This is a genomic window from Paenibacillus sp. MAH-35 (genome assembly GCF_058135425.1).
In genome coordinates, this window is record NZ_JBYUPU010000029.1 from 1 (window position 1) to 56268 (window position 56268).

Genomic DNA, 56268 nt, shown 5'->3' on the forward strand with positions numbered 1-56268 from the left:
ATTTGTTCCAAATTAACTTCCCAAACACAAAAAAAGAGAAAAAATATCCCCTCCCTTCTTTTAATACACATGTAATTCATATATAATTATAATATCAATTAGATCGAAAGGTGAGATTATGTCCGAGAAAGCTAGCCGCAAAACGTTCCGAGCCCGCCTTCAAACGATGGTTCAACAGCTGCGCAGCGGCATTATAGAGGGCACCTACTCCGTTGGCGACTATTTGCCTGCCGAGAGCACGCTCGCCGAGCAATTTCAGCTCAGCAACAATTCGGTGCGCAAAGGACTCGAGGTGCTGGTGGAGGAAGGCTTTATTGTCAAAATCGATAAAGTCGGCAGCCGTGTGATCAAGTCGGCGGAGCGGGAGCGGATCACTGTAACCGTAGGCTGCATGCCTTCAATAACGCGGGATTTGGAGTTTATGCGGCTGCTCGATGATTTCCACGCCCTTCATCCTGCAGTTGCCGTCAAACCAGTTACCGGGACGGCAAGCGGCCTATTCACCAGCCGCACCTATATCGAATCGATCAGGGAGCAGATGGAGAGCGGCTCGATTGACATTTTCACGCTCAACAACATGAATTTCAACGAGCTCGCGGAAAGCGGCTATACGGGGCTGCTGGAGGAGCAGCAGGCAAATGCGGGAATCTATCCGTTCCTGAACGAGGCTTTTACTGCTGACGGCACCTTGTATGTACAGCCCGTAACATTTTCGCCGGTCGTGCTCTGCTACAACCGGACTCATTTCCTCGAAGCGAAGCTGCCGGAGCCGGACTCCGGATGGAAATGGAACGATCTCGTTCAGGCGGCGGCCCGGCTGACCGTGCCCGGTCAGAAGCACGGATTTTACTTTTATCAAGTATCGGAGAACCGATGGCCGCTCTTCCTGCTCCAAAGCGGAGAATCTTTTCTGCGGGATGGCGGTCTTCCGGGGGACATACGGGGAACCCGGCTGATGGAAGGCATCCGGCTGTGCGGGGAGCTGATCCGTGACAGAGACATCTTCCCGGGCTACTTGTCCGAGAGCAGCACGGATGCGAGCCGTCTGTTTCTGGAAGGAAAAATATCGATGATGCTGGCTACGTACAGCAGTTTAAACGACCTAAAGCATTCCGGCCTCGACTACGACATATCGCCGGTACCTTATGTCCATATCCCGATTACACTGCTGCTCTCGATCGGTATGATCGTGAACAAGCGCTCCAAGCATAAAGAAGCGGCCCGGCAGTTCGTAGACTATATGACCTCCGAAAGGGCGCAGAGTCTGATCCGCCGACACACAGTCAGCATTCCCGCCATGAAGCAGGCCGCAGAAGCTCCGGTCCCGGAGGAACCCCGGATGAACCGGCCGAGACACTATTCGTTGTTCCGCGAAATCATTCCTTCGTACCGGCTGCATTCGGAGCTCCACTGGCCGGCCCGGGATTTCGAGCCCCTGCGCCATCTGCTCAAAATGTTCTGGTCCGGTCTGATCGACGAACACACATTGAGCGAACGGATCACATCTCTGCTGCGGAAAGACGGTGCCGGCTAAACGAATCAGAATCCGGCCGTCCGACTGCGGACAGGAACGAACCCTTGACGGACACGCAGAGAGACGCGGGTATGCTCAGCGGCAATACGAGTCCGCCCGCCTCACTCTAAGATTCATACGGCAAAGAGGCAGCCTGATGGCTGCCCCTGACCTCTTTTCCTACTGTCGCATTAAGCCTTCAAAGACACGATCATATCGACCTCGGTCGAAGATCCGAGCGGAAGCGTATGGATGCCCAGAGCGGCCCGGGCATGCTCGCCGGACGATCCGAACACGCCGATCAGCACCTCGCTGCCTGCGTTCATAATGACCGGATGCTCCGTGACATGATCGGCGCAGGACAAAAAGCCGTTGACTTTGAGAATTTTGTCCACTTTATCCAAGCCGATCTCCCGGTCGAGCGATTCTAGACAGTTGACGACCGACAACGCCGCCGACTTCTTCGCCTCTTCGATCGACACGTCGACGCCGATCCGCCCTTTGTACAGCAGTTCTCCTCCGGAGAACGGCACGTGACCGGACACATAGGCGAGATTCCCCTCCACCCGTACCGGCAAAATGACGCGAGGCCCGCTGCTTGCAGGCGCAGGCTTAAATCCTAGCGATTGTTTAATCTCTTCATACTTTTGACGATCCATGTTCCATCCGCCTCCATGATCTATGATTGATAGGATATGGCTTTCTGCTGCGGCTATCTCCCGCAGGCTGTCTCATCTTCCTAACTCTACCGTTTGCTTTTACTGCGTGTCAATAACGGGGTTCGCTTCAACCTTCACGACGAAGCCATAAGAAGCGTCTCCCCCGAACGTATCCTTCCCGTCCCACACTGCCCTGACCGCGTAGAAATAAACCCCTTCCCGCTCCGGAGCGGCGAAGCTGCCGTCCATCAGCTGGATCTCGTCCATGGTCCCGTTCGCATGCAGCCGGTACAGGAGCAGATGGGTCGGCCGGTTGTTGCCTGTAAAAGAAGTCCGGATAGCCGCCCCGGGGGCAACCGCCTGTACCGGCAACTCTTGGGTTACTCCAAGCAGGCTTCTCTCGGCGCACCCAAACCAGCAATACGTACCGACAGCTACAGGCAGCTTAACCCCGTCTGCGATGACGTCCGGTATCGGGGGTCCCAACGCCCCCGCATCAGAATCGGCGCCCTGATGCGTGAAAAAGCCGCCAACCAGCAGCACATCGGCATATCCTGAAAGATCGGCTCCACCTTCCACCGGAGTTTCGAAACGCTGCACCCGATAAGGTCCGCCTTCCGCATCCTCATGGAAGCGCTGGCTAATACCGGCTCGTCCGATCACTTTGTTCTGCCCGTCGTAGAAGACCAGATCTCCCCGGAACGCATAAGGCATCTTCTCCCGCGCTATGGTGGACCTCGTATCATCCAGCAGCACCAGACCGGTCACCACCGAACTTCCGTTTGTTTGACTTACCTGTAATCCGCCAACGTAAATCCCCGGGTAATCCGGATCGTGCAGCAAAGGCCCGGCTTGGTTTGACAAAACGGATACGGTTCGGCTCCGTTCGTCGTAGCTGACGGCGGCTCCCATCTGCTCGGCCATATAGCGAAGCGGAACATAGACATGACCGTCGTAATTCAAGATCTCGTACCCGGCAGGCAGAGCGGCCGCTTCCCCGTTCATATGCAGCGACACGGCAGCCTTCACCGCCTGCAGCACCGACTCTCCCGCCGCCCAGACGGAGCTGCCCGCCCCCAGCATCATTCCCAGCACAAGTCCGAACAACACTTTCTTCATCCGCATCCTCTCCTAATCTGTCCCGGCCTCCAGACGGCCGAGTTCCATTTTCCAATATATACCTAATGGAAGTGAGAAAGTTGTGCAGACAGCACAAAAAGAGAGCCGCCCTCAGGCAGACTCTCTTCCGGTATAACGCTATATCTGCTTCACCACTTCTTGCCGTCCCGTCTTTCCCCGAACACCTGAAGCTCCAGATCGCTCAGCCGGCGCTGCATCTGGCTAAGCGGGTCCTCCGGTTCGATCCGGCTTTCCACGTGCCGCTCCTGAACCTGGGCCTCCAGAGTCTCGATCTTGCCTTCGAGCTCCTTCAGGATTACCACAAAGCGTTCGTAATCTTTGATGATGATATCCAGATATTCGTTCACTTGATCCTCATTATAACCCCGCAGCTGCTTATCGAACTCGTGATTGTATATATCCAGCGGGCTTAAAGACAGCAAGTATTTGCTCAAATGCGATGCAGTCCGCTCGGACATCTGCTCAGCGCCTCCTTATTCTTCGGACAGGCTGCTTTCCTTCAGGATGACGTCATGAGCGCCGCCCTCAACGATGCTGGTTGCGGATACGAGCGTAATTCTCGCCTTCTGCTGCAGCTCTTCAATGGAGAGTGAACCGCAGTTGCACATCGTCGATTTGATTTTGCCGATTGTCTTATCGAGGTTTTCCTGCAGACTGCCCGCGTACGGCACGTACGAATCGACACCCTCCTCGAACAACAGGCCCTGCTTGCCGCCCGTGTCGTACCGCTGCCAGTTGCGCGCACGGTTCGAGCCTTCGCCCCAGAACTCCTTAACGAAGTTATTGCCGACACGCAGCTTGCGGGTCGGGCTCTCGTCGAAGCGGGCAAAGTAACGGCCCATCATAACGAAATCCGCGCCCATAGCCAGCGCCAGTGTAATATGATAATCGTGCACAATGCCGCCGTCCGAACAGATCGGAACATAGATGCCCGTTTCCCGGTAGTATTCGTCCCGGGCTTGCGCAACTTCAATCAGAGCGGATGCCTGGCCCCGGCCGATCCCTTTCGCCTCACGGGTTATGCAGATCGAACCGCCGCCGATTCCGACCTTGACAAAGTCCGCTCCCGCTTCGACCAGATACAGGAAGCCTTCGCGGTCCACGACGTTACCCGCTCCGATCTTGGCGTTAAAGTTCGCTTTCACGTACTGGATCGTCTCGCGCTGCCATTCGGAATAACCGTCCGACGAGTCGATGACGAGGACGTCGACTCCGGCTTCCACCAGAGCAGGGACTCTTTCCTCGTAATCCTTCGTATTAATACCGGCTCCGACGATGTAGCTTTTGTTCGAATCGAGCAGCTCCAGCGGATTTTCCTTATGCGCGTCGTAGTCTTTGCGGAAAACGAGGTATTCGAGATTTTGGCCGCCGTCCACGATCGGCAGACAGTTCAGCTTATGCTCCCAGATCAGATCGTTCGCTTCCGACAGCGTAATCCCGGACTTGCCATAAATAAGCGAAGGGAACGGAGTCATAAAATCGGCTACCCGCTTATCCTGCGCATCCCGGCTGACCCGGTAGTCCCGGCTCGTTACGATCCCGAGCAGCTTGCCGGTCGGCGAACCGTTGTCCGTAATGGCGACGGTCGAGTGCCCGGTTTTCTCTTTTAACTGCAGCACATCTTTTAAAGTATGGTCAGGAGTCAAATTGGAGCGGCTCACGACAAATCCGGCCTTATAGCCTTTTACCTTACGAACCATCTCCGCCTGGTCATGCACCGATTGAGAACCGAAAATAAACGAAATTCCGCCGCACCGCGCCAAAGCGACCGCCATACCATGGTCGGATACCGCCTGCATAACCGCAGATGAGAACGGAATGTTCAAAGAAACGTCGGGCTTCTCGCCCTTTTTAAACTTTACGATCGGCGTCTTCAAGCTGACATTGGCCGGCGTACAGTCCTTTGTCGTCAAGTTCGGCAGCAACAAATATTCGCTAAACGTCCTCGATGGTTCTGTGTAATAATAAGCCACTTTCCTCTGCCCTCCATTATTTGTTCTCGATAAATTTTTGCAATCATACCATACGATTATGAAAGAAGCAACGGATATTTTTGCACGAGCACGTTCTTGTAGGAAGAATGCCGTCCATCCAAGTGAAAAACCCTCCACGCCTGATTCTGCATGGAGGGAATACTTGACCGGCTGCCCGGTTACAAAACACCGATTACGTACCTTAATGGATCGCTCGCGCTTACGACGGTAAGCTGCGTATTCGTATCAATGGATGCGACCAGCTTGCCGCCGGAGGTGGCGACATTCAGGAAGTCCGTCCCGGGCCGGAAGCCGGACGTATACCAGCCTCTTGCGATTTCGTGGCGCAATCCGCCGCCGGATACGGAGCCTGTCGCGATGATCAGCGTTCTGTATTTCGTTATATCGTCATTCAACACAACCGTTCCGCTGGAAACATTCAGACTCCCGGTCAGCATACGCTCGCCGCTCTCCATAGCGATGACGGCGTCAACCGAGTCGCTGTGAATCGTTCCGGACACCCCCGGGGCGGCCGTATTGGCCGAGATCTTCACGCCCGTACTGCCGGCGGGGATGTAGATCGCGTATTTGTAATTATTCGTATAGCCCGCGTTACCGAGCGAATTGCCGGCTATTTCTACATTCGAGCAGTTGTCGGCACGAATGCCGTAATATTGCCCGTGTTGCGCCTGACTGACTCCCCGAAAGACGTTATTACGCAGCACAAGATCGTCCGTATTCGTTATATAGGCCCCTTCGCGATTAGAGGTCGACCCGATATTGCCGTCCACCACAATCCCCGCCCCCCCGATCATTCGAAAAGGCGAAAACGCGATGTTGTTCAGTACATTGCCGCATACCGTGATGTCGGCGGAAGGCTCGTCGAATACGCTGCTCGTCTTGCGGGAAATCGTAATGCCGTGCAAGCCGGCATGACTTACGGTATTATTGGCAACAATCGTATTCCGGCACGAGTAGATCGCAATACCCGCACTTCCTGTATTCTCGATCGTATTGCCCGCAACCACGGCGTTCCGGTAGCTTTCCGGCTTGATCGCAATATCGGCGATCTGGTTGAAGTAGTTGTTCACGATACGGATATTGCTGTGAAACACCTGCTTGCCCGCACTGTCGTATTTCGAGCCGTGAGTACCGACGCCTCTATGTCCGTTCACGAACGTACAGCCCTCAATCAGCACGTCGCAGCAAGGCGTATCGTCGAACGCGCCGAATGTGGGGAACGCTTCGGCTGAGGCGAAATCGATCTGCACCATCTCGTATTGGCCGGTCGAAGCGACCACCTGATCCTGGAACAGACAGTGAAGCAGCTTGACATTGCGGCTCGAATTGAATTCGATGATATGCCCGTTATGGCCATTAATAAACCGGACTCTCTCGATATGAACGCCGTCAGCGTGGGCGATGCCGAACGCCTGGAAGTTGCGTGACGGGTTGGTCGGAGGATGCGTATACCCGCACAGATCGATCGTCCCGCCGATGACCGTGATGTTGCCATCGCCGCCGTAGCCGTATGCATATTCAGCATCGCCGATATCCCCGTTTACGAACAGTTTCAGATTGGAGTCGGGATTTCCGAGTTTTTTCAGTACGGCCCCATCCTCCATTTTGATCGTCGTATGGCTGTACAACCGGAGCACCCGGGTGATGACATATTGTCCGGGAGGCACGTAAACGACTCCGCCGCCCCTCATCTTAATATGCAGCAAAGCTTGTTCGAACGCCCCCGTATCGTCCGTCACTCCGTCTCCAACCGCTCCCAGCCGCTTCACATCGTACCAGCCCTCCGTCCCGTGCCGGTCCGGATGAGGGTGGCCAGGGTAAACGCTTTCCGTAACCGATAGGTTCCCGCGTCCCGATTGCTCCCAATCGGCAGACTTGCCGTGAGCGATTGCCGCTCCGACGGAGCCAACCGCCATAACGGCGCCGGCTGCGCCGAGCGACTGCAGCAGCTTTCTCCGGTTGAATCTGGCCTCCGACGAAGGATTGTCGTATGAATTGTTCGACATCCCGCCCACCTCCCGGTGTTTTATTGTCCCTTCGCTTTAATGCTGTTGTTGATCGCCTCTTCCGCATCTCTCAGCGCCGAATTCACGTCCTTGCCCTTCTGGAACATATTGCGGAGCTCCGCCTGGATCAACGTCATCGAGCTTGTGTCATGCAGGGACGGCGTATACGGAGCGGCGGTTGTCGTCTTAAACACAGCTGCAATATTTTTGCCTTTCAGGAACGGCAAGTCTTGCCCGAACGCCGTCTTGTATTTCTCGTCTTTCATGATGCTGTTCCTGCCTTGCTTCGCCATATCGAGCTGGACTTCGTCGGAGATGACGGTCGTCATCACTTTGAACACCTCGTCCGGATATTTGCTTATACTCGTCGGCACCATAATGTGCAGATCCGCTCCCATTCCTTTGCCCGGCGCTTCGGGGAATACCGGGTAGGCTGCAAAATCCCAATTGAGATCGGTCAGTTCTCCCAGCCGGGCGGTCGTGATGATGTTGACATCGGCCAGCATGGCGAGCGTCCGGTCTTTGGTGAAGGCGTTGATGCCGGCCGTTTTCCATGCATGCTTGCCGTTTCCGGGTATGGAGTAGATTTCCGCCGCCTGAAGCAGCACCTTTTTCCATAGCTCATTATTAATAACGGCACGGTTCGTCTTCGGGTCAACGAACGGCAAGGACAGCTGCATCGCCATCCGTTCCGGAACGTTAGGCTCGAGTCCGCGGTATTGGGTCGTCCCGTCCATGCGGGTAAGCCGCTTCGCCAGCTCCGTTGCTTCCTGCCACGTTATTCCGTCTTTTGGATACGGCACGGCGAATTTGTCGAAAATGTCTTTATTGTAATACAAGGCGCTGAAGCTTCTGGTGTACGGAATCGCTACGAGATCGTCTCTCTGCGCGGCGGCTTGAATCGCTTCCAGCGTCTGCGGCTCGAACCGGGCCAGATCGACCGAATGCTTCTTCAGCCCTTCCATAAGCGAAGTTAGCAGCTTGGCCTCGCTGATCGCGGGAATTCCATTGACGTTATTCGTTATGATCATATCGGGCACACCGTTCGATGCCAGCATTTCCGGAATGAGCTTGTCGTCGTAATCGACCCGTTCGACCGTAATCCACGGGTAAGCCTTGCTGACCGAATCGGCAAAAAACCGTTTAAATTCTTCATCCGTCAAATAACCGCTCTTCTTCACCCCGATCTTGATCGTTACCGGGTCCGGGGTTTTCTCTTCCGGCTTGGCGGCCGGTACGGGTTCCGCGGACTGCGAGCATGCGGCGAGTACAAACAGCGCCGCAGCGGGAACGATGTAGCGTAAGGCCGCACCTATCCGAATCTTTACTTTTCTAGAATGGATCATTTGCGAGGACTCCCTTCCAATCGGAAATTTTTCGTAATCGATTACATTTCAAACAAACCCGTTCGTTCCTGTTTGTACGCTCCTGCATCCGGCATCAACGATCGATCTCCACACTACGCGGTTCGGCCATCCTCACCCCCTCAGATTAATTCATTACTGCCGGATCGGGAAGCAAAAGTTTGCAACCGTTTTTCGTAATCGATTACATTCCAGAGAACATTTGATTCCCCTGCCAATTTTCAAGATATCATCGATATGTTAAATCAGATGCAGCTTGCGATAAAGAATTTGTAAAAATCGGGAATTACCGCCCTTCGTAACACTCCACCCGCCTGAAAAACGTCTCCATATCGCTCATCCCGTACATTCCGATGGTGGCGAAACGAAGCCTCCTCCCGCTGATCGCCGGCGCAAGCTGTGCATGTAATCGCTGTACAGCCTCCTCCGCCTTCTCACCCAGCTGTTTATTGGCCAAATATCCGATCGACACGTGCGGCCGGTACTGCGGCACCGCTGTCGGAAAGCCGAAACGCTGTTCGAACACGCCATTCAATCGTTCTCTCGCCTTCTCAATGCCGCTAAGTACAACTTCCGCATGGCTGTCCGTTGGCTTTAGTCTGGCTACAATGGAGGAGTTGTTCCATTTCTCCAGGCAGTCGTATTCGAATTCGATCGGTTCGATGCGGATGCCGATCGGTTCGCCGTCAGGAACGGTAAGAAGCGGATGTCGGGAATCGAACGAGGCCGGCAAGCTTCTCAACCACTGCTCCGCTTCTAACCGGGCCCGATCGGGCAGCCTGCGGACATTGAAATCGTTCAGGCCGTCCCACACCGTTACGTGATAGGAATGAAGCGGCAGCGCACAGAACAAGTAAGAGCAGGCGAGCTCGCCCGCTTCTCTGCTCACGTCCCACAACGTCTGATAAAAGGCAAGCTCGGGACTGCCGCTGCGGCAGTCGATCTTCTCCAGTTCCGGATAACCGTTTACCTTGGAGTAATTGTCTCCCGGATTGTCGAACAAGAGGGAGAAGCCTTTGAAAGGCGCCCACACAGGTACAAAGCCGCTCACTTTGGGATTGGCAATCATCGTCATTGGATAACCCCTTCCGGTTGCAAATGAATCGTGCAGCAGATAGATGCATGCATGCTTGTTTGTCTTTTTGTAATCGATTACATATCTTTCAAAAGAAAAGCGTCCCTCTTTGCCGCCCTCGTCCGGGGCCGGGTACATCTCCGGCCGAATGCATCCCGTCTCCGCCCGGCAATTTGGCCGCCTGCCCGTCCGTCCGGTTCGCCGAACGCTTTCAACGACCGGGCCTGCGGCTCTGCGAGGCTTATGTTTCTCGCACTTCCAAATGGTGCGGCAGCAGGATAAGCCCCTCTTCTTCGTCGCCCGATTCGCCCTGCAGCTTCTCGATAAGTTTGCAGACCGACGTGTAACCCAGATCATACAAGGGTTGGACGATCGAAGTAAGGGTTGGATTCGTAATCTCCGCAACGAACGTGCCGTCGAAGCTGACTAGGCCAACCTCGTCGGATAAGCCGATCGACTTTTCCTTAATCCCTTTCAGCAGATAGGACGCCTGAAGGTCCGAGTGGGTCAGGATGCCGTCGATCTGTAGTCCTTGGCCGAGTATGCCGTTTACGATCTCTTTGACATGCTCGAATTTGTTCTTCGCTCCGGCGATTAATTCGGGACGAAACGGGATGCCCGCTTCGTTCAGCGCCTCCTTATACCCTTCGATCCGGGCGGCAACGGAGCTCGACGCACTGCTTCCGGCAATATAAGCGATATGGGTATGACCACGGCGGATCAGCTCCCTCGCTGCCTCATAACCGGCTTTTTTGTTATCGATCGCTACGCAGGCCGCTTTAATACCCGGATAATATTCGGTGCACAGAACGACGCTGTAATCGTCCACAAGCGTTTCGAGCAATTCCTTGCTCACACTGGACGAAACGAAGACGATTCCTTCCGCCAGATTGGTCTTGAGCATATTGATGTAAGTATCCAGTATCCAGCGCTTCGATTCGATCGTTCCGATAATGATGTTGTAGCCTTTGTCGTAGGCGGCGGCCTGCGCTCCCCTGGCGATTTCCGAAAAGTACGGATTGGACATGGAGGGCAGCACCATCACAACCGTTCGGCTGGCCTGCTTTCGCAAATTTTTGGCGAGCAGGTTCGGCTTGTAGTTCATCTCTTTTATAACCTGCAGCACCTTATTCTTCGTTGCGGGCTTAACGACCGGATCGTTATTCAGCACTCTGGATACCGTCGCGACCGAAACGTTGGCTTGCTTGGCAACCTCTTTAATGGAGCTCATGAGCGGACCGTTTTCCTTTAGCTGGAGTCGGCTGACTTCCGATTTGTAATCGATTACAAAATAATTGATATAACGTTATATTAGCAGAAACTTTCGTAATTATCTATACTTTATATTCATCTGCCCGAAAATTTTGCGGGGCAACGGGAACAGCTGATGATTGGAGCTTCTGGCAGCCGCCCTTTCCCGTCACCCGGGTCGGACAAAGCCGCACTCCCATAGTCCTGCAGGCTGCCCGCACCTGACATCCGCACAACCAAAGAGACCCGCCAGACGGCTGTCGCCGGGCGGGCCTTGATGCCGCGCTCCCGCTTTAGGGGAAGCGCCGTCTGTACCGATGCTGTGCAATCATGCCGAACCTCTGCGTCCGGTAAACAGCGAGATCAGGAACAAGATCAGGAATATAAAGAACAGCACCTTCGCGATCGAAGCGGCTGCGGATACGATGCCGCCGAATCCGAATATGGCGGCTACAATTGCGATAACGAGGAATAAAGCGGCCCAGCTTAACATATGCATCACCTGTCCTTTTGGGATTATGGATGTCCGACGTTTTGCCGGTACATTTCATTACCCGCTGCCCTCCGAATGAAACATGACGCGTTTTCTCGCCCGAACCTCCCCTTTTATTCGCTGTCGCTTGCCGTTGATTGCGTCTTTTTCGCAACTTCACATCAGACCGCGCTTCACCCCGCGATAAGTCATTCCTGCTAGAAACCTTATGTTTCAACCTGTCCTCCCCCGGTTAATAAAAGCCTAGTACGATGCCGGACCGGAAGCGATGCTTCACCCATGTTGAAATGTTTATCCCCGCATCCAGCACCGGCTTCGTACACAAGATCGGCATTCGCCCCACCGGGGCAACGAACAGGAGGCGTTCACTATGAACGAAAAAGTTTTCTTGAAAGTAGTCGATAACGGGGCTAGGGCGATGGAGGAAATCAACACGCTTCACCGTCAAGGCTATTTGCCTGAAGATATTTTCGTCCTGGCGCACGATAAGGATCGCACCGAGTACTTGGCGGGAGCGGCGGATGTCAATACGATCACTTTGGAAGAAGAAGGCGTCATCAAAAGTATCGCCAATATGTTCCGCTCCAGGGGAGACGAGCTGCGCTCCAAGCTGGAGGCGATGGGCTGTACCCCTCGCGAAGCGGAAATGCATGAAGCGGAGCTGGATCGCGGCAAGGTGATCATTATGGCGAGAGCCCGGTCCGCGACCCAGAGGATATTGTAGGATGCGACAATGAGCCAGCCGGCCCCCGTCCGGGGAAGTTCCGGAACAGGCAAGGAATGAGAGCCAGCCCGCTCTCATTCCTTCTTGTCGTTTCAGCCCGGGTGGACAGCCTTTTGGCCGATAAGATAGTATGAACGTACAGCTAACGTGAGAACATCGCCGGATATTCGAACGATTCCATCGATAAGGGAGCAGCAAACGATGCGCATTATGATTGTAGATGATAACCCGATGAACGTGATGGTCGTAAGGGAGATGCTGAAAAAGGCCGGCTACGCCAAAATCGAGACCGCTTCTTCCGCCGGAGAAATGTTCCAGCTTCTCGGCCTGGTCGATCCTGCGCCGCTGCCGCCGTCCAAGATCGACCTGATCTTGCTGGATATGATGATGCCGGGCATTGACGGCATCGAGGCGTGCCGGAGAGTGCAGCAGTCCGAGCAATGGCGCGATATCCCGGTCATTATGGTGACGGCCGTCGGCGATTCGAACAAGCTGGCGGAGGCGCTGGATGCGGGAGCAAGCGACTTCGTCACCAAGCCGATCAACCGGATCGAGCTGCTCGCCCGAATCCGCGCGGCGCTTCGCCTGAAGACGGAGATGGACTGGCACAAGGAGCGGGACCGGCGGCTCCGCGAGGAGCTGGAACTGGCCCGCCAGGTGCAGGCCGCCGCGCTTCCTTCCCCGGTGGACGAGCCCCGCTTGTCGATCCGCGGGCTGTACCGCCCCGCCGACGACCTCGCAGGCGATCTGTACGCCTGGTACCGGATCGACCGCGACCGTTACGGCATCGCCGTCATCGATGCGATGGGGCACGGGATCTCGTCGTCGCTCGTCTGCATGTTCGTCGCTTCCGCTCTAAGGGATGCAATCCTGACCCGAGTCGATCCGGAATTCGTCATTCGCGAGTTGAACCGGAGGACGATGCAGCTTCAATTTTCGAATCCGCTCATCCAATATTACTTCACTTGCCTGTATGTGGTTGTAGATACGGCCCGCGGCACCGCCGAATACGTCAACGCCGGCCATCCTCCGGGGCTGCTGTCCCGGGGCGACGGCTCCGCGCCGGAGCGGCTGGAGCGAGGCTGTACCGCAATCGGACTGTTCGAGCAGATCGAAGTCGAGAAACGGGTGCTCGACCTGAACGTAGGCGACCGTTTGTTCCTCTACACGGACGGGGTGCTGGAGCTGATCGAATCCGGCGAGGAACAGCGCGTCGACCGGCTGCTGGACGCTTTGCTGGAAAGCGGAGCGGACTGCGCCGTGCTGGAAAACCGTTTTTTCCTAGAGCCCGAGCCTGACGCGCGCCAAGACGACCGCTGTCTGGTTGTCGTCGAAGTCCGCAAAGGAGACAGCTCCTGATGAAAATAAAAACGAAGCTCGTCATGGGCTACGGCCTGCTCGTCGCTCTGCTGATCGTCATTACGACGATCGGCTACGAACGGATGGCCAATATGAACGATGCCCTGGAGAAGTTTTACACGATGCGTTATGCCAAAGTAAAGCTGACCTCCACCATTCACGGGGACGTCAACACCGCCGCCCGGGAAATCAACAACGTCCTGCTCGATGCGGACGGCCCCAGAAGCCGGTTCGACGTCATCGATCAGTCGGTCGATAACGTCATCCGGCAGCTCGCCGAGCTGCAAAGCCGGGTGCAGGAGCCGGCCGAGCAGCAGCTCGTCGATACGGCCGTCCGGGAAGCCGAACGGTTCCGGACCTTCAAGGACAATGTCCTCTCGATGCTGATGGAAGGCCGGATGAGCGCTGCGCTCGAATACCGCAGGACGGTAGGCAACGACACGCAGAAGGAATTTCTCGGCAGTCTGGAGAGCTTGTCCGGCTATCACCAGCGGGCGCTTGACGCCGAGCTGGCGGCCTCGCAGGCTACTTACCGCCAATCCGTCAGCGCGACGGCCGTCCTGACCGTGACGGGCATCCTGATCGCGCTGTGCATTATGCTCTGGGTCATTCCGAGCATCACGAAGGGACTCAGCCTGCTGACCGGCATGGCCCGAAAATTCGGTCAGCACCGGCTGCGGTCGCTGCAGCGTATCGAGGTGCAATCGAAGGATGAGCTCGGCCAGCTGGCCCGGGTGTTCCAAAGAATCGCGATGGACCTGCACGCCAAAAACGAGCTGGAAGCGAAATACAACATGGCCAAGGAAGAGCAGGCCTGGGTTAATACGCATATGGCGCGGATTACGGAGCTGCTGGAGCACGCCACCGATATCGGCCAGGTGGCGCAGACGTTCATCACCGAGTTCGCGCCCGTGCTCGGAGCGCAGTACGGCGCCATCTACTTGTACGACGAGCTGCGGCGCACGGACAGCCTGACGCTGCATGGCGTGTATGCCGCAAGCGGCGACGTGGTCGTAGAGCCGTCGTTCCGGACCGGCCAGGGACTGATCGGCCAATGCGCCCAAGATGGCAAGCCGATGACGGTGGACGGCATTCCGGACCATTATGTCCGCATCCGGTCGGGCCTGGGGGAAACCGTACCGGCGCAGCTGCTTATTTATCCGGTCCGCTTCCGCGGCGACGTGATCGGCGTGATCGAGCTCGCCTCCCTCCTCCCGTTCACCTTCATCCGCCGCGAGCTATTGAAGCAGCTTGCCGAGAAGCTCGGCACCATCCTGAACACGATTCACGACCGGCTGCATGTGGAAGAACTGCTCCGGCAATCCCGGGCGCTCACCGAGGAATTGCAAAACCAGTCCAAGGAACTGATGCGCTCCAACGAGATGCTCGAGAAGCATACGAGACAGCTGGAGCGCTCCGAAGAGCTGCTCCAGAAGCAAAGCCTTCTGCTTATCGAGGCGAAAGAAACGGCGGAGCTTGCTTCCCGGGCCAAAAGCGACTTTTTGGCTGTCATGAGCCATGAAATCCGCACTCCGATGAACGGGGTTACCGGCATGACCGATCTGCTGCTCGAATCCGATCTGCAGCCGGAGCAGCAGGAATACGCCCTAATAATCCGCAAAAGTATGGATGCGCTGCTTAAGGTGATGAACGATATTCTCGACTTTACGAAGATGGAGTCCGGGAAGATGGAACTGGAGGAACTGCCGTTTCAACTGGATGCGTGCATCGCCGAGGCGGCCGATCTGTTCCGCGCGGAGGCGGCGAAGCGTAACCTGGAACTGCTGGCCGATATTGACCCGGCCGTACCCAGCTGGATTGTCGGCGACCCGTCGAGGCTGCGGCAGGTGCTGGCGAATCTGATCGGCAATGCGGTTAAATTTACCGAGTCCGGCGGTATTTACGTGCTCGTTCGTCTGGCCGAGGAACCTGCCGACCGGGCCGATTCGGCCGAAGCAACGGATGTGTCGGAGGCCGCTTCGGATGGGCCCGCCTCGGATACTATGGATGCTGCGGGTGCGGCCCCCTCCGACACCGTTTATCTCGAATTTGCCGTCAAGGATACCGGAATCGGCATCCCGCAGGATAAGGAAAGCAGGCTGTTCCAGCCGTTCTCCCAGCTCGACGCCTCGATGTCGCGCCGTTACGGCGGAACCGGTCTGGGGCTGGCGATCTGCAAGTCGCTCGTGCAGCTGATGGGCGGGGAAATCCGCTCGGTCACGGAGGAGCGGGACGGCGCGCTGTTCGTATTCACGATCCGCGCATCGCGGCTCGATGCAGGCAGCGCCGGCGGCGATCTCTCCTTGCGGGAGATGGCTGCCTCCGCCGATAACGCAGCCGAAGAGTTTGCCGCCCGGACGTCCGGAGTCCCCTTAACGGCGGTTATCGCCGATACGCGGCCTTACCGGGCGCTGTTAAACGCCGGTCTGCTTCGCCGGCTCGGGTACAGCTCCACCATCCTGAACGCCTCCGATCCCGCAGAGCTGCGCGAAGCCGTCTCGGCGCAAGACCCCGCCAGCCTGCTCGTGTTCGGAGCGAAGCTGCCCGGCGCGGTTCCTCTCGCCAAGGAGCTTGCCGCCGCAGGGCGGCGAATCGTCCTGGTGGCGAACCGCGACGGCGAAGCCGCTCTGCTCCCGGCGGAAGAGGCAGCCGGCGGCCTTGTCGCCCTGGCGAAGCCTCTTACGCTGAACCGCTGGAAGGAGGCGCTGCTGCGTTAGCGGTGCCGTTTATCGTTTCAACCGTCCCGCCCGGGGGTAATAATAGACAGGGCCGAGAGGCCAATCCAAGCGGCGGGAGGTAGATTGCGATGGAAAGAACGATCGGTATATTTCAGGAAGAGACAGGTGTGGTACGCGCGGTCGAAGCCCTGGAAGCGCAAGGCTTCGGTTCGGAGTCGGTCCGGATCATTGCCGGCAACGGCGACCGCGCGCAGCGGGTGGTAGCTGAAACCGATATGCCGGTGGACCGGCTTCGCGGAGAAGAGGCATACGCAGGCGGCAGGCCGGAGCCGCTTGAGGATCGGGTGCCGTTCGGGCCGATCGGCATGCTGGGAGCAGCCGCTTATCTCACCCATCCCTCCGGCTATTCCGCACCCGGCTCTGCAGACGGATACGTCGGACCGGTAATCGGGGCAGCCGCTCTCTACGACGGGGACAGCAATGCAAGACATAAGATTGATGCGCTCGGACTCAAGGAGTCGGATACCGACTACTGTCTGGACCGAATCGAGCAAGGCGGGCTGCTGGTCGTCGTCGACTCGGACCGGACCGGCCGGCCTTATGCGGAGTCGGCTCTGCGGGAAGGCGGAGCTTCGACGATTTTGTAACCGGCCGGCATGACAGACCGGCCGCGGGCCGCTCCCGGACTACCATTCCGGGATGCGGCTCTTTGTGCTGCCTCGAGGCGCGTTTGGGGGTCGGTAGAGGCTCGGGAGTGGCCCCCTCCTGCCTCCCTTTCCGCCGTATAGATTGAGCAGAACCAATTCCTGCTGAGTTGAGGGGTTGAGAGTTGTTGGGCTGTTGGGCTGTTGAGAGTTGAGGAGTTGAGTAATTGAGGGGTGAGCAACTGAAGAGCGGAGGAGCTGAGCAGTTGACTAGTTAAGCAACTGAAGAGTTGAACAGCTGAGGAGCAACTGAGCAGCTGAGCAGCAGGATAAGATTCGATTGCACCCCTTATTTTAGTGTGAATTCCAATATTTTAGATAATAAGAGATGATAGGGAGGCTGTCGATTCAATGTGGACAACCAAGTGGAAAGGGAAAAGATTACCTTCTGGCGAGTTTTGTCTGGAATCCCCTACCTTACAATCCTTATGAAATCAAGGGATTCCGGACAACCTGTCTGAGCAGAAGAAGGTAACTTTTCACTTGGAACGGCCTGCTATCACTTCTACACAATGAATCGACAGTCTCGATAGGGACTCTTAATAGGGAGGGATGAGCCCGAAACGGGAAATACATCCAGAAATAAAAGCTGCAAATAGCTTCTATTTCCCCCAAAAAGCCAGATAACTGAAAAATAAGAGGGGCAAAAGGCTGCTAATTTATTCGCGCATCCATAGATACCACCGAAAACTACGGATAACCTCGATCCGAACACCCCTTCGGGGTTCACACTGCTCCCAGCACAGACTTTGGCGCACACGGCCCCATTTTCCCACACCGCGAGCGACCCCTGGCGCACAGTGCCCATTCACACGAGGCTGCTCGACATCACTCGCAATCCGGACCCGGCACCCGGCCCAACTTCTAACCGCGCTTCCCCGGTATCTCCCCATTCCCGCAGACGCTCTCTATCCTCCATTCCAAGCGGCGGCTGTCCTATTACCTATTGGGAAAACGGAACATCCTACCGGCTATCGCCGGAAAAAAGCCGCTCCCGCTTACGGCCCCGCACTCCCGATCCCCCATACGGGTTACTCGGGAGAAGCTGCGCGCGCAAGATGGGAACGGCCCTCTCCGATTCTATTCCGTTTAGAACATCGGGAAGACGTATTTGACGAGGAAGTACAGGGCGCCGAAGAAGATGACGATGTATGCCGCATATTTGATAAAGGTTGACGCCACCAGGCTCGAATCCATCTTTTTCTCCACATTGGTTTTCTCGATTTCGACGTTCCGGTTTTGTTCGATAGCCATACGATCGCTCCCTTTCCGTCTTGTATAGTAGCGAAGCAACGCTTACTTGTCGTTACCCGCCCCAAGTCTTTCCTAAACGATTTGCTTTTCGATGCCGCCGGCATGTTTCAACCCGATTTTTTGTGGTTAAATAACAATAGACGTTCGGATAAGGGAGATGAACCGAGTTGAACAAGCATACCTCTGATAAATTAAAACTGCGCACCGAGACCCAGGAAGGTCGGTGCACCGTGTATATAAGCGGCGAGCTCGATCTTGAAGTCGCTTCACAGATGCGAGCGGTCATGGAGCCGCTTGTCGAGCTCTGTGACCGGATCCTGACGTTGAACCTGAAGGAGCTCCGTTACATCGACAGCACCGGGATCGGCATTCTGATATCCGTGCTGAAGGCGCGTCACGCCAGGAACGGGTCTTTCACGGTAGAAGCGATTCCGCCCAATATCAAGAAACTGTTCGACATGACAGGCATTACGCCGTTCCTCACCCAAGTCGGCCCGTCGTCGGCCGCTCAAGCTCACTAAGAAAGGATCGATACAATCCAGATGAAATCCGTTGAACCGACTGTTACGCTTCGCGTTCCGGCCACGGCGGAATACGTCGACCTGGTCCGGTTAACTTTATATGGAATTGCCTCCAAGATGGGATTTTTGTACGAGGAAATTGAGGATATGAAGGTGGCGGTTTCCGAAGCTTGCAACAATGCCGTATTGTATGCTTACGAAGGAACGGGCATGATGGAGATCCGTTTCCTGATTGACGGGGATGCTCTCTCCATTACCGTAAAGGATGAAGGAAAAAGCTTTAGCGTGACAGCGGCGGATGCTCAGTCGTCTCCATCGCTGCACGGCAAGACGATCGATGAAATCGAAGCCGGGGGGCTAGGTTTATACTTGATGCAGGCGCTTATGGATGAGGTCGAGGTAAACGGCGGTGCCGGAACCGAGGTCGTCATGACGAAGCGTCTGGGCAGGAGTGAGGAGATGGCATGAGCTCTAACCCGGCATGGCCTTGCCCGAATTCGTCTGCTGCACTGATCGTCGAGTATCAGCGCAACCCGAGTGACGATTTGGCTACAACGCTCATCCGGCAATACGAACCTATGGTCAAAATGGCAGCGGGCAAAATGTCCCGAAATCGTCCCGATCTGTACGAGGATTTAATTCAGGTCGGGCAAATGTCGCTTCTCCGCTTGTTCGACCAGTTCGACGCCGGAAAGGGCAGCCCGTTCGAACCTTACGCTATGAAAAGCATCATCGGGCATATGAAAAATTTTCTTCGCGATACGTCCTGGTACATTCAAGTGCCGCGCCGCATTAAGGAAAAGGGCGCCCTGCTCCAACAGGCGGTCGACGAATTGACGATCCGGCTGGAGCGTTCTCCGAAGATCGAGGAAATCGCAGACCACCTCGGACTGTCGTACGAGGAGACGATGGAGGTGTTCGCCGGACGCGAGCTGTACCACTATGTTTCCCTCGACACCCCCGTATCGGAGGAGGAATCCACCTCTACGCTGGGCGATCTGATCGGCGCGCCGGTTAACGATTTCGAATCTGTGGATAACCGGATGGATCTGGAAGCGGCGCTGGCTCACCTGAAGCTCGAGGAACGAAAGGTGCTGTCCCTCGTCTTCGAAGCCGGGCTGTCCCAGCGGGCGATAGCCGAACAGCTTCACGTCTCACAAATGAGCGTATCCCGCATTCTGAAAAGGGCTACGGAGAAGCTGAAAGCGCTGCTGGAGAACGAGAACCCGGAGCCGTAGCTTCGCCCTTCGCGCGCTGCGGCAGGCAAAGCAGAACCAAGACGGCGCGTACGGCCCGGAGCCGACCGGAGAACGGACGTGCCTCTTCGGAATGGCCGGGACCGCAATGCCGAGAGGAGAGCGGATATGAGCGAGCCTACTTCAAGCCAATACTCAAGCCCGGATTCGTTTGCCGATTGGCAGTGGGTTCGGCGGCAGCTTCCCCCGCACAAGGACGATCTCTTCGTCACTGACGCGGACACGGCTGCCTGGATCGAACGCTTAAGCCAGGAAGACGACAATTTGACGATCGTGACGGCGACATCGGGCGGGCTGCCCGTCCTGTACGGGACGTTGCGGCACAAGGTCGATTTCGGTTCGAAGCCTGTTCACCCGGAATGTCCTCCGCTGCATTTCCATGTGATGAAATCGCGGCTGATCACCGTTATTCCAGCAAGCAGCGGGCTGGACATCCGCTTGGAGGAATCACCTTGGGCCCAGCGCCTGGAACGCTGCAGAACGGCCCACGAGGCGTTTTGTGTCCTGTTGTGCTCGCTCGTCGAGCCGCTGCATGCGGCGCTGGACGGCTACGAGGCCCGGCTCGGGGAGTTGGAACAGTCGATGCGGGAGCGCAATCGCAAGCGGATTGTGGATCGGCTGTTGGAGCGGAGGCACGAGCTGATTCGATTCGGTCTGGCTCTGACTCCTCTGCGTGAAGCCGGGGACGCCGTACGCGAATCGTTTCTGGACGAGCCGGACGAGCTTCCGGAATGCCTCCGGTTGAGCCTGAAGCTCGAACGGATCGAGCGGCTGCTTCGCAAGCACGAGAACCATATCGATACGCTGCTGCAGATGGAGGAGGTCGTCTCTTCGGTGCGCGGCAACGAGATTATGAAAACGCTGACGATCTTCACCGTGCTGTTCACGCCGGCGACCGTCATCGGCGCCCTATGGGGGATGAATTTCGATCTGCTGCCGTTTGCGGATTGGTCTTCCGGGTTTGGGGCCGCCTGCGCGGCCGTGCTGCTGCTGACCGCCGTGATCTACGCCTGGTTATGGCGCAAAGGCTGGACCGGCGATCTGCTGAGGGGGCGTAAAGCCGGCTCCAACGTCTAAAGGAGCTGTTCCACAAAAGTTCGCCTACATCGCAGCGTCCCGATTCCGAAGCGAAAGGACCTCGGCTTCCACTGCAACGTGGAGGACGAGGTCCTTCTTCTCGGGTAAGCCGACGTATGACCGGGCACCAAGCGCCGGGAAAATCGGTGCGAAGCGGAGCGCAAACATCGCAAAAAAACGTTGAGGACAGCCCCTTCCTATTGTTCCCTCAGTCCCGCGAATACTCCCTTTCGGCGGATAACGGAATATACAACGCCGCACCCTCCTTGATATCGTAAACAAATCCTTTGGCATAGTCCTCCGGATCGGCGTACGAGCGTATGAGCGTCATATCCCCGATATCCAGCACCGTCCCGCCTCCGGGACCGGCATAAGCGCTCCGAATCCGGTAGACCGCATTGCGGACGCCGTCATTCGCAACGTATACGAACCGACCCGCGAGCGTCTGCAGTTCCTCCGCCTCCGCCGTACCTTCGAGCTGTACCGTTATCGTATTCCGATCGCGGAGCTCCTTTGTAAATCCGGTTACTTTGCCGGTACGTCTTCCCGCCGCCAGCACCAGCCGTTCCGCGGAATCCACGCGCCCGATCTCCGTTCCGTCATGGACATAAGCGTACTCCGGGCTGCCCGCACGCTCGGAATACAATCCGAACGCCCCGCGGAATACGATCTCGCCGTCCAGCAGCAGTTCCTCAGCCGGATCAAGCGAGCTGACGATGTAGTCAGTTCTTCCGCACGCCAGCTCCACCCGGACGGCACGGGCGGCCAGATCACCGGCGGCAGCTCCTTTCGCTCCCGCTTCGGCTCCGGCTCCGATTCCTGCAGCTTCCGAACCGGCATTCTTCCGCTCCACGGTCGCCAGCCGGATCGCCCGTACAACACGTTCACCCTGATAAGGCTCTAGGACCGAGGTGAAAAAACTGGACAGATCGCCGCCTTGGCGGTGGGCCAGCACGTAGCGGAGGGAGGCCGGGTTGCCGGGTTTGTTGCGGGGCGGCACTCCGTCCGCCAAGGCAACCTCGTCGAACTCGCCCAGCATCGTCAGCCTGATGTGCACGGTTCCCCGTTCGCCCTCCGGCAAACTTCCCCAGGTGTCGACGACAGACCAGTCAACGCTGAACTGCCGCTGCGGATTGCGGTCCCGCTCGACGTTATTCAGCCAGTGGAAGCCGGCTCCGTTGTAAGCCGCCCCCGGTACATCGTCCCCTTCCGGGCGGACGCCGAACGAGCTGTCCGCCCCCGCATACGTTCCTTCCTTCTGCGGGACCAGGCTCAGTCCCTCGACCGTAACCGGCCCTTCGGCGCCGTGGAAGCTATAATGATGGTCCTGGCCGCCCTGTACGCGGAACAGGTCGACGGCGTAAAACGATTCCCGCCCCACGCGGACCATGGCCGTCACCCTTTTGTACATCGAGATGTGGCGGTACGCCTGCGGAGCTTCGACGTCCATCAGCTTGATGCGGCCGGCGTCGTCAAAATGTCGGGGCTCGCCGACCCATTGCGGGTCCTGCTTTTTCTTGTCCACCAGCACCGTATTATGACTGGTCGTTCCGATCACCCACTGGGCCCGGTGCATATCGACCGTATCGGCGAACTCGGGGTAGCCCAGATCCGGTGTTAAATCGATGCCGAACGCGTGAATCCCGATATTCAGCGTGTCGCGGTGCCCGTGCCCCGTGTTGCGGCCGTAATACATCCAGACGTCCCGCCTTGTATCCGCCACGCTTCCGTCCGCTCCGCCTTCTTCGCCCTCCTCGCCCTCTCTCAGTACGGAGAAGCCGTATCCGGTAAACTGATCGCTGTCCAGACGCAGCCGTCCGCGGTTTGCAACTACGTCCTCGATGTCGCGCGCGATCCGCTCCGGATCATCCGAGAACATCCCGCCGGTAATCCCCGCGGTTCCGTTCCCGTTGATCAAGTAGGCAGCCTGCGCGAATACCGGATCTCCGTATACTTCAAACGCCTTTACAAACACGGAACCTTTAAACCCTATGCCGGGATTTCCGGCCTTCCCGGTATCCCCGATCGTCGGCACGAACCGTCCGGAGCATATTAACGGGATAAAGGCATCAAACATTTTGCGGAATTTGGGATGCCGGTACAAATCCGCCGCCGGATCATCCGAATACCCTTCCATAATATCCGCCACCTCGAGCAGCGAATTCAGCCACAAGGCGTTGTAGCCGGGCGAAGCTTCGTTGCCGTGTCCGTCGCGGTCGACGTCGTTGACGAGCGCTGACAATATATTGCCGCCCGTCACCTGCCAAGGCTGATTCAGTCTTTTCCCCGCACGGCCGTTGAAGGCGATCCATTCCCCGGTTTCCGGCTCCTGGTCGAGTACGACGGCCGCCAGCGCCAGCGCGCTTTGGTGGAAGCCGGTATTTCCGTAGTTTCTTGCCGCCTTGACGGCGGGGTATACCTGCCTCACGATCCCTTGCTCGATATGACTGCACAGCGTTTCCGCCGTATGACCAGTCCCGGACAAGGCCGGCGATTTCCCGTTCAGAAAGCGGATCGCCTCCGGTTCGCCCATCGCCGGGAAAAAAGCGTCGTAGCAGTAAAGCAGCTGCTTGACCAGCGAAGCCTCCCAAATCGAGCCGAGCGCCTGGCCGAGTCCGGTCCCTCCGTGCGAGTTCAAGAAAATCGTTTTGTCATGCTCGGCTACGTCCAGACTTGGATAGACGTCAGCCACGCGATGCAGCAGCACAATGCCGGCTGCGGCATATTCCGGCCTGCCGGTGTATAAGTAGGCGTCGCGCAACGCGGCAAGTGCCTTTAAGATCGCGCCCGTTCCCGGGTGCCACAAAAACCAGTGTACATAATAAGCGACGAACGTATACGTATTCCCCTTCTCATCCGTCCAGCCATAGCCGTCGTCGACGCCCCAGTCCGGGCCTCTCCCGGGATACAGTGTGTTGACGAGCAAGCTGCGGTCCGCCCTTTCCGGACGGAAGAAGCCCGATTCGTCGAGGCCGCTGGCATAATACGCGGCGAAATCGTTCGTCGGGAACGACATCCCGCTGCTCGGGTCCGTTATTTTCCAAGGCGCTTTCAGCGGGTCGGCCTGGTACGGATAATTGCCGTACTTATCGATCTCCTTGCCCGTAACCGGGCTTCCGAGACGCTGATTCACCCCGTAGCTGCGCGGCAGTGTCTGCCCCGGCACAAGATTCCACAGCGCTTCATGCCCGATCGCCAAATAGCTGTCGGCTTCGTTCACCGCGCGGTCCCTCAGCGCCTTCGCCCACTCGAACCGCTCTGCATTACGGCGGGCATTTTCCCTTTTGGGCAGTGTATAAATCGTGCTTCGACGTTTCATCCGGATTCCCCTCTCCATCCTCTCGGTTATCCTATCATACTGCCGGTCGCCTCTGAGGTCATGCCAATTTCGTAAGAAGGGACGGTCATTTATTGAGGTGTAGACGAACTTCTCCGTAACCGGTTTCAAATCGCGGCGTTCCGGTTAAGTAGAAGTACGGGATACCCTAGTACAAGCAAGCATCGTACCGTACGATCAGGCTTAACCCTTATTCTAAGGACAGGCGGTGAATGTCATGACAGTGAAACATCAGATTCGTTGTTTTGACAGTGACATACTGGTATTCGAGACGGATCGCTGCTTCAATGTGAATATTCAAACCCGTTCCAACCCGCTGGGCTTCGGGCGTACGCTTTGTGCCTATGATTCGCTGGAGCAAGCCGTCGAAAGCGCGGAGCACTTCTGTATGGTGTATCAGATCGCCAAGGAGCACGGCTACTACTTGAAGGAAGACGAACTGGTCCGGCATGAGCGCAGACCGATCGCCGTAGCGTGGATTATGGAGAGGCGTCTGACCTCCCGCGAATGGATGGACCTGCTGTCCCGCGCCGAGACAGTTTCATGAGTAGATGAGCCGGCCTCCGGTCCGCTGATGGCGGCCAGGCCGGCTGTATTTTTAAAGCAGTAATTCTAAAGCAGTTTTTTAAGCAAGTTTTTAAAGCAGTATTTATAAGAGCGATCTGCAGCTCTTAATCGGGAACTTGTTTGTTGTTTTTGGGAAATAAAGGTGGTTTGTATCTCTTATTTTCCGTTGCTGGTTGAAGTTACTCCATTTTTCTTCCGATTAAGCGCTGCAAAAAGCTCTTATTTTCGAGAAAATGGGGTTTCATCCAAAAAAGTAGAGTTCCAAACCACCCTTATCCCCCGTCGGCTCCCTGATCTTCGGCTCAACTTTCAACCTAAGATGGGATCTATCCTTTGTTTTGGTTCAATCTTGGTGCCGGTTCAATCTGGATTTTGGTTCATCCTTGGTTTGGGCTCATCCTCGGTTGCGGTCCATTCTTGGTTTTTAGTTCATCCTTGATTTTGCTTCATCCTCGATTCTGGTTCATCCCGGCTTCGTCCACTCTTGATTGCGGTCCACATTCGGATTCGGTCCACCCTTGATTGTGCTCCGTCCAAAGTTTCCGTTCTTCCACGCTTTCTTCATGGCCGCTTGACCGGGCAGGTGTTGACTTTCAGAAGCCGGTACATCCAGCAAATACCCGCCAGCCCGGACAGCAGCAGCGGAACCCCGAGCAGTCCCGCATATTTCCAGGGACCTTCCACAACCAACAGCATCGACAATAATCCGGCACCCGCCGCTACTCGCACAATTCGATCCGCACGTCCCACATTTCTCATCCTTCTACTCCCTCCTGTCTTCCGCTACCCTATGGTCCATGGAGTGGAACGTCATCTCCTCGATCAGCCCGGTGACCGAAACCATGCGTTGGATAAACAACCGGTAAATGAACTGGCTCAGCTCCTTGTGCGTATGCATCCATAATTGGAACAGCGCGGCGGGCAGCACCAGCAGTTCCGTGTCCTCCTCCGTCTCCGCCATCGCTTCATAGCCGGTATGCCCCAGGATGCTGGCCATCATAATAACGCACGTCTCGCCGCTTCGCACCCGATAGAGGGTCAATTCTTTGCCGGCGGGGCTGATTTTGTAAATGCGGACGCAGCCTTTCAGCACAAACGAGGCATGCTCGAATAGATGCCCCTCTCCGACCACGTGCTGAGCCGGGAGACGCGTTATGAACGCTTCCGACTGCCGCCATTCCTCTTGCGGGACTGCGGCGAAGCAGGGAAACTCGGAGACGATTCTGGCGATCTGTTCCGGACGCATGATCCAACACTTCCTATGTATGATTTGGACGGGATTCCCTCATGCGGACCTGTCTTCCAGGCCACTATGAAATACGGCGGCAGCTAATCAGCTTCCATGAATCCCGCTTCTTGTACTCCCTATGCGAGCAATTGCCGCTTTCGCGTAATTCCTTTCTCACGCGCCGTTCCGTTTAGCCGATCCCTGTTATAAGTTCCAGCAACATCCTGCTAAAACCTTCAACATCGGAAAATCGCTCTTTGAAGCTTAGAAGACTACTCCCCGCAATGTCGCTTCTAACGTTCCGCCGCAAAAAAAGACGCCTTCCGGCGTCAGTTTTGGATCGGATCGGGAATCATCCCTTCCTGCTCCAGCTCCGTATTCGTCTTCATCGCTTTCATCTCTTTGCCGAGTCGGATCAGATCCTGTTCATCCTGCGCCATCACGCCGTTTAACGTCATGTGCAGCGCCGGGTCCACCTCTTGCTCCGCCTGACCGATTCCGGCCCCAGCGCTCGGGCGCTCCCGCACACGGTGCGCCGATTCCCCGATCAGCTCGCACAGCTTCCGGTGCGCTTCATCCCGTACGGATACGGGGACACCCTCGCCGCCGCTCCAGTCTCCGCTGAACTCCGCTTGCTGAACGAGCAGCGTAATCCGCTCGGAGCCGTCCGACAAAAACGGAATCCGGTACGTGATTGCGCCGTCACGCTCAGGAGAACGAAACGTCAGCTGGATCACTTTGCGGCCTTCCGTCTCGGAAGGCTGAAACCCTAGCCGAAATGCAGTTTTCCTAAATTCCACCAACGGCCTCGTTACATTTAATTCGCTTAACGTCATCCTGCCTCGCCTCCTGTTATCGTGATTCCGGCCCCGCTCCGGTTCCTTCCACCCGTGATTAGCGCCGAAGCAACCCCCTGCGCGGCTTTGCCTTGCGCACCCGCAGCACCGAACGGGCCATACCCCGTGCGAGATCCGACCATTCGGACGCGTACCCGCTTACTTGCTTGACCGCTTTTTGAGTGCTGTAGGATGCATCCTTGGCCCATTCGCTCGTAGTATCGCGAAGATCCTGGGCTCCGCGTACTAGATCACGGCGAAGCCTTTTGCCTGATTTGGGAGCAAAAAGCAAGGCGGCCGTCGCTCCCACCATTCCTCCGATCCATACCGCTTTCCAGGAACCTTGCAGGTTGCGTTTGCTCATTGCGAATTCCTCCTCATTTGGTTTGTATCGCGTTATCCCATCGTTCATTCTGCTTGCCGTATAGGGTTTATCAGGTTATTCGCTAAGCCGACTTTCGAATCGCTTGGGACAGCATCCCCAGCAGTAATACGAACAATGCGGCGCCGACAATGGCCGGGATGACTGCAAAACCGCCAATGACCGGGCCCCAACTGCCAAGCAGCAGCGATCCGAGCCAGCCGCCGGCAAATCCGGCAACCATCGCTCCGAGCATACCGCCCGGCATCCGGTTTTTCACAAGGGCGTCTCCGATCGTCCCAATTAAAATGGCCATCACGATGCTGAGCAAGAGTCCCCACATGCGATCTCCTCCTTCTTGTTGATGAAGGCCGCCTACCGTTTATTACCCCGGCATGCCACACATGAACCAGCCAAATACCGCCACTCCGCGGCGCCCCGTACAAAAATAACCCTACTAAGTGAGACCTCGGCTTTGAAGCGAATCCGGCTGTTTCTCGTAAAACCGGAAACTGCCATGCTCGGTTGCTAAAGAAAAACGGTCCGGAACAGGGTATCGTGACGGTCCTTTGGCGTGCAAACCCATACGTTGGTTCATGGAAGGGAACCGGTACCTTCGCTCCAGCCGGTCGTTGGTGCGGTTGTGTGGAAACACCCCGCCTCCGAATGAAGCCTGTTACCAAGTTTCTTGCGAACCGATCGGGTTGGGCTGCGCTGAGATGACAAGCCTGCAGGCTACCAAACCAGATAAGAGTCTTCGGTGAGGCTGTCGATTCATTGTGGACAACCAAGTGGAAAGGGAAAAGATTACCTTCTGGCGAGTTTTGTCTGGAATTCCCTACCTTACAATCCTTATTCAATCAAGGGATTCCGGACAACCTGTTTGAGCAGAAGAAGGTAACTTTTCACTTGGAACGGTCTTGCTAACACTTCTACACAATGAATCGACAGTCTCTTCGGTACCTTCTATTTTCGGCATTTAGGGAGGAATGAGACCAATAGAGGCGGTTTGTATCCCTTATCTCCGCCACTTGAAGGGGGCTGCACCCGTTTCGCGGATATTAGAAGCTTCAAACCGCTCATATTCCGCGCCCAAGCCGGTTTTCGGACAAGATAAAGGCTGCAAACCACTTCTATTGACGGTGCACAATAGCAATGCAACTCCAAAAAACCGTCCCTCCATTCCAGAGAGACGGCTTTTTCCCCATATTTCCTTCGTGCAACGAATACCGATCACGGCCCCGGTTCCCTAGATACGAGAACCGCTACTAAACCTATCTTAAACTCACTTCAGCATCTTCCCCATCCGGTTCGCGCCTTCGATGATCAGCATCGCATGCTCCTTCATCTTCTCCAGCGTCAGCCGGTTGGAAGGGCCCGATACGCCAAGTGCGGCGACGAGCTTGTGTGCACGGTTGTAGATCGGAGCCGACACGGCGGCCGCGCCGGGTTCACGCTCCTCGATGCTGGTCGCATAACCCAGCCGGCGTATGTCCCCCAGTTGACCGACGAAAGCATCCCGGTCTGCGGGCGAAGCCCATTCCAGCTCGTGCAGCAGCTGCGCCTGCTCATCCGGTTCGGCGAAAGCGATAAGCACCTTGCTTGAAGCGCCCACGCTGAGCGGCAGCCGCGCCCCGATCGGAGCGACCCGTCGGATCGCCTGATTGCTCTGCACCGCCTGAATCCGGATCCGCTCATTCCCGTCGCGCACATACAGACTGATCGTCTCGCCGAGCGAATCTCGCAGCCGTTCCATCTCGGGCTGAAGCAGGACTCCCGGATCGTCGCTTTGCGACATGTTGGCGGCAAGCTCCCAGATCCGGAAGCCGATCCGGTACTTTTCCGTCTCCGCATTGCGGACCAGATAACCTTTCCCTTCCAGAGACGCGAGCAGCCGGTGGACCGTGCTCTTGTGAAGCTCGGTCTTGGCGGCAATCTCGGTGAGGCTCAGCTCGGTCTCGTCGGTGAACAAGGATAAAATATCGAGCGCCCGTTCCACGGCGCGTACGGTCAGCTTCGTATCGTCCATCTTCGATTCGCTCCACATGTTTCATTATATGAAACTCAGTTTTAATTCAAGTATACCTTATCCGTCTTCGGATCGTAAAGAGACTCCGGACTGCCTTTTTCTACACATTTCCTATCCGGCATCTATTGACCAACAGGCCTGTAAACGAATACTATAGAATTAAGATAACTACTTACGTGTATACGATTGGAACCTTGCCCCTATCGCCGGCCTGCGCTTGCCGGAGCGAGTCTCCTTTCCAATCGGCACCCTGTCCCCGGCCGCAGCGATTGTATCCCGATCCAAGCAGAGAACCTCCCTTATTACGCAACTCGAAGTACATCATCGATCAAGGAGGGATACCCCATGGAAACGACCCACGTTTCATCCACAACTTACAGCACACCCGTATTTGAAAACGCTAACATTGGCAAATCGTACAAAAAGCTATGGATGCTGCTTCCCCTTGCCTTGCTGATCGTTCTGTGTACCGGAGCGATCGTCGCTTTCCACGGTTATATCGCCTGGATGCTCGGCCGGCCGTCGATCGCTCCGCTCAGCTCGAACCCGATGAAGGCCGCAGGACTGGCCTATGACGACATCGTCTTCACGAGCAGCGACGGCGGCAGCACGCTGGAAGGCTGGCTGATTCCGGCGGCCGGCTCCGACCGGTCGGTCATCTTCTCCCACGGTTACGGCGGCAACCGCGAAGAGCTGTGGGTCCCTTTCTACAGTCTCGCCAAAGAGCTGAACAAGCAAAACTTCAACGTTCTCCTGTTCGACTACGCTTATGTAGGTACGGATATGTCCGTGACGGGAGGCGTACGGGAGGCGCTGGAGCTGCAGGGCGCGATCGACTTTTTGAAGAAAATCGGGACGAAGCACACGTACGTATGGGGCTTTTCCATGGGAGCGGGCACCGCTTTGCAGACGGCGCTGTACAGCAAAGACATCGAGGCGATGATTCTCGACAGCACCTTTCTGCTCGAGCCCGACACGCTTTACCATAACATTAAAAATCAGGTCGATCTGCCCCGGTTTCCTTCCTTGCCGCTGATTCGCCTGTTTTTCCCGATTATGAACGGCACGAGTATGAACCAGATTCCGTATCAGGATGTCAAACAAAAAGAGTACCCGATGCCGATCCTGTTCATTCACGGCATGAAAGACTCCAAAGCGCCGTATGATATCGCGCAATCGATCTACGAGAACCAGTCCGCTCCGAATACCGACCTGTGGCTGCTTCCCGAAGGCCGGCACGAGCTGATTTACAAAGCGAATAAAAAAGAATACGTTAAGCGGACGATGGCGTTTTTTAACACTGCGGCGGCACGCCAACCGTAACCTCCTTTGCCTGCAAGATCACTCGTTCTCCCGCAGGATCGCCAATTTTCCGCATGGGCCAACTTCCCTTCCGAATACACTGTATAGGATACAGCCTCAGGTAGGGAGGGAAGACCATGTTAGTTGTATACGGCTCGCTGATGCCGCTCAGACTCCTGGAGGAAATCCGCTTCTGGAAAATGCAGGAGAAGGAGCATACCGTCGTAATCCGCGAGCTTATCCCGAATTTGGAGCAGCCGTACGTGCAACTGCTGGAGCAGTGGGAGCTTGTCTTTGCACAAACCGAGGCCGCCGCGAACAAATGGATCGAAGCGGTCATTCGGTCCAATATGACGATAAGCCCGGAGCTGTGGAAGCATGTCGAAGCTTTGCTGCAGCGCTCCACCGCCCAGTCGACGGAATTTATCAATCAGCTGTTCGGCATGCTTGAGAGAAGCGCTGCGGTCCGCAGCGTACCAACCGCGCCCACGGTCATTCAGCACATTATCCGGGAATCGGAATATTTCCTCGGCATCCTGCAATCGATCCTCACCGCGCCGGCGTTCCCCCCGTCTTCCCATCCGGTTCCGTCCCCTCAGCCTCAACCTTACCGCAACGAGGAGCAAGCAGACCGGGAGGAGCCGCTTACGCCGGAAGGCGTATGGACCGATTACACGGCTGCCGCAAAGCCCGTACCGATCGGCGGTCATACCCTGCCGCCGCTTCCTTACGCGTATAACGCGCTCGAACCGCATATTGACGAGAAAACGATGCGGATTCATCACGACAAGCATCACCAAACCTACGTAGACGGCTTGAACAAAGCCGAGAAAATGATGGAGCAAGCGCGCAAAACCGGCGATTTCGACCTGATCAAGCATTGGGAGCGGGAAGCGGCATTTAACGGGGCGGGACACTACTTGCACACCCTCTTCTGGTACGTGATGGCTCCAAAAGCGGGCGGCAAGCCCACAGGGGCGATCGCGACTCAGATCGACCGTGACTTCGGCAGCTTCGAATCGTTCCGGAAGCACTTCTCCGCAGCAGCCGACAAGGTCGAGGGTGGCGGATGGGCCGTGCTCGTCTGGAGCCCGCGCAGTCACAGGCTCGAGATTTTGCAGGCGGAGAAGCATCAGAATTTGTCGCAATGGGATGCGATCCCTCTCCTTGCCCTGGATGTCTGGGAACATGCTTATTATTTGAAACATCAAAACGAGCGGCCCAAATATATCGAAGCGTGGTGGAACGTCGTCAATTGGCCGTACGTGAACGACAGATTCGTCCAGGCGTCCAAATTGAAATGGCGGCCGTACTGACGGAAGCGGCGCTCCGGAACAGGCCCCGCTTCTAAGCCGCAGCCGCGAATACAGGTCAGCTCAGGCTCTCAGGCACCCATCCGCCGTTGTCTGCCTTTTCTGTCCGAATGATCCGAAGAGTCCGCTCCCTTTCCCGATTGGCCTGGTCATTTCGAGTGAAATCGGATCTTTTCTTCAGCCTTCCGTTCCGGTACGATCATAGAAATCCCGGACATTAGAGACACGTTTTCCGGACTAGGGAAGGTGGCGCCATACAATGAACAGACTATACCAACCATTAACCGGAACAGCCGTACGGCTTGTACCGATGGAGCGTGCGCATGCGAGCGCTCTGTACGAAACCGCCCGTGCTCCCGTTGTCTGGACCTATATCCCTGTACGCATGGAATCGCCCGAGGACATGCAGCGGCTGGTCGACGAAGCTATGGCCGAAGCGGAACGCGGTCACACGCTGCCCTATACGATCATGGATAGCGCAGACAGCCGGGTGCTCGGAAGCACTCGGCTGTTCGATTTATCCGATGAAAATCGTTCCCTTGAACTTGGCTGGACATGGCTGACCCCAGGCGTGTGGCGGACACGGGTTAATACCGAGTGCAAGCTGCTCCTGCTGACTCATGCCTTCGAGACGATGGGCGCTAACCGTGTACAGATCAAAACGGATTCGCGGAACGAGCGCTCCCGCCGGGCGATCGAGAGGATCGGCGCCGTCTTCGAGGGCGCTCTGCGCTGTCATTATATTTTGCCGGACGGCTACGTTCGCGATTCGGTCTATTACAGCGTCGTATCGGCGGAATGGCCGGAAGTGAAACGCAGGCTGGAGCAACTGCTTATGAGCCCTCCTTCCAGGCGGCAAGTAAGGCTTGTCGGCGACTAAAGGAACGGATGAGCTTCTGACCGGCAGGAGTCCATTCATAAACCGTTATACTGAGACTGTCGATTAAATGTGAAGAAATGTTATCTGGCCGTTTCACTCGGTTGTTCATAACGAATCGACAGTCTCTATACTGCCTATTACTTTCGTCGGCCCGGTTGTATGTGATTATCGAAGGAATGAACTTATCCCGTACTAATTCAGCTGCCAGCGGTTGGTCGGTTTCGCCGCTTTGCTCCCTCCGGCATGCGTGTAATCCGCTTTATGCCTGCATTTGCGGTAAACGTTCCGTCTCCGGTGCATATGCCCCGTCTCCTCTTCCTCCTGAGCGGCGGTTTCCGTTTCCTGGGCATATTCCCGGAGCAGGCGGATATAATCCGCCGCCTTCGCCACCTCATCCGCCTGTGGGCGGAACACGTACTTGCTGCCGCTCAGCACGCCGAACACCTCGATACGTCCGGGCAGCTCCTCGAACGCTTCGCTGCAGAACAGGACGGCCAGATGGCGGAAGCCGGCAATCACATCGGGATCATCATCCACCAGGTACTTCCGGATCACATAAGGCGAATCCGGACGGTCGTCGGCCCGGTACAACACCTGCACGATGAACGAAACTTCCGCTTGCACCGCTTCGATATGCGTGCGGTACGACTCGAATACGATCAGCGGCCGGATTGCGCCGTTCTGCTCACCGTGCAGCAGCTGTTTCAACGCGCTTACGGCCCGGTACCGCACCTGCCAGTAATGATCGGCGGAATCGAACTTGTAAGTCCGGTTCGTCCACCGGCGGTCCGCCGACCGTTCGATCGAATACTCCGACCGGTGCTCCGGCGGGAGGCTGTAATAATCGTTAACCATATGACAGACCGAATATTGGACGAGCTGCTGCCAGCTTACCTCCGTACCCAGCATCGCCGCGGCGCCGGCTTCCTCATCCGCTTTGCGCTTCAGATAACGGGACGGGCAGCGCAGCAGCTCTTCCAGCTTGTAATCTTCGATCAGCGCCTCCTCCCCCTGCTTTCGGCCGAGCTCTTTATACGCTTCCAGTCCATTCGCGCGTATCATCATCCGGACACACCCGCAGCGGCAGCAGCCACCCGTCTTCCCAACTCGCGGCACGCCTCCTTCTCCTGCTCGGACGGATTCAGCTCCACCTTCAGACCTTCCGCAGCAAGTACCGCTCCGCAGCTCAGCAGCTTTTCCTCCAGCAGATTCACCGCTTTGCCGAATTCAGGATAGGAGGAATCGGCCGAGCCGAACGCCGCCGACGGTTTGCCCGATAAATCGACGTCGTCCATCTCGTCATAGAAATCGAGAAATTCATCCGGCAAATCCCCGTCTCCCCATGTATAAGCGCCGAGCAATACCGCGTCATAATCCGTAAGCTCCGAGGCATTCGTATCAAACACGTCTTTCAATACCGCCTCGGCCCCTTGCCCGCGAATCCCTTCCGCTACCGCATCAGCCATTTCTTCCGTGTTCCCGGTCATGCTCGCAAATACGACAATAACCTTCATCCTGTCCGCTCCTACCCTTCTCCCTTGATCCGATGATCCTTGCCGGAGTCATCCTACATATCCCATGCCAAATTTATGTACAATCGCGCAGCTTGGAAGCTCTGGCCCGCATATACAGCTTCAACAAAGCAATCCGGACAGCCAGCAAAATCAATGCCGTTAACCGGGCAGTCGTCACAGCCGTACCTCCTTCCTGTTCCCATCCGATGCGTACATATCAAGCAAAGAAAGCTCGTTCTCGCGTTTCATCCATATATCGCAGCACGAGCACTCGTAGCGGACGATACCGGACGGCGGCAGCTCGGAGATCACCGCTCCGTACCAGTCGCTGCATACCTGATCGAACTGCTCCGCCGTCAGGTCCCACCGGCTGGTGACGATAAATTCCTCGTACTCCTCCGGACTCCGGGCGGCTAATACTTCGATCGACGACCATTTACCGTAGCCCGCCTTCGACTTGAACTTATCGATGCCGCTAAGCATCCGTCCGCTCAGCCCGTGCTTCAAACAGATCCTTTGAACAACGGCGATCACATGCTCATCCTCCCAATCGAAAGATCGTACTGCCCGCAGCTGAAAGTAGCCGGTCCGCACACGGCATTGGCCCTTATCTCGCTCCCTTTCGCCGGCCCGAACCGGTATCCTAAACGCAAATGGGCTCGGTACTTCCGAATCCCAAACGATAACCCAACAATCTATCCAAACAATCGCAACAATATATAAGCAAATAAATGATAACGTTTCTCATTATATTGATAATGATTTTCATTGTCAATAATAATTTATCTTTATTCTACTTCCGCCTTTCGTTCATCATGCTGTCCCTGCCCTGACGAAGACCCGATAACGGGCATACAAAAAGACGCTCCCACCTCACTGTTACCCAGTGAACGGTAGAAAGCGTCTTTTGCTCTTTGTTTTTGCTTTTGGAATTGCTTTTGGTTCCGGCCATCGCCGCAAGCGAACGCCCGGGAAAGAGCCGCGCTCCTCTCATTCCTTCACAAGCGACAAAAACTCCGAGCGCAGCGCCGAGTCTGTAGCGAACCGGCCGCGGACACCCGATGTAACCGTCTTGCTGCCGGGCTTCTTCACGCCCCGGGAACACATGCATAGATGCTCGCCTTCTACGATGACCATGACGCCTTGCGGGTGAAGCACTTCCACGAGAATATCGGCGATCTCCGAAGTAATCCGCTCCTGCACTTGCAGCCGCCGTGTTACGGCCTCCACCAGACGGGCGAACTTGCTCAGTCCGGCGATCTTGCCGCTAGGCAAATAGCCGATATGGATCTTACCGAAAAAAGGCGCCATATGATGCTCGCATTGGCTGTAATATACGATATCCTTAACGATAACGAGCTCCTCATGCTTCTCGTCGAACGTTACGCCCAGCACTTCCCGGGGATCTACGGAATAACCCGCGAAAATCTCCTCGTACATTCTCGTTACCCGGGCCGGTGTCTCGATCAGCCCTTCGCGGTCGACATCTTCCCCGATCAGCCGCAAAATTTCTTTCACATGATTCTCGATCAGCTCGCGGTTCCGTCCAACGTTATCGTTCTGGTATTCCTTGGTACCTGCCATTCGTACCCCTCCTCCTCGCTTGCGCGGGAGACGCAGCAATTATTTCCACTTCTGGTTTTTCATCATGTGCTGCATTTGCTGCATCTGCTTTTTATTCAAATTGTAGCCCATTTTTTTGGCCATCTGCTGCAGCATCTCCGGATTCGACTGCATCGCTTCCATCTGCTTGCGCAAATAATAAACACCGATGAAAAAACCTCCGACCAGACCAACGATCAACGTTACGATCGGAATTACCCAATTCCACCACATTCCAGCGTCACCCCAACATTTGTTCGTAAAAACTCCCGAATACACTTCATCATAACGAAATAAGCCGCTCTTAGCAAGCGGTACAATGTGCCGGATTCGGCCCCGCTTTTCGTGCAGTCGAGCCGGCTTTTAAGATAGATCCGGCTCGGGTCAGGCGCTAGAGCAGCACATTTTCTACGAACACGGTCGTATGTTTGGCGAGATCCACTTCCTTGACCTCGATATGGTCGTCGTTTTGGCTAACGACGCGGACAACCGGACGGCCGGGCAGCCCCCGGTGCTGTCCGACGACGACGCCGGTCTCCCTCGTCGACAGCCGGACCGAGGAGCCGGTCGGATAGATCGAGACGGTGCGCAGAAAATGAATCAGCACCTCCCGGTCGAGCTTCGAACCCGCCAGCGCCATCATATGCTCGCAGGCCTCGTGCGGAAGCATTCGTTTGCCTCCGGCCGGCTGCTTGAACTGCAGATTGTCGAACATGTTGGCGACCGCCACGATTTTGGCGTACAGATGAATCTGGTCGGCCGCTACTTTCCGCGGCAGCCCTTCCCCGTCCGGTGTCTCATGATGCTGCAGCGCCACGTGCGCAATTAACAGGTTGAACTCCTGCTTCTGCTTCAGCACCTCGAAGCCCCGCCACGTATGATGACGCTTCGGATCGGCCGAGCTGTCATCCGTCAGCTTCTCCACCTTGCCGATATCGTGCAGCAGGGCGCCGATCGCCAGTTCCTTGAGCTGCTGCGGGGTGAGGCTCATATTGATGCCGATCATCGTCGACATCATACATACGTTTAAGGCATGCACGTACGATTCGTTATCCTGTGTGCGGATGTCGGAGAGCTGGATCAACACCTCTTTGTTTCTCATCACGTCTTCCAGCAGCTGATCGACGCTGATGCTCACTGCGCGGGTATCGAACTGCTTGCCCGAGCGGATCGAGTCGAACGTCTCCGTCATTTTTTTCAGTACGCCCCGTCTCGTCTCCTCCGACAGCACATCGGGAATCTCGACGTCCTCGAACTGGGGATCTTTAATATAAATCATCGTTGCCCCGATCCGGTTCAACGTATTGATCATGTAGACGGTCAATTGCACACCCTCGGACAGCAGCACTGCCCCGGAGCTGGAGAAGATCGTTTTCCCCAGAAATTGTCCCGGCTCCACCTGATCGATGCTAATGTATCTCATGATGCGCCCCCTTCCAGCATAAAAACTTCATCCGCCCCTTCATTCGGGGCGTCTATGAGCGCACTTCCGCAAACGGTTATACGTCCCCCTCCTCCAGTTCCTGAAGAGCGGAGCCAATCCGCTCGGCCGCTTCGGGATGGCTCTCCCTCGGCCAAGCGCGCTTAAGCGCCTCAAGCGCTTCCGCACCGCCTATACGCCCGAGCGCCCACGCCGCCGTCCCGCGAATTTCCGGCCTCTCGTCCTCCAGCAGCAGACCCGCGAGCAGCGGCACGGCTGTCGCGTCCTTGAAATTGCCCAGCGCGATAACCGCGTTGCGCTGAATCGGCTTCTTTCCGCGCCACGAGGCGGACATATCGCCGTAAAGCTCGCGGAATTGCTTGTTCGTCATCGACAGCAGCGGCTTCAGGAGCGGCTTCACCTTCTCCGGGTCCGGCTGCAGCTCGGGCTGATGCGCCCAGTGCTTCCCTTTGTTCACGGGACAGACGACTTGGCACGTATCACAGCCGTAGAGCCGGTTGCCGATCTTCCGCATCAGCTCGTCCGAGACGAAGCCTTTGGTCTGGGTGACGAACGACACGCACAAGCTCGAATGCAACTGCCCCGGACCTACCAGCGCCCCGGTCGGACAAGCGTCGATACAGATCGTACAGTCGCCGCACTGATCCGTAATCGGCTTGTCCGGCGGGAACGGAATATTCGTAATCATCTCGCCCAAATAAACCCACGATCCCCATTCCGGGGTGATGATCGCACAGTTTTTGCCGCTCCAGCCGATCCCCGCCCGTTCGGCAACCGCACGATCCGCCAGCGCACCGGTATCGACCATGCTCTCGGTACGGGCGTCCGGCACCCGCTCCCGGATGAACGCCTCAAGTGCCGCCATCCGTTTGCGCAGCACGCGGTGATAATCCTCGCCCCAGGACGACCGTGAGATGATCCCCCGGTAAGCGCCGGGCTCCGACCTGGGCGGGTTCACCAGCTTGGACGGATAGGCGATCGCGATCGACACGATCGACTGCGGCTGCTCCAGACTAAGTGCTGGATCGGTACGCTTGTCCAGATCCGGCTCCTCAAAGCCGGATTCGCGCCCGAGCTCCCGGTGGCGAAGCAGGATTTGCTTCAACTCTATAAAAGGCTCCGCAGACGCGAAGCCAATCTTGTCGATTCCAAGCGAGGGCGCAGCCTCGCGTATATCTTCTTTTAGTTTTGCCCAGTATTCCCGGGTACCGGGCGCCTTTCCCGCGTCATCCATGGCGCTCACCTCATGTCAGGCGCTTGATCGCTTCCCGAGCCAAAAAATCGCAATGATTGTTGAACTCGTTGTCGCTATGTCCTTTAACTTTAATATACTCCACCTTATGCGTTTCCATTAATTGAAGCAGTTGCTTCCACAGATCCTGATTTTCCACCGGCTGCCCTTTGCTGTTCTTCCAGCCGTTCTTCAGCCAGCCCCGGAACCAGCCCTGCTTGAAGCAGTTGACCAGATAGGCGGAGTCGCTGTAGAGCTTTACGGTGCACGCTTCCTTCAGCGAGCCGATCGCTTCGATGGCGGCCAGCAGCTCCATCCGGTTATTCGTCGTATGCTTCTCGCCGCCGGACATTTCCTTACGGTGCTGGCCATAAAACAGAATGGCTCCCCAGCCTCCGGGACCGGGATTGCCGGAGCATGCCCCGTCCGTATAGATCATGACGTCCTTCACTTACAAACCTCCCATTTGATCGATCGGCCAGAGGATGAAGTCCGCACGACCTTGAATCGCCTTCTCCGATACCGTGCCAAATATGCGGCTGTCCTTGCTGGCGTTCTGGTGCCGGTTATCCCCCATTACAAAGTAACGGCCTTCCTCGACTACGACCGGTCCGCGATCGCCGTCTTCGATCTTGATGTCGGTATAGGGCTCGGCCACCGTCTCTCCGTTCACGTACAGCTTGCCCCCGCGAATCTCCACTTGATCGCCGGGAATCGCTACAACCCGTTTGACCAGATACTGCTTCTCTACCGACTGCATGTCGGGGTCCTTCAAGATAACGACGTCGCCGCGGTTCGGATGCCCTACCAGGTATACGAACTTGTTGACGAACAGCCATTCCTTCTCCCGGAGCGTAGGCTCCATCGAATGACCCTTCACCGTAGACAAATTGAACACGTACAAATTGAGCAAAATGACAATGACAAGTGCCACTGCGATCGATTTGGTCCAATCCCACAATTCCGCCGCCAAACTTTGTCCCTTCGGCTCCTCGGCTGTTACCGCTGGTGCCGTCTCCCGTCCGTCCTGGCTTTCAAAAGTGCCCATGTCACACCCCCGGCCCTTCGTTTCTCCACAGCTCGTAGTAGGCAAGCACCTGATCGTTGCAAAACGGCGGCCCTTCCCGTTTCAGCCGCGCCAGCAGCGATTCGAGCCCCCGCTTCACCTTGCGCTCCACGACATCGGAGTAATGGTAATTGTGCTTATGAAGCTCGTATTCTTCCTGATCGACGATCTGAATCGTGCCGTTCGGCGTGCGGATGACATCCAGATCGTAATCGATGTAAGTAATGACGCCTTCATTCACGTAGGGAGGCGAAGCGATGTTGCAATAGTAGCGGATACCCTGATCCTCCAGAAGCGAGACGACGTTGTACCATTCCCCGGGGATAAAAAAAGTGACCGACGGAATCTTGCTCGTCCATTCCTTGCCGTCCCTTTCGCGGATCGGCGTCTGAGAGTTAATCAGCGCAATCATCGATTCGGCCCGATGCTCCGGGGCAAGAAGCGCGTCCGGAACCCGCCAGTTCTGCATCCACATCCGGTGAAGATGACCGTCATGCTTGAAGCTTTTAATTTGATATGGGGAATATGGATTCATAGTAAGCCCTTTCTGACAACTACTCCTATTATATATCGTCCACCCGTTATTGTCTTTTTAATAAATCTCGAAGTACGTTCTAAAAAAACTCGTTATGTAATACAAAAGCATATCTCTTCGCCAAATGCAATGGCTTCAAGATATGCCCCTAGAAACGCCGATAGGCAGACGACTGTTACCGGCCGCTGACGATTCTTAAATGACGGTAAGAACGGGAAAAATGATGGTCGGTGTAGCCGACCGCTTCATAAACAGGGAGAATCGGTTCGTTGTGTACGTCCACCGTTACGAGAATTTTGCTGACCTTCCGCTGCGTGAACTTTTTCTTCAGGCCGTTAATTAAAGTCTTGCCGATCCCTCTGCGCTGGTGCTCCTTCGCTACGGCTATTCGGTAATAGTATCCTTGATTGCGTTGATCGATCGTACCGATAATAATCCCGGCGATTTCGTCGTCCACTACCGAGACGAGAACCAGCTCCGGATCCAGAGACAGCTGCTTAGCAAAGGCATCCATCGTTTCCTCGCAGCACGATTCGGACAACACTTCGCTAAATAGAGTCGTAATCGACGCATAATCGGACAATTGGAAAGGTCGAACGAACATCTTGGTCTCTCCCCGTTTTGTTTTTTGTAAACGATAAAGAATGTTTCACTTCGATCAGAAGCTTTTTTTCTTGTAACGTAACAAATACGACAAAAATCGAGGAAATCCTTCCTAAACCTTAACAAAACCTTAAAAAGTTTCGTTTTTTTCGATATTTCGTGAGAAAACGCTTTACTGAGAGCGATTTCACTTCCTTCTCAGGAAAGAGTTGCTTGCAATCGCCGGATGAAACATGGGCATTCCTGTGCGATCTGCTCCGTGCCGCTTCTATCCGTTGCTTCTATTTGTTGCCGGGCATTAGTTCTTTTCTCCCGGATATGGTTCGGAAGGGCTACGGCGCACCCTCTTAAGCAGGAAGTTCTAATAATTAAAAATATGAAAGCCGTTTGGAAAATATACGAGTCATCCAAACGGATCTAATATCGGCCGCCGTCATCCTGAAAAATCCGGTTCATTCCGGCCCGTCCGGTACGACCCCGGCTCTTCAACCGGACAGCTGCAAATCGCGGATAACGCCGGTTCATTTTTATTCGATTGTGGGCATAATGGAAGAGGACCCCGGAGCAACTTTTCAAACATAAGTGTTTCACATGTATATTTAGTGTTGATTTACGTTCAAAAATGAGGGATAATAGTGTTTGTACAAATCCAATATTTAGGGAGGGCTTACTAATGGCACACCAATTGCCACCACTGCCTTACGCTAACAACGCGCTGGAGCCTCATATCGACGCTCAAACGATGGAGATCCATCACGACCGTCACCACAATGCCTACGTTACGAACCTGAATGCAGCGCTTGACAAGCATCCGGAACTGCACGACAAATCGCTCGAAGATTTGATCGCGGATCTGAACGCCGTACCGGAAGCGATCCGCACAGCTGTTCGCAACAACGGCGGCGGCCATGCGAACCACTCCCTGTTCTGGACGACGATCGGCCCGAACGCAGGCGGTCAGCCTACAGGCGCACTTGCTGCAGCGATCGAAAGCGAGCTGGGCGGCTTCGATAAATTCAAAGAAACATTTGCAGCAGCCGGCGCTACCCGTTTCGGCAGCGGCTGGGCGTTCCTTGCTCTCAGCGCTGACGGCAAGCTGAAAGTGTACAGCCTGCCTAACCAGGACAGCCCGATCATGGAAGGCGAAACGCCGCTCCTCGGCCTGGACGTATGGGAGCATGCTTACTATCTGAAATATCAAAACAAACGCCCTGACTACATCGCCGCATTCTGGAACGTAGTGAATTGGGACGAAGTTGGCAAGCGTTACGACGCTGCCAAAAAATAATTCGCTCCAAGCGGACTCCAGCTCCCCGCCCGGATCGTTACTCTGCGTAACGTCCGGCGGGGAGCTTTCGTTTGCCGATAGAGCCGCCGCTCCGATCCGCTCCGCGCGTTCGTTTCTCCTCCCGCTGCTTCAGTCCGGGCTTCGCATGTTTTGCCGGTTCTCCGAATACAATGTAGCGAATCCCGATGAACCTAAGAGAGGAACGAAACCGGTATGTCCAAATCGAACCGCGGAAAAGCGCTCTGGAAGCTGCCCTCCAGAGGGCGAGGAACATGCCCCGTCTGCCGGGCCACCCGCATCAAGCTGCTGTATACCCGGACGCTGGAGAACGGCGCCAAAGCCAAAGTATGCAAACGATGCCGTGTCAGCGCCTGATGCGATCCCAGAGCTTATCCTACGGCTTCAACCGGCGTCACGAGCATCAACTCCCCTTTGTTCAAACCAATCTTCAGCTCTGAACTTGCACTAGCTGGAAGCGCCGCTATCGCAGCCTGAGGCGAGAAGCGCAAAGAGGCTCCGCATCCCGCGACGAATTCGCGCCGATACGCAGCCTCTTTGGCTTGTCCCGCTTGTTCAGCTTCCGTAGCTTCCCGCCTGTTTCAATATTTTCACGAATACGTTCGGCAGCGCGTACTGCTCCAGCTCGCGTTCGCCGAACCAGAGAAACACGTTCCCGTCGTCGGAATCACCCGCTGCGGAGCCGTTCTCTGCCGGTTTGCCGGCCAGTCCGGCAAACCGGCAGCGGTAGACGCGCATCTGCCAGTGAATATGGCTGAACGTGTGCTCCGCATCCATCATCGGCGCCAGCGGCTCCACCTCCAAGCCGTACTCGTTCGCCAGACTTTCTCTCAGACAACGCATCGCCGCTTCGTCCGATTCCGTGCCGAGCGACGCGATCGTCTCGGGCAGCAGAACGTGCGGCAGCTCCCACATGCGGGCGAGCAGCCCTTCCTTCGGCCGCTGGCGGGCGAGTACTTTGCCGGCGTTCTCTCCGGAGCCCTCGATAAAAGCGACGGCGCGCTTCTCCGGACGGGGCGGCTTCGCTTTCGTTTTGACCGGAAGCTCGTCCACCGCTCCTTCCATCCGTCCCGCACAATGCTCCATGACCGGACAAGTCAGGCAATGCGGCGATTTCGGCGTACACACGGTTGCGCCCAGCTCCATCAGCGCCTGATTGAAATCGCGAGCCTCCCCTTCGGGGATCAGTTCCTTAGCGAGCCGCTCCATCCCGATCCGTGTCGCAGGCTTGGCAATATCGTCGCGAAGCAGGAAGTACCGGGACAGCACCCGCATCACATTGCCGTCCACGGCCGGCTCCGGCTTGTTGTAGGCGATGCTCAGCACCGCTCCGGCCGTATAAGGCCCGACGCCCTTTAAGGAGGAGATCTCCTCCTGCGTGTCCGGCACGCGCCCGCCGTAGACCTCCTTCACTTCCCGCACCGCCGCCTGCAGATTGCGCGCCCGCGAGTAGTAGCCGAGCCCTTCCCAGGCTTTCAGCACTTCCTCCTCCGGGGCGTCCGCGAGCGCCTCGACCGACGGAAACTTCTCCACGAACCGGTGGAAGTACGGAATAACGGTCTCCACCCGGGTTTGCTGCAGCATCACTTCCGATATCCATATATAGTACGGGTTGCGGCTTCTCCGCCAGGGCAAATCCCGCTTATGCACGTTGTACCAGTCCAGTAAATGCTTGGAAAAATATTGTTTTGCCTCCGTCGTATCCACTCGAATCTCCTCTTTCGTCGCTGTCGTATCCCGTTTCTGGTATGATTAATCTTGTTGTTGATCCGCAAGAAGCTTGCGGGTGAAAGGAGCGTAGGTTTTCGTATGCTGACACCGGGGGAAATAGCCGCCAGGCTGAACCGGCTTGTCTACTCCATCGTGCTGATCGGTCATCAAAAATGCGAACCCACCTGGGCGCATCCGATGCGCTCGATCAAGCACCATTCCTTTTGGCTGATCGTAAAAGGCAAAGGGACGTTTACCGTCAACGGTACCCATTACCCGGCCGAGCCCGGCAAACTGTTCTTTTTCTCGCCCGGCATGCTGGTGGAGCGCCGCACCGATCCCGAACAGCCGATCGAATATTACTTTTTACGTTTTCATTATACGGAAACGTACGAAGAGAAGGAACAGTGGATTTCCCACTGCTCTGCGGAAAGTCCGTTTCCGCTGCAGGGCATGTACTCGCTGCAAAATACGCCGCAGTTCATTTATTTGATGGAGCAGCTGTTCGTTCTGTGGCAGCGGCGGGGCCATATAACGGCGATGCGCCGCAAAATTTTGCTTCACGAATTTTGGCTGGCGCTGCTGCAAGATTTTCGCGCACAGAAAAATGCCGGCGACACGACCGCGGCCATCGAGCATACGCAAGATTACATGGTGCAGCACTACCAGGAGCCGCTGACGCTCGAATCGCTGGCCCAGCTCGCCGGACTGAGCGTCAGTCACTACTCGCGCCTGTTCAAGAAAGTGATCGGCTACAGCCCGATCGACTACTTGACGCATCTGCGGATGGACCGCGCCAAGGAGCTGCTCGTCTTGTCCGACTACCGACTCAAATCGATCGCCCACAGCGTAGGCTACGGCGACGAATTTTATTTCAGCCGCATCTTCAAAAAAGTGGTCGGCCTCTCCCCCCGCGAGTACGCCAAGCGGCACCGGGTCGATACAGTTCGCTGAACGGCCGTAATAAGTGCCTTGCAACGGAATGCGGAAAGCCGAATTTATCGTGCCAGCACGACACTCAGCACCGCCCGGACTCCGGCAAACGTTGCTTGGCGCCGCATGAAGGGGGAGCCGCCTATGTCGACAGCGGTACGGCCGACGGCCAGCCTAACTCTGCTTGTAACAGCAAAAAGACGGGATCGCTGCCTCTCCCGTCTTTCTAAATAATCGGATTATGATTTTGCGGCCTGCACTCAACCCTGTCAGCGCTCAGACAACCGGACAATCCGCCGGTAACGGGAATGCCCCTTCAAGTCCTCCCATTCCGCTTCCGTATTGTAGGGATCGCGGTAATAGACGGCGGCCGCAGGCAGATAGCCGGCAACGGGTCCCATCCCCCCGCAGATCATACTGCCGCCGTCTCCGCCTTTCGGCATAAGGCCGCTGCCGCCCTCCGTAAGCTCGTACTGATAAGGATCTCCGGCGAAGATCAGCCCGAACGCATTGGGAAGCTCCAAATCGTAGGGACGCCCGTCTCCGCTCCGTATCGCGCTCCCGTCGGCCTCGTCCGCCTCCGGCTCGCTCAGCTCTTCGAAATACTTCAGCTTCATGCTGTAATCGAAACTGTCCCCCCAAGGAAACAACGTACGGCAGCCTCCCCCGTACATATACTCCCACTCGTCCTCCGTAGGCAGGCTGAAGCCTCCCTGAAAAGCATCCTCCCTCCACTGCTCGCAGGTGACATCTTCCTCATACAGATAGACCCGTATGTCCCCGTTCACCCGTTTCAGGCGATAACTCTCATATAACTCGTAAGAGCCAAGGTCAGACTTTTTAAACCGCTCCAGCTGTTCCGTCATCTCGGAATCGTCCAGCGCCGGAACGTCCTCTGCCGAAATTTCGCGCCATCCGGCGGAGTGTGTCTCGCATTCGGCCAGCATAGGTCTGATCACAACTTCCCGTACCGGCGTCATCTGCTCCTGGAGAAACGCGTCTACATCCTCCACGCCGTTTTCACCGAACGCATCCAGTAAGTCTTCCCGCGCCGCCTCGTCCATCCCCTGCTGCCAGCCGTTCCATCCCAGCCTCACGACATCCCCCGGCACAAATACGAACCGGCGTCCCACGTACTCGAACACACCCGTTTCCATACTTGTCCCATACCGTTCGAAAGTTTCCAAGCCTATGTAGGCAAAGCCCGGGGCCAGTTCACCGGACAGCCCCCGCATGATGCCGTCCTTCGCTTCTCCGGACAAGCCGTTCCATCTGTCCCGTTTTAGTTGATTCATCCCTGCACTCTATCCTTTCGGTCCCTATCCAAAAGAGCTTTCTCGTCAAGCTTTCTCCGCATCTGCAAATGAATGCTTCTCTTGATGGCTACGGCTTATACCGCTCCAGGTACTCGGAACGGACCATGCCGTACAAAGCCAAATCCTCGTAGCTTCCCCACTTCAAAACATGCTGCCGGTATACACCCTCCGGCTTCATCCCGATCTTGACCATCACTTTGGAGGAGGCCGGGTTGTTGGTCATCGCGGCCGCATGGATGCGGTTTAACCCCAGCTCGTCGAACCCGAACTGAGCGATTCGGCCCGCCGCTTCCGTTGCATATCCCCGCCCCCAATAAGGGACGCCGACCCAATAAGCCAGTTCCGCACGATTATGCTTGCGGGCCACGTCCATACTCATATTTCCGATCAGGGCCCCTTCGTCCTTCGTAATCATCGCGAAAGCGTAATGGTCTCCGCTCTGGGACGATTGCCGCACCGCTTCAATCCACTTTTCAGCCGCTCCGTCCGGATAAGGGTGAGGAATCGCAAGCGTTGTGCGCGCTACTTCTGGACGACCGGCCAGCTGTTGAACCGCCGCCGCATCGGATAACTCGAACATCCGGAGATACAATCGCGTGGTCTCTAATTTGAACGTCATGGCTAGACCTCCATTCCATATATCTCCATTATAGTAGTTTCGGCGGCACGAATATATCCTTTTCTGTCGATCGCGCTAAGCACCGGCCTCCGAAATTGACTTCACCGTCTGCAAATAGTAAGCTAACGTTGTTAATTCGAGGTGATATTCGTGAAAGCAACCGTTACTTTTAACCGGATCGGCCTATACTCGTATACTCCTTATTTGTATATTTGGGGCGCCCAGTGGATGGGCAGCTCATTTTTGCAATATTTGTGGCCGCTCGACCCTCATGGAACGATCCGTACTGTGCTGCTGGGGGCGGCAGTCGTTCTAAGTGCGCTGTTCCTGTGGCGGGGTGCAGGCAAAAACTCGCCGGCGGCTCCCGCAGAAGCTTCAGTTGAACCTTCCGCCGAAACTCCAGCTTTAGATTCCGTCACCGCCCCTTCCCCCGCCGCCGGCTGGCGATCTCCGGCTGCAATCGCCGCCGTGCTGCTAGCGGCTGTGCTGCTGCTCGTACGGATGGAGCTCATCTCCCCGCTCGTCGCCGAGCTGCTGCGTGCGGTCGTGTTAGCGGTACTGTATATCGGAATCGGCGCTTCGCTGGGCCGGGAGCTCGTCTATTTGGGAGTGTGGCTGCTTGTGCTCACCGCTGTAGTAGGCGTGTGGTACTTGGGTTATGTACCGATCGTGCTGGGTTTCTCGGCAGGGGCGAGCCTGCTGGCCTGTGCGCTCATTTTCCGGTTCTGGAGCAAGGCACGCCGGGGATAGCAAGCTTCGGTTTAGCCAGGCAGAGCCACAGGTAATGCGCAGAAATAGCCTATGCGCAATTTCATGACAAGGCCGATCAGCTGATTCGCCCATAAAGCGCGTTACTCCACACGGCTCCCCCTTGCTTCATCCCGCTCACCTGCAGTCGTATTGCCGATTGGGCCTTATGGCGCCATCAGCCGACTTCCCCTACACCCCGGGAAGCTTCTTACGGAAGCTTTACTTCCGTTATCTGGGGACTGCAGCAGGAAATCGACGCTTAGCGGAAGCATTTGTGCCGCTATTTCCCGTATTACCGCCTACATCCCCCTATAAAGCCAAAATAACGGAAACCATACTTCCTCTATCGATTAAAATCTACATACTTGGCGGGAATAGAGGAAGTTACTCTTCCGCTTGTAGGAACGAAATGCTGCTCGACAATAACTCCCGCATGAATCCGGTACGGTAAGGTGACCTATTTTCGAACTTCGGCAGTTCACACGAACTCGGCATTTGCGGGGCGTTCGGAAACCTGGGAGGCGTGCGTGCTAGGTTTCCTGGAGGTGCAGCGCTTTGGCGAGGCCCTTCTCCTTCTCGGTACCACCGATCGCCCTCTTTGCGCAGACGCGCTCCCGAATGACCGAAGCTACCAGTGAAAGAGCCAAATAATGAGCTTAATCTGGCACCCTCTATTTTCGCCATATGGGGACGACTCAGACAAATAGAAGCGGTTTGCACCTCTTATTTCAACCAACTGATAGGGTCTGCACCCTTTTGGCCGATTTTATAAGTTCCAAACCACTCTTATTTCCCCATCCAAACGGGTTTCGGGCAAAATAAAGAGTACGAACCGCTCTTATCCAGTTTCCTCTAGCCCATTAGCGAGCACACAACGCCGAGCAGCCACGCTGAACGCCCCAGCGAAAGCGTAAGGTAAGAAGCGGCTTATCGTGGTTTGGAGTGTCTCGGTTCGGCTTTTGCGCTTTATTGAAATTAGAAAAAGCCGCCGGCATCGTCCGCAGACAATCACCCGGCAGCTCTGCTACCTTCCCTTTACAACTGGAAACCGACCGCTTGCAGCCATCCCGCATACTTCCGGTTCCGCAGCTCCTCTTCCATCCCCGGCTCGAACTGCCGGTCCTTCTCCCAGAGCGACTTCAGCTCGTCGCAGCCGCTCCAGAAGCCGACCGCCAGCCCGGCCAGAAAGGCGGCGCCCAGCGCCGTCGTCTCCTGCACCTTGGGCCGCGTCACGCGGACGCCGAGCATATCGGCCTGAAACTGCATCAGGAAGCCGTTTTTCGCAGCTCCCCCATCGACCCGCAGCTCGTGCAGCCGAATGCCGGATTCCCGTTCCATCACCCGCAGCACGTCCATCGTCTGGTACGCGATCGACTCCAGAGCCGCCCGCACGAGATGCGCTTTGCCGCTGCCTCTCGTCAAGCCGGTAATCATCCCTCTCGCCTCGGCGTTCCAATATGGGGTGCCGAGACCGGTAAACGCCGGCACGACATACACGCCTTGCGTATCTTCCACCGACGCCGCCAGAGGCTCCGTCTCGTTCGCATGCGTAATCAGCTGCAAGCCGTCGCGCAGCCACTGGATGACCGCTCCCGCTGTAAACACGCTTCCTTCCAGCGCATAGTTCACTTGACCGTCCAATTGCCACGCGATCGTCGTCAGCAGCCCTTCCTTCGAAGCGATCGGCTTGGTGCCGGTATTTTTCAGCAGGAAGCACCCGGTTCCGTACGTGTTTTTCGCCATCCCCGGCTCATGGCACCCTTGGCCGAACAGCGCCGCCTGCTGGTCTCCAGCCGCGCCCGCCACCGGGATCGCCGCAGCGCCGCCCAGCAAATCGGTTTCCCCATACAGGAAGCTGGACGGCTTCACCTCCGGCAGCATGCCGGCCGGTATGCCGAGCCTCTCTATAATCTCCTCATCCCACTTCAGCGAATGGATGTTAAACAGCATCGTCCTCGACGCATTGGACACGTCCGTCACATGGGCTTTGCCGCCGGTCAAATTCCAGATCAGCCAAGAGTCGATCGTCCCGAACAGCGCTTCGCCGGCCTCCGCCTTCGCCCGTATGCCCGGTACATGGTCCAGAATCCACTTGAGCTTCGTCCCGGAGAAATACGGGTCCGTGACGAGACCGGTTTTGTCGCGAATGCGTTCCTCCCAGCCTTCCCGCTTCAGCTCCTCGCACGTCTCCGTCGTCCGGCGGCACTGCCAGACGATCGCCCGGTACAGCGGTTCCCCGGTCGTCCGGTCCCAGACGACTGTCGTCTCCCGCTGATTCGTAATGCCGATCGCAGCGATCTCGGACGGCTCGATGCCGTCTGCGGCTTCGCGCATCACTTGCAGCTGGACGCTCCATATCTCTGCCGCATCGTGCTCCACCCAGCCCGCTTGCGGAAACCATTGCCGAAATTCCTTCTGCGCCATCCGCACGACCTGCCCGCTCCGGTCGAACACTATCGCCCGGCAGCTTGTCGTTCCCTGATCGAGCGCCATTACATACTGCGTCATGTCCGGTCCCTCCCCTTAAGCTGTATGCTACCTACGATACCATCCTCATCCCCCGAAAGAAATACCGCCCGGCAATTTCCCCTGTTTGGCGAAACTTTCCCGCCTCCATTTACGTAAACAGAGTAAGCGTATTCATACCAAACATTCCCTAGACGCGAAGTGCAGCCCATCGTTCGCTGCGGTTTACGAATTCAAACGAGGTGCCTCTATGATCGTAATCAAATGGATTCCTTATGTGTTCATCGCAATCGGCCTGATCAATATCATCTTCCCGGCAACCGGCCGGTTCTGGAATATCGGCTGGCAGACCAAAGCCGCCAAAGCGGCCAAACCCGGCGAAACCGCCGTCCTCATGAGCCGGATCGGCGGCTTGCTGGCGCTCGGCCTGGGCTTGTTCCTGCTTCTCTATCTGTAGAATCGCCCGCTTCGCCATCGGCGGGCGGCTACTCTTTCCCTTCCGGGAAGCTCGTAACCTGTGCGATGTAGGCGAGCACCTCCCGCAGCTGGCGTTCCGCTTCCTCCCCGCTCCAGCCGAGCAGCCGGGCCATCGTCTCGACCACCGGAGTGCTCAGCGTCTCCGCCCGCGGACGGTCAAACGTGACGAGACCGGAGCGGCGGATCAGGAAGTCCGAGGCGGTAACCGTCATCTCATGCGTAATCGCATAGTGAAGCTCCGCTTCCAGCAGCTCCCGGTTGATTCCGTTCCCGTCACGCTTCGTGCGTCCTCCCGCTTCGGTGCGAGCTTTATATTCCTCAAATATAGGAGCGATGTTGGACCCGTAACGGGCGAGCAAGTAGTCGGTATCGCGTTTTGCGATTCCCAGGTTCGTCCCTTTCTCGATCCATTTGTTGCGGTACTCCTCATACAGCTCGAAGCCGTCCCGGTCGCCGCCGCTAATCGAGTCCTGATCAGTCGTACAGCCGGCGCTGCGTCTTCCTTCCTGCTCGGCCAACTCCTTCTCGACGAGGTCGACTACTTTCTCGGCCATTTTGCGGAAGCCGGTCAGCTTGCCTCCGGCAATCGTAATCAGCCCCGACTCCGAACGGAAAATTTCATCCTTGCGGGATATTTCCGACGGTCCCTTGCCTTCCTCGCGGATCAGCGGTCGCAGTCCCGACCAGGACGATTCGATATCCTTGGCAGTCAGCTTCACGCCCGGGAAGGCGTTATTAACGGCATCAATCAAATAATCGCGGTCTTTGCGCGTCGTTCTCGGCTCCTCAATCTTGCCCTCGTAGAACGTGTCTGTCGTTCCGACGTACGTCTTGCCCTCCCGCGGGATGACAAAGATCATCCGGCCGTCAGGGACGTCCAGGTAAGCCGATTGGCGGACCGGCAACTTCGAGTGATCGACGACGAGGTGAACCCCTTTGGTCAGCAGCAGCCGTTTCCCTTTGACTTCCTGATCCTTGGAACGTACACGGTCTACCCATGGTCCCGCCGCATTCACGATCTTTTTCGCGCGGACGGCGTACACGTTCCCGGTTAAAACATCCTCCACATGAACCCCTACCGCTTTGCCGTTCTCGTATATAAAATCAACCGCCTTGGCGTAGTTGACCAGCTTCGCCCCATGCCGGTACGCCGTCTTGGCGATCTCGACGGTAAGCCGGGAATCGTCGGTACGGTATTCGTAATAAAAACCGGACCCTTTCAATCCTTCCGTCTTGAATAGCGGCTCCATCTCGATCGTTTTGCTGCGTCCGTACATAATGCGCCGCTCGCTGCGCTTGACCCCCGCCAGCCAGTCGTAGACGTACAGACCGATCGCAGACATCCAATACCCGTACGTGCCGCCTTTGTAGATCGGCAGCATCATCGGCGCCGGAATGACGATGTGCGGAGCTTTTTTGTACAGCAGCGCCCGTTCGCGGCCGACCTCCATGACCAGTTTGACTTCGCCCTGCTTCAAGTATCTCAGCCCGCCGTGAACCAGCTTCGTCGAGCGGCTGCTCGTACCCCACGAGAAATCGTGCATTTCGACCAGACCCGTGCTTAAGCCCCGCTTGCTGGCGTCCCAGGCGATGCCGGCTCCGGTAATGCCTCCCCCGATAATCAGCACGTCCAGTTGCCGCTCCGACATGTGCTGGAGCAGTTCGGCCCGATTGCTTGCTGAAAAGCTTGCTTTTGCGCTCATACAAGTTGCCTCCCCATGACGACAAAGGACGGGATCGGATTGTTCCGCTTCAGCCGCCTCCGGCGAAGAGAACGACAAAAAACCCTCCCGCATGATGAAGCAGCCCGTACCCTATAAAGAATACAAAGCGCTTACCAGCAAAAGGGTTCTCCTCGTCTCCGCCCGTTTGATGATTGCCGTCCATTCGATTGTTCTTCTTGCTAACAAGCGTAACACACCTGCGCAGCGCCTGTAAAGCCGTAAGCCGGCGAAATGCCGCCCATTTGTAGAGGTTGTTCAAAAAGTCAACTTTTGATCACGATGCAGATCGGGAAGCTTACTCGACATCGAATATGGAATTCAGCCAGAACTTCCGGTGCTCTCGTAGCTCCCACTACGCTCCGCTCCTCATTTCCTTGCTTCATCCCATCTTCTCGGTGCTGAAAACCGGACTTTTTGAACTCGCACTTATAGAGGTTGTTCAAAAAGTCAACTTTTGATCACGATGCAGATCAGGAAGCCTGCTCGACATCGAAGGGCTCAGCGCCCCTCTGTCCTGCTGTGAAGCAAAGCTTCTCCGCCTTGGCGCTCCATCGCCTGCAAAGCTTCGGCAACCGTTTTGCGGCCTTCCAGCACCTGGACCGCCTCTCCGTCCATCATCCCGGCGAATACGCTGCGGAAAGCGGCGGGCACTCCGTCCTTCGGCGCGGACACGCTCCCACCCGGCTTCAGCTCGTAGAAACAATCGATATCGGCTTTCACGCCGCTGCTCCTCAGACGTTCGAGAAGCTGCTGCTTTCTGGATAGAAGCGGAATTTCCCGGTTGTCATGGAGCTGCTGATCGGCGATTTCCGGGCTATTGATATGCTTCACCAGCTCCCAAGCGACCTTGGCAGACGGCGAACCGGCATAGACGGCATAAATCATCGGAATTTGAAAAGTAGCCGACTGGTCGGGACTGCCGGGGTTGACCGGCTCGGTCACAACGTCCCAATCAAAAGACACTCCGCCCGATTCCCGCAGCTTCGACAAGAAGGTAAAAGGTTGTACGCTCATCGCCACCTTCCCCTCCAGAAACAGGTTGCGGGCCGGCAACGTTTCCCATGCCAGATACCCGTTCTTGTAACCGCCGATCACCGTCGTCCAGACGTCCCGCCAGCCCGCAGCCTGCAGCGTAAGCCCCCGGGATACCGGGTCGATCATTCTTAAATCGAGTGTCGCCGCAACCAGACTGATCAAGCTGCCGGGTGTAGAACGGGGATATACGCTCAGACCAAATATCCGCTCTCCATCCCCGCCCTCCGCCTGAAAGCGGGCGGCCGTCTGCAGAACGTCATACCAGCTCATCCGGCTGACGGGATAAGCGAAGCCCTCCGACCGAAACAGGTCGCGGTTATAAAATAACCCCATCCGTTCTATCTCCGGGGCCAAACCGTATAAGAGGCCTCCTCCCAGCTGCCTTAGCCGGTCCGTCACCTTCGAATCGAACGCCTGCAGGTCGAACCGGTCCCGGACGATCCAGCTGTCCAGCGCCGCCAGCTGATTTTTGGCAGCCAGATATCCGAGCGATTCCGGGTTTAACAACAGAACGTCAGGACGCTCCTGATTCAGCATCTTTTTGATGGAGCCCGACTCCGCCAGAGGGATTCCGGGGTCTCCGGGAACCGCAGTGAGCACTTCAAACGATACGTTCGGGTAACGGAGCCTAAAAGACTTTCCGTATTTCTCCATAAATATCTGTTCATCCGGATATACAACCTTCAGACGGACAGGCTGCTCCATATCAATACGGTCGTCCGGGTTCCGGCTCGTTTCTCCAGTCAGCCGAGATATCCGTTCAGATACGGGCTGAACCACAATGAAAGCGATTACAAAAAGAACGCATACGAGGGCTGCCACTCCCGCTTTAACCTTGCGGCCGTTCCCACGGCGGCGGTTAAGCTGCATGGGCTTTCAACTCCTTGCCGATTATCTCCTTTATGTATAACGCACCGGACAGGCAAAAAGTTACTATTCATCCAAATATTTTTGGCATTCATTACATGGGAGATGGAATCGTAAAAGAATCAGCCGGAGAAGTAATGAAGGGACGATGGGGCACGGATAACTCCGCCGGCGCAGGGCTTCGTCCGCATAAATGAAAGCAGTTCGAAAGCTCTGCGGCTGACAGGTTGGAGATTCGCTTGGAGTTCATCTCTCTTCCAGCTCGGAATCGGAGCTATCCGAACTCCGTCTCTTGAAACGAGTTGGCGATCGTCAAACTGATCGTCGTCTCGCCCTGATAGGGCAGCTACGCATTAGCCCAGTTCGCGTACATCCAGTAGGCTGCCGGTCGGATAACGATCGTCGAACAACACCCGCAGCAGCTTGCCCGCCGTCTCGTCCGGGGAAGCCAGAGCGCCGGTTTCCTTCAGCTGTACGAACCGGCTGTGCTGTTGGAATAACGCCGGGTCGGTCCGCCTGATTTCCTCCTGCATCCCGGTATCGACCACTCCGGGGGCGACTGACAAGATTCGAACTCCCGCTGTGCCGGCGGCTTGCTGCTCCTCGCCGACGCAGCGGGTGAACATATCGAGCCCCGCCTTGGACGCGCAATAGGCGCTCCATCCGGCATACGGCTTCTTACCGGCGCCGGATGACAGGTTCAATATCCGCTTATCCGCTCCCCAGCCCGCCGTCAGGCGAAGAAAGGCCGAGGCGAGCACGACCGGAGCGATCAGGTTAACGGTCAGATTGCGTGCCAGTTCGGCGCCGGCAGCGACGTCCGCCGGGGCGATCGGCTCCACCATGCCTGCGTTGTTAATCAGCACGGCGGCCTCCAGCCCGTCCCCCGCAATTCCGGCGCACGCCTCTTCCATTACGGTATCAAGCGATAAGATATCGTTCATGTCGCAGCGAATCCATTTCAGTAAGGCGCCTTTGCTCTTCGCTTCGGCCCGCAGCGGTTCGCCATCGCTGCGGGCCATGCCGACCAGCGTGTGGCCGGGCTGCATCAATCGGCGCAGCAGCGCCTCTCCGAGTCCTTTGGAAGCGCCGGTTACAATAAAAAGCTTCATGGAACATAACCTCCCTGCCTGTTCGGCCTCCACCGGGCCTTGATCGATCAGTCCGATCCTAACAAAACCGGGGACGCAGAGCAAGCTGCCACTCCCGGGCGAGACATTCCTCGATCCCCGCTTCGGTTCGCTTTATCTCCGCAATTCCGTTTCCCTTCATCCCGATAACCGCCTCCCCTATGTTCGTCGTTAAACGTCGAACCTCTAACCGCTCCGCACATTCAATGAATCCGACTTTGTACCGGCCCGTATATTGTAACGGCAGACGCTGCTCGGAGTAAGGGGGAGAACGGTTTCAGCCAACCTTTCCGACTTTTTGTCCCGAAAATGAAAACAGCTTGTAACCAAACTGCAATGTCTCTTTCATCTCGCTTTAATGAAAAGCGCCTATACTAAATATCGACCCCCTTTTTCATATATATAACTTTCAGATCCGCGGCCCGTTGCTTGCGGGTCTCTTTTTTTGTCTCCACTTGTCGCCAGAGGCAATCCGGCAGCCAGGAAGACAAGCTCCGCACAGCAGCAGGCAGCCCCTCATGGGACTGCCTGCACGCCTGCCTGTTAACCTCCACCGTGTCAGCGATCAGAGCAGCAGCAGCGTAATCGCCAGCAGATCGAACAGAGCCAGCGTCATGATCTGGTTTTGCGCTCCGTATCCATATCCGTATCCGTACGGCGGGTAGAAGTTTCTGGCTTGGCCGTTCGCGTCGCCGGACAGCTGCAGGTACACATGCTCGCTATCTACATGCACGATCGTCCCATGATGAGTCTGGCCATCTCTGGTCTGCAGCTGCACCGGCCGGTTCATATACAGCTTGCAGATGCAGTAGGCGTCTTCCTTCAGCATCGACACTCGTAATCCCTCCTCGTTGTTCAAGCCGCTGCAATTGGATTGGGTGCGGGCTAATGCGGATTTAAGATACTATATGTAGACGAACGCCCGGTGGCATGGGCTTTTGATCGGGTTTTCGCCCATTTTGCCGGAAGGCGGAAGGCAATATTCGCAGAACGTTCATAGGAATCCCGCGTTCATAGCCAAT

Annotated in this window: 54 protein-coding genes; 18 read left to right on the plus strand and 36 right to left on the minus strand. The window is 56.3% G+C overall.

Features of this window, described 5'->3' with window-relative positions; genetic code table 11:
• The first annotated feature begins 118 nt into the window (after positions 1-118).
• On the plus strand, positions 119-1534 hold the full coding sequence (locus tag AC3Y2E_RS24240; protein ID WP_379214995.1) for an extracellular solute-binding protein: 1416 nt from the start codon (positions 119-121) through the stop codon (positions 1532-1534).
• A 170-nt stretch (positions 1535-1704) separates the two neighbouring features.
• On the opposite strand, the gene AC3Y2E_RS24245 is transcribed toward AC3Y2E_RS24240, so the two are convergent.
• From AC3Y2E_RS24245 to AC3Y2E_RS24285, 9 genes are all read right to left on the minus strand, one after another.
• A complete protein-coding gene (locus AC3Y2E_RS24245) occupies positions 1705-2172 on the minus strand; it encodes a RidA family protein (protein WP_379214997.1) in 468 nt (155 codons plus the stop codon).
• A gap of 99 nt (positions 2173-2271) precedes the next feature.
• Positions 2272-3291 (minus strand): stalk domain-containing protein, encoded by a 1020-nt coding sequence (locus AC3Y2E_RS24250; protein ID WP_379214999.1) that lies wholly within the window; start codon positions 3289-3291, stop codon positions 2272-2274.
• Positions 3292-3440: 149 nt separating this feature from the next.
• On the minus strand, positions 3441-3770 hold the full coding sequence (locus AC3Y2E_RS24255) for a DivIVA domain-containing protein (protein WP_379215001.1): 330 nt from the start codon (positions 3768-3770) through the stop codon (positions 3441-3443).
• A 15-nt stretch (positions 3771-3785) separates the two neighbouring features.
• Positions 3786-5285, minus strand: a complete 1500-nt coding sequence (locus AC3Y2E_RS24260) for an IMP dehydrogenase (protein ID WP_379215003.1) — start codon at positions 5283-5285, stop codon at positions 3786-3788.
• Between the two features lie 179 nt (positions 5286-5464).
• Positions 5465-7312 (minus strand): right-handed parallel beta-helix repeat-containing protein, encoded by a 1848-nt coding sequence (locus AC3Y2E_RS24265; RefSeq protein ID WP_379215005.1) that lies wholly within the window; start codon positions 7310-7312, stop codon positions 5465-5467.
• Between the two features lie 20 nt (positions 7313-7332).
• The gene (locus tag AC3Y2E_RS24270; RefSeq protein WP_379215007.1) at positions 7333-8658 is read right to left on the minus strand and encodes an ABC transporter substrate-binding protein; all 1326 of its coding nucleotides are present in this window, start codon (positions 8656-8658) and stop codon (positions 7333-7335) included.
• Between the two features lie 304 nt (positions 8659-8962).
• Positions 8963-9751, minus strand: coding sequence for a hypothetical protein (locus tag AC3Y2E_RS24275; protein WP_379215009.1), 789 nt, complete (start codon positions 9749-9751; stop codon positions 8963-8965).
• 241 nt (positions 9752-9992) lie between these two features.
• The gene (locus AC3Y2E_RS24280) at positions 9993-10982 is read right to left on the minus strand and encodes a LacI family DNA-binding transcriptional regulator (RefSeq protein ID WP_379215011.1); all 990 of its coding nucleotides are present in this window, start codon (positions 10980-10982) and stop codon (positions 9993-9995) included.
• Positions 10983-11330: 348 nt separating this feature from the next.
• Entirely contained in the window at positions 11331-11495 is a 165-nt protein-coding gene (locus tag AC3Y2E_RS24285) for a DUF1328 domain-containing protein (protein WP_190929866.1), read from the minus strand.
• A gap of 370 nt (positions 11496-11865) precedes the next feature.
• Here AC3Y2E_RS24285 and AC3Y2E_RS24290 point away from each other — a divergent pair, with 370 nt between their 5' ends.
• The 4 genes from AC3Y2E_RS24290 to AC3Y2E_RS24305 all read left to right on the plus strand — a co-directional run bounded on the left by AC3Y2E_RS24290 (position 11866) and on the right by AC3Y2E_RS24305 (position 16903).
• On the plus strand, positions 11866-12219 hold the full coding sequence (locus AC3Y2E_RS24290; RefSeq protein ID WP_190929853.1) for a YflT domain-containing protein: 354 nt from the start codon (positions 11866-11868) through the stop codon (positions 12217-12219).
• Positions 12220-12420: 201 nt separating this feature from the next.
• The gene (locus AC3Y2E_RS24295) at positions 12421-13578 is read left to right on the plus strand and encodes a PP2C family protein-serine/threonine phosphatase (protein WP_379215014.1); all 1158 of its coding nucleotides are present in this window, start codon (positions 12421-12423) and stop codon (positions 13576-13578) included.
• Complete coding sequence (locus AC3Y2E_RS24300) at positions 13578-16295, plus strand: ATP-binding protein (RefSeq protein WP_379215016.1); 2718 nt, start codon at positions 13578-13580, stop codon at positions 16293-16295. Before AC3Y2E_RS24295 ends, AC3Y2E_RS24300 begins: the two co-directional genes overlap by 1 nt.
• A gap of 89 nt (positions 16296-16384) precedes the next feature.
• Positions 16385-16903 (plus strand): hypothetical protein, encoded by a 519-nt coding sequence (locus AC3Y2E_RS24305; protein WP_332076113.1) that lies wholly within the window; start codon positions 16385-16387, stop codon positions 16901-16903.
• A 1146-nt stretch (positions 16904-18049) separates the two neighbouring features.
• Here AC3Y2E_RS24305 and AC3Y2E_RS24310 read toward each other — a convergent pair.
• Positions 18050-18214 carry a hypothetical protein gene (locus AC3Y2E_RS24310; RefSeq protein WP_190929849.1) on the minus strand — a complete coding sequence of 55 codons (165 nt, stop codon included), beginning with the start codon at positions 18212-18214 and terminating at the stop codon, positions 18050-18052.
• A 167-nt stretch (positions 18215-18381) separates the two neighbouring features.
• Between AC3Y2E_RS24310 and AC3Y2E_RS24315 the strand changes: the two genes are divergently transcribed.
• The 4 genes from AC3Y2E_RS24315 (at position 18382) to AC3Y2E_RS24330 (ending at position 21068) form a co-directional block, all read left to right on the plus strand.
• Complete coding sequence (locus AC3Y2E_RS24315) at positions 18382-18735, plus strand: STAS domain-containing protein (RefSeq protein ID WP_190929848.1); 354 nt, start codon at positions 18382-18384, stop codon at positions 18733-18735.
• 21 nt (positions 18736-18756) lie between these two features.
• The gene (gene rsbW / locus AC3Y2E_RS24320) at positions 18757-19203 is read left to right on the plus strand and encodes an anti-sigma B factor RsbW (RefSeq protein WP_190929847.1); all 447 of its coding nucleotides are present in this window, start codon (positions 18757-18759) and stop codon (positions 19201-19203) included.
• Positions 19200-19973, plus strand: a complete 774-nt coding sequence (locus AC3Y2E_RS24325; protein WP_332076115.1) for a sigma-70 family RNA polymerase sigma factor — start codon at positions 19200-19202, stop codon at positions 19971-19973. The genes rsbW and AC3Y2E_RS24325 overlap by 4 nt, the downstream gene beginning before the upstream one ends.
• Positions 19974-20099: 126 nt before the next feature.
• A complete protein-coding gene (locus AC3Y2E_RS24330; RefSeq protein ID WP_379215021.1) occupies positions 20100-21068 on the plus strand; it encodes a magnesium transporter CorA family protein in 969 nt (322 codons plus the stop codon).
• Positions 21069-21276: 208 nt separating this feature from the next.
• Here AC3Y2E_RS24330 and AC3Y2E_RS24335 read toward each other — a convergent pair whose 3' ends face one another.
• Positions 21277-24387, minus strand: a complete 3111-nt coding sequence (locus AC3Y2E_RS24335) for a heparinase II/III domain-containing protein (RefSeq protein ID WP_379215024.1) — start codon at positions 24385-24387, stop codon at positions 21277-21279.
• A gap of 235 nt (positions 24388-24622) precedes the next feature.
• On the opposite strand from AC3Y2E_RS24335, the gene AC3Y2E_RS24340 reads away from it, so the two are divergent.
• Complete coding sequence (locus tag AC3Y2E_RS24340) at positions 24623-24952, plus strand: hypothetical protein (RefSeq protein ID WP_190929843.1); 330 nt, start codon at positions 24623-24625, stop codon at positions 24950-24952.
• A gap of 581 nt (positions 24953-25533) precedes the next feature.
• On the opposite strand, the gene AC3Y2E_RS24345 is transcribed toward AC3Y2E_RS24340, so the two are convergent.
• The 6 genes from AC3Y2E_RS24345 to AC3Y2E_RS24370 form a co-directional block, all read right to left on the minus strand.
• On the minus strand, positions 25534-25731 hold the full coding sequence (locus AC3Y2E_RS24345) for a YgaP family membrane protein (protein WP_379215027.1): 198 nt from the start codon (positions 25729-25731) through the stop codon (positions 25534-25536).
• 4 nt (positions 25732-25735) lie between these two features.
• Complete coding sequence (locus AC3Y2E_RS24350; RefSeq protein ID WP_379215029.1) at positions 25736-26218, minus strand: Crp/Fnr family transcriptional regulator; 483 nt, start codon at positions 26216-26218, stop codon at positions 25736-25738.
• A 311-nt stretch (positions 26219-26529) separates the two neighbouring features.
• Positions 26530-27036, minus strand: a complete 507-nt coding sequence (locus AC3Y2E_RS24355) for a hypothetical protein (RefSeq protein ID WP_379215031.1) — start codon at positions 27034-27036, stop codon at positions 26530-26532.
• A gap of 58 nt (positions 27037-27094) precedes the next feature.
• Complete coding sequence (locus AC3Y2E_RS24360) at positions 27095-27400, minus strand: YtxH domain-containing protein (RefSeq protein WP_332076121.1); 306 nt, start codon at positions 27398-27400, stop codon at positions 27095-27097.
• Between the two features lie 82 nt (positions 27401-27482).
• Positions 27483-27740, minus strand: coding sequence for a GlsB/YeaQ/YmgE family stress response membrane protein (locus tag AC3Y2E_RS24365; protein WP_379215034.1), 258 nt, complete (start codon positions 27738-27740; stop codon positions 27483-27485).
• 942 nt (positions 27741-28682) lie between these two features.
• Positions 28683-29426 carry an IclR family transcriptional regulator gene (locus tag AC3Y2E_RS24370; protein WP_379215037.1) on the minus strand — a complete coding sequence of 248 codons (744 nt, stop codon included), beginning with the start codon at positions 29424-29426 and terminating at the stop codon, positions 28683-28685.
• 345 nt (positions 29427-29771) lie between these two features.
• Here AC3Y2E_RS24370 and AC3Y2E_RS24375 point away from each other — a divergent pair, with 345 nt between their 5' ends.
• From AC3Y2E_RS24375 to AC3Y2E_RS24385, 3 genes are all read left to right on the plus strand, one after another.
• Entirely contained in the window at positions 29772-30749 is a 978-nt protein-coding gene (locus AC3Y2E_RS24375) for an alpha/beta hydrolase (RefSeq protein ID WP_379215039.1), read from the plus strand.
• A 116-nt stretch (positions 30750-30865) separates the two neighbouring features.
• Positions 30866-32044 carry a Fe-Mn family superoxide dismutase gene (locus AC3Y2E_RS24380; RefSeq protein WP_379215041.1) on the plus strand — a complete coding sequence of 393 codons (1179 nt, stop codon included), beginning with the start codon at positions 30866-30868 and terminating at the stop codon, positions 32042-32044.
• A 256-nt stretch (positions 32045-32300) separates the two neighbouring features.
• Positions 32301-32921, plus strand: a complete 621-nt coding sequence (locus AC3Y2E_RS24385) for a GNAT family N-acetyltransferase (protein WP_379215043.1) — start codon at positions 32301-32303, stop codon at positions 32919-32921.
• Positions 32922-33113: 192 nt separating this feature from the next.
• Here the strand turns inward: AC3Y2E_RS24385 and AC3Y2E_RS24390 are convergent, their stop codons facing one another.
• From AC3Y2E_RS24390 to AC3Y2E_RS24440, 11 genes are all read right to left on the minus strand, one after another.
• Entirely contained in the window at positions 33114-33986 is an 873-nt protein-coding gene (locus AC3Y2E_RS24390) for a hypothetical protein (RefSeq protein WP_379215046.1), read from the minus strand.
• On the minus strand, positions 33983-34435 hold the full coding sequence (locus AC3Y2E_RS24395; protein ID WP_379215048.1) for a flavodoxin: 453 nt from the start codon (positions 34433-34435) through the stop codon (positions 33983-33985). The genes AC3Y2E_RS24390 and AC3Y2E_RS24395 overlap by 4 nt, the downstream gene beginning before the upstream one ends.
• 174 nt (positions 34436-34609) lie before the next feature.
• A complete protein-coding gene (locus AC3Y2E_RS24400; protein WP_379215050.1) occupies positions 34610-34969 on the minus strand; it encodes an antibiotic biosynthesis monooxygenase family protein in 360 nt (119 codons plus the stop codon).
• Between the two features lie 456 nt (positions 34970-35425).
• The gene (gene folE, locus AC3Y2E_RS24405; protein WP_190929831.1) at positions 35426-36019 is read right to left on the minus strand and encodes a GTP cyclohydrolase I FolE; all 594 of its coding nucleotides are present in this window, start codon (positions 36017-36019) and stop codon (positions 35426-35428) included.
• Positions 36020-36058: 39 nt separating this feature from the next.
• A complete protein-coding gene (locus AC3Y2E_RS24410; RefSeq protein ID WP_190929830.1) occupies positions 36059-36271 on the minus strand; it encodes a YneF family protein in 213 nt (70 codons plus the stop codon).
• A 157-nt stretch (positions 36272-36428) separates the two neighbouring features.
• Positions 36429-37460 carry an HD-GYP domain-containing protein gene (locus AC3Y2E_RS24415; protein ID WP_332076130.1) on the minus strand — a complete coding sequence of 344 codons (1032 nt, stop codon included), beginning with the start codon at positions 37458-37460 and terminating at the stop codon, positions 36429-36431.
• Between the two features lie 76 nt (positions 37461-37536).
• Positions 37537-38712, minus strand: coding sequence for a tRNA epoxyqueuosine(34) reductase QueG (gene queG, locus AC3Y2E_RS24420; protein ID WP_379215054.1), 1176 nt, complete (start codon positions 38710-38712; stop codon positions 37537-37539).
• 10 nt (positions 38713-38722) lie between these two features.
• Positions 38723-39160 carry a ribonuclease HI gene (rnhA, locus tag AC3Y2E_RS24425; protein WP_190929827.1) on the minus strand — a complete coding sequence of 146 codons (438 nt, stop codon included), beginning with the start codon at positions 39158-39160 and terminating at the stop codon, positions 38723-38725.
• Positions 39161-39757: a signal peptidase I gene (gene lepB, locus AC3Y2E_RS24430; protein ID WP_190929826.1), complete on the minus strand. Its 597-nt coding sequence runs from the start codon at positions 39755-39757 to the stop codon at positions 39161-39163.
• A gap of 1 nt (position 39758) precedes the next feature.
• Complete coding sequence (locus AC3Y2E_RS24435) at positions 39759-40310, minus strand: DUF402 domain-containing protein (protein WP_190929825.1); 552 nt, start codon at positions 40308-40310, stop codon at positions 39759-39761.
• Positions 40311-40485: 175 nt separating this feature from the next.
• The gene (locus AC3Y2E_RS24440) at positions 40486-40914 is read right to left on the minus strand and encodes a GNAT family N-acetyltransferase (RefSeq protein WP_190929824.1); all 429 of its coding nucleotides are present in this window, start codon (positions 40912-40914) and stop codon (positions 40486-40488) included.
• Positions 40915-41586: 672 nt separating this feature from the next.
• Between AC3Y2E_RS24440 and AC3Y2E_RS24445 the strand changes: the two genes are divergently transcribed.
• Complete coding sequence (locus AC3Y2E_RS24445) at positions 41587-42201, plus strand: superoxide dismutase (RefSeq protein WP_190929823.1); 615 nt, start codon at positions 41587-41589, stop codon at positions 42199-42201.
• Positions 42202-42414: 213 nt separating this feature from the next.
• Positions 42415-42576: a hypothetical protein gene (locus AC3Y2E_RS24450; RefSeq protein ID WP_190929822.1), complete on the plus strand. Its 162-nt coding sequence runs from the start codon at positions 42415-42417 to the stop codon at positions 42574-42576.
• Between the two features lie 198 nt (positions 42577-42774).
• Here AC3Y2E_RS24450 and mutY read toward each other — a convergent pair whose 3' ends face one another.
• On the minus strand, positions 42775-43926 hold the full coding sequence (gene mutY / locus AC3Y2E_RS24455; protein ID WP_379215058.1) for an A/G-specific adenine glycosylase: 1152 nt from the start codon (positions 43924-43926) through the stop codon (positions 42775-42777).
• A 102-nt stretch (positions 43927-44028) separates the two neighbouring features.
• Between mutY and AC3Y2E_RS24460 the strand changes: the two genes are divergently transcribed.
• Positions 44029-44883: an AraC family transcriptional regulator gene (locus AC3Y2E_RS24460; protein WP_379215060.1), complete on the plus strand. Its 855-nt coding sequence runs from the start codon at positions 44029-44031 to the stop codon at positions 44881-44883.
• Between the two features lie 248 nt (positions 44884-45131).
• Here the strand turns inward: AC3Y2E_RS24460 and AC3Y2E_RS24465 are convergent, their stop codons facing one another.
• Together AC3Y2E_RS24465 and AC3Y2E_RS24470 are read right to left on the minus strand one after the other, a co-directional pair.
• The gene (locus AC3Y2E_RS24465) at positions 45132-46157 is read right to left on the minus strand and encodes a formylglycine-generating enzyme family protein (protein WP_379215062.1); all 1026 of its coding nucleotides are present in this window, start codon (positions 46155-46157) and stop codon (positions 45132-45134) included.
• A gap of 88 nt (positions 46158-46245) precedes the next feature.
• Complete coding sequence (locus AC3Y2E_RS24470; RefSeq protein ID WP_379215064.1) at positions 46246-46797, minus strand: GNAT family N-acetyltransferase; 552 nt, start codon at positions 46795-46797, stop codon at positions 46246-46248.
• A gap of 150 nt (positions 46798-46947) precedes the next feature.
• Between AC3Y2E_RS24470 and AC3Y2E_RS24475 the strand changes: the two genes are divergently transcribed.
• Complete coding sequence (locus tag AC3Y2E_RS24475) at positions 46948-47547, plus strand: hypothetical protein (RefSeq protein WP_379215066.1); 600 nt, start codon at positions 46948-46950, stop codon at positions 47545-47547.
• A 1035-nt stretch (positions 47548-48582) separates the two neighbouring features.
• Here the strand turns inward: AC3Y2E_RS24475 and glpK are convergent.
• On the minus strand, positions 48583-50055 hold the full coding sequence (gene glpK, locus AC3Y2E_RS24480; RefSeq protein WP_379215068.1) for a glycerol kinase GlpK: 1473 nt from the start codon (positions 50053-50055) through the stop codon (positions 48583-48585).
• 208 nt (positions 50056-50263) lie between these two features.
• Here glpK and AC3Y2E_RS24485 point away from each other — a divergent pair, with 208 nt between their 5' ends.
• Positions 50264-50470 (plus strand): DUF6199 family natural product biosynthesis protein, encoded by a 207-nt coding sequence (locus AC3Y2E_RS24485; RefSeq protein WP_332076140.1) that lies wholly within the window; start codon positions 50264-50266, stop codon positions 50468-50470.
• Positions 50471-50498: 28 nt separating this feature from the next.
• Here the strand turns inward: AC3Y2E_RS24485 and AC3Y2E_RS24490 are convergent, their stop codons facing one another.
• From AC3Y2E_RS24490 to AC3Y2E_RS24505, 4 genes are all read right to left on the minus strand, one after another.
• Complete coding sequence (locus AC3Y2E_RS24490) at positions 50499-52193, minus strand: glycerol-3-phosphate dehydrogenase/oxidase (RefSeq protein WP_379215071.1); 1695 nt, start codon at positions 52191-52193, stop codon at positions 50499-50501.
• 519 nt (positions 52194-52712) lie between these two features.
• Complete coding sequence (locus tag AC3Y2E_RS24495; RefSeq protein ID WP_379215073.1) at positions 52713-54119, minus strand: ABC transporter substrate-binding protein; 1407 nt, start codon at positions 54117-54119, stop codon at positions 52713-52715.
• A 350-nt stretch (positions 54120-54469) separates the two neighbouring features.
• Entirely contained in the window at positions 54470-55228 is a 759-nt protein-coding gene (locus AC3Y2E_RS24500) for a (S)-benzoin forming benzil reductase (RefSeq protein ID WP_379215075.1), read from the minus strand.
• Positions 55229-55811: 583 nt separating this feature from the next.
• On the minus strand, positions 55812-56075 hold the full coding sequence (locus tag AC3Y2E_RS24505; protein ID WP_379215119.1) for a hypothetical protein: 264 nt from the start codon (positions 56073-56075) through the stop codon (positions 55812-55814).
• Positions 56076-56268: the final 193 nt, after the last annotated feature.

Bases quoted from the DNA above. Each gene is read 5' to 3' on its own strand.
- AC3Y2E_RS24360 (WP_332076121.1), bottom strand. From the start codon at position 27,400: ATGAGCAAACGCAACCTGCAAGGTTCCTGGAAAGCGGTATGGATCGGA.
- AC3Y2E_RS24465 (WP_379215062.1), bottom strand. From the start codon at position 46,157: ATGAATCAACTAAAACGGGACAGATGGAACGGCTTGTCCGGAGAAGCG.
- AC3Y2E_RS24490 (WP_379215071.1), bottom strand. From the start codon at position 52,193: ATGAGCGCAAAAGCAAGCTTTTCAGCAAGCAATCGGGCCGAACTGCTC.
- AC3Y2E_RS24355 (WP_379215031.1), bottom strand. From the start codon at position 27,036: ATGACGTTAAGCGAATTAAATGTAACGAGGCCGTTGGTGGAATTTAGG.
- AC3Y2E_RS24245 (WP_379214997.1), bottom strand. From the start codon at position 2,172: ATGGATCGTCAAAAGTATGAAGAGATTAAACAATCGCTAGGATTTAAG.
- AC3Y2E_RS24335 (WP_379215024.1), bottom strand. From the start codon at position 24,387: ATGAAACGTCGAAGCACGATTTATACACTGCCCAAAAGGGAAAATGCC.
- AC3Y2E_RS24340 (WP_190929843.1), top strand. From the start codon at position 24,623: ATGACAGTGAAACATCAGATTCGTTGTTTTGACAGTGACATACTGGTA.
- AC3Y2E_RS24345 (WP_379215027.1), bottom strand. From the start codon at position 25,731: ATGAGAAATGTGGGACGTGCGGATCGAATTGTGCGAGTAGCGGCGGGT.
- AC3Y2E_RS24290 (WP_190929853.1), top strand. From the start codon at position 11,866: ATGAACGAAAAAGTTTTCTTGAAAGTAGTCGATAACGGGGCTAGGGCG.
- folE (WP_190929831.1), bottom strand. From the start codon at position 36,019: ATGGCAGGTACCAAGGAATACCAGAACGATAACGTTGGACGGAACCGC.
- queG (WP_379215054.1), bottom strand. From the start codon at position 38,712: ATGGATGACGCGGGAAAGGCGCCCGGTACCCGGGAATACTGGGCAAAA.
- AC3Y2E_RS24500 (WP_379215075.1), bottom strand. From the start codon at position 55,228: ATGAAGCTTTTTATTGTAACCGGCGCTTCCAAAGGACTCGGAGAGGCG.
- AC3Y2E_RS24375 (WP_379215039.1), top strand. From the start codon at position 29,772: ATGGAAACGACCCACGTTTCATCCACAACTTACAGCACACCCGTATTT.
- AC3Y2E_RS24330 (WP_379215021.1), top strand. From the start codon at position 20,100: ATGAGCGAGCCTACTTCAAGCCAATACTCAAGCCCGGATTCGTTTGCC.
- AC3Y2E_RS24285 (WP_190929866.1), bottom strand. From the start codon at position 11,495: ATGTTAAGCTGGGCCGCTTTATTCCTCGTTATCGCAATTGTAGCCGCC.
- AC3Y2E_RS24255 (WP_379215001.1), bottom strand. From the start codon at position 3,770: ATGTCCGAGCGGACTGCATCGCATTTGAGCAAATACTTGCTGTCTTTA.
- AC3Y2E_RS24460 (WP_379215060.1), top strand. From the start codon at position 44,029: ATGCTGACACCGGGGGAAATAGCCGCCAGGCTGAACCGGCTTGTCTAC.
- AC3Y2E_RS24270 (WP_379215007.1), bottom strand. From the start codon at position 8,658: ATGATCCATTCTAGAAAAGTAAAGATTCGGATAGGTGCGGCCTTACGC.
- AC3Y2E_RS24415 (WP_332076130.1), bottom strand. From the start codon at position 37,460: ATGAGATACATTAGCATCGATCAGGTGGAGCCGGGACAATTTCTGGGG.
- AC3Y2E_RS24435 (WP_190929825.1), bottom strand. From the start codon at position 40,310: ATGAATCCATATTCCCCATATCAAATTAAAAGCTTCAAGCATGACGGT.
- AC3Y2E_RS24325 (WP_332076115.1), top strand. From the start codon at position 19,200: ATGAGCTCTAACCCGGCATGGCCTTGCCCGAATTCGTCTGCTGCACTG.
- AC3Y2E_RS24485 (WP_332076140.1), top strand. From the start codon at position 50,264: ATGATCGTAATCAAATGGATTCCTTATGTGTTCATCGCAATCGGCCTG.
- AC3Y2E_RS24370 (WP_379215037.1), bottom strand. From the start codon at position 29,426: ATGGACGATACGAAGCTGACCGTACGCGCCGTGGAACGGGCGCTCGAT.
- AC3Y2E_RS24310 (WP_190929849.1), bottom strand. From the start codon at position 18,214: ATGGCTATCGAACAAAACCGGAACGTCGAAATCGAGAAAACCAATGTG.
- glpK (WP_379215068.1), bottom strand. From the start codon at position 50,055: ATGACGCAGTATGTAATGGCGCTCGATCAGGGAACGACAAGCTGCCGG.
- AC3Y2E_RS24240 (WP_379214995.1), top strand. From the start codon at position 119: ATGTCCGAGAAAGCTAGCCGCAAAACGTTCCGAGCCCGCCTTCAAACG.
- AC3Y2E_RS24495 (WP_379215073.1), bottom strand. From the start codon at position 54,119: ATGCAGCTTAACCGCCGCCGTGGGAACGGCCGCAAGGTTAAAGCGGGA.
- AC3Y2E_RS24440 (WP_190929824.1), bottom strand. From the start codon at position 40,914: ATGTTCGTTCGACCTTTCCAATTGTCCGATTATGCGTCGATTACGACT.
- AC3Y2E_RS24280 (WP_379215011.1), bottom strand. From the start codon at position 10,982: ATGAGCTCCATTAAAGAGGTTGCCAAGCAAGCCAACGTTTCGGTCGCG.
- AC3Y2E_RS24410 (WP_190929830.1), bottom strand. From the start codon at position 36,271: ATGTGGTGGAATTGGGTAATTCCGATCGTAACGTTGATCGTTGGTCTG.
- lepB (WP_190929826.1), bottom strand. From the start codon at position 39,757: ATGGGCACTTTTGAAAGCCAGGACGGACGGGAGACGGCACCAGCGGTA.
- AC3Y2E_RS24505 (WP_379215119.1), bottom strand. From the start codon at position 56,075: ATGCTGAAGGAAGACGCCTACTGCATCTGCAAGCTGTATATGAACCGG.
- AC3Y2E_RS24385 (WP_379215043.1), top strand. From the start codon at position 32,301: ATGAACAGACTATACCAACCATTAACCGGAACAGCCGTACGGCTTGTA.
- AC3Y2E_RS24305 (WP_332076113.1), top strand. From the start codon at position 16,385: ATGGAAAGAACGATCGGTATATTTCAGGAAGAGACAGGTGTGGTACGC.
- AC3Y2E_RS24365 (WP_379215034.1), bottom strand. From the start codon at position 27,740: ATGTGGGGACTCTTGCTCAGCATCGTGATGGCCATTTTAATTGGGACG.
- AC3Y2E_RS24350 (WP_379215029.1), bottom strand. From the start codon at position 26,218: ATGCGTCCGGAACAGATCGCCAGAATCGTCTCCGAGTTTCCCTGCTTC.
- AC3Y2E_RS24445 (WP_190929823.1), top strand. From the start codon at position 41,587: ATGGCACACCAATTGCCACCACTGCCTTACGCTAACAACGCGCTGGAG.
- AC3Y2E_RS24275 (WP_379215009.1), bottom strand. From the start codon at position 9,751: ATGACGATGATTGCCAATCCCAAAGTGAGCGGCTTTGTACCTGTGTGG.
- AC3Y2E_RS24265 (WP_379215005.1), bottom strand. From the start codon at position 7,312: ATGTCGAACAATTCATACGACAATCCTTCGTCGGAGGCCAGATTCAAC.
- AC3Y2E_RS24450 (WP_190929822.1), top strand. From the start codon at position 42,415: ATGTCCAAATCGAACCGCGGAAAAGCGCTCTGGAAGCTGCCCTCCAGA.
- AC3Y2E_RS24300 (WP_379215016.1), top strand. From the start codon at position 13,578: ATGAAAATAAAAACGAAGCTCGTCATGGGCTACGGCCTGCTCGTCGCT.
- AC3Y2E_RS24380 (WP_379215041.1), top strand. From the start codon at position 30,866: ATGTTAGTTGTATACGGCTCGCTGATGCCGCTCAGACTCCTGGAGGAA.
- AC3Y2E_RS24395 (WP_379215048.1), bottom strand. From the start codon at position 34,435: ATGAAGGTTATTGTCGTATTTGCGAGCATGACCGGGAACACGGAAGAA.
- AC3Y2E_RS24295 (WP_379215014.1), top strand. From the start codon at position 12,421: ATGCGCATTATGATTGTAGATGATAACCCGATGAACGTGATGGTCGTA.
- AC3Y2E_RS24250 (WP_379214999.1), bottom strand. From the start codon at position 3,291: ATGAAGAAAGTGTTGTTCGGACTTGTGCTGGGAATGATGCTGGGGGCG.
- AC3Y2E_RS24470 (WP_379215064.1), bottom strand. From the start codon at position 46,797: ATGACGTTCAAATTAGAGACCACGCGATTGTATCTCCGGATGTTCGAG.
- rsbW (WP_190929847.1), top strand. From the start codon at position 18,757: ATGAAATCCGTTGAACCGACTGTTACGCTTCGCGTTCCGGCCACGGCG.
- AC3Y2E_RS24390 (WP_379215046.1), bottom strand. From the start codon at position 33,986: ATGATGATACGCGCGAATGGACTGGAAGCGTATAAAGAGCTCGGCCGA.